At 54.8% G+C, this 57671-nt stretch carries 48 protein-coding genes and 1 tRNA gene (2 of these 49 only partly in view); 25 read left to right on the top strand and 24 right to left on the bottom strand.

Going from position 1 to position 57671, the window contains the following annotated elements; translation table 11 throughout:
- A protein-coding gene (gene gyrA / locus SP99_RS15465) for a DNA topoisomerase (ATP-hydrolyzing) subunit A (protein ID WP_047959135.1) crosses the window boundary here: on the top strand, positions 1–526 show its final stretch. The gene continues 2111 nt to the left of window position 1, outside the view; the window shows 526 of its 2637 coding nt (coding positions 2112–2637); its start codon lies off the left edge, out of view; it ends in the stop codon at positions 524–526.
- A 135-nt stretch (positions 527–661) separates the two neighbouring features.
- Positions 662–3508 carry a two-component system sensor histidine kinase RcsC gene (gene rcsC, locus SP99_RS15460; RefSeq protein ID WP_025757207.1) on the top strand — a complete coding sequence of 949 codons (2847 nt, stop codon included), beginning with the start codon at positions 662–664 and terminating at the stop codon, positions 3506–3508.
- Positions 3509–3597: 89 nt separating this feature from the next.
- Here the strand turns inward: rcsC and rcsB are convergent, their stop codons facing one another.
- Together rcsB and rcsD are read right to left on the bottom strand one after the other, a co-directional pair.
- Positions 3598–4248 carry a response regulator transcription factor RcsB gene (gene rcsB / locus SP99_RS15455; RefSeq protein ID WP_003859405.1) on the bottom strand — a complete coding sequence of 217 codons (651 nt, stop codon included), beginning with the start codon at positions 4246–4248 and terminating at the stop codon, positions 3598–3600.
- Positions 4249–4264: 16 nt separating this feature from the next.
- Entirely contained in the window at positions 4265–6937 is a 2673-nt protein-coding gene (gene rcsD, locus SP99_RS15450) for a phosphotransferase RcsD (RefSeq protein ID WP_025757208.1), read from the bottom strand.
- A 742-nt stretch (positions 6938–7679) separates the two neighbouring features.
- Between rcsD and SP99_RS15445 the strand changes: the two genes are divergently transcribed.
- The 6 genes from SP99_RS15445 to mgtE all read left to right on the top strand — a co-directional run bounded on the left by SP99_RS15445 (position 7680) and on the right by mgtE (position 15483).
- Entirely contained in the window at positions 7680–8795 is a 1116-nt protein-coding gene (locus SP99_RS15445) for a porin OmpC (RefSeq protein WP_047959134.1), read from the top strand.
- 115 nt (positions 8796–8910) lie between these two features.
- The gene (gene apbE, locus SP99_RS15440) at positions 8911–9966 is read left to right on the top strand and encodes an FAD:protein FMN transferase ApbE (protein WP_025760346.1); all 1056 of its coding nucleotides are present in this window, start codon (positions 8911–8913) and stop codon (positions 9964–9966) included.
- Between the two features lie 72 nt (positions 9967–10038).
- The gene (gene ada / locus SP99_RS15435) at positions 10039–11097 is read left to right on the top strand and encodes a bifunctional DNA-binding transcriptional regulator/O6-methylguanine-DNA methyltransferase Ada (protein ID WP_047959133.1); all 1059 of its coding nucleotides are present in this window, start codon (positions 10039–10041) and stop codon (positions 11095–11097) included.
- Entirely contained in the window at positions 11097–11753 is a 657-nt protein-coding gene (alkB, locus tag SP99_RS15430; RefSeq protein WP_047959132.1) for a DNA oxidative demethylase AlkB, read from the top strand. Before ada ends, alkB begins: the two co-directional genes overlap by 1 nt.
- A 69-nt stretch (positions 11754–11822) precedes the next feature.
- A complete protein-coding gene (locus SP99_RS15425; protein WP_047959131.1) occupies positions 11823–13466 on the top strand; it encodes a multidrug ABC transporter permease/ATP-binding protein in 1644 nt (547 codons plus the stop codon).
- A gap of 580 nt (positions 13467–14046) precedes the next feature.
- A complete protein-coding gene (mgtE, locus tag SP99_RS15420) occupies positions 14047–15483 on the top strand; it encodes a magnesium transporter (protein WP_025756298.1) in 1437 nt (478 codons plus the stop codon).
- On the opposite strand, the gene SP99_RS15415 is transcribed toward mgtE, so the two are convergent.
- Positions 15446–16735: a SulP family inorganic anion transporter gene (locus tag SP99_RS15415; protein ID WP_047959130.1), complete on the bottom strand. Its 1290-nt coding sequence runs from the start codon at positions 16733–16735 to the stop codon at positions 15446–15448. The genes mgtE and SP99_RS15415 overlap by 38 nt on opposite strands.
- A gap of 187 nt (positions 16736–16922) precedes the next feature.
- Between SP99_RS15415 and mqo the strand changes: the two genes are divergently transcribed.
- Positions 16923–18575, top strand: coding sequence for a malate dehydrogenase (quinone) (mqo, locus tag SP99_RS15410; protein WP_025756297.1), 1653 nt, complete (start codon positions 16923–16925; stop codon positions 18573–18575).
- Between the two features lie 103 nt (positions 18576–18678).
- On the opposite strand, the gene eco is transcribed toward mqo, so the two are convergent.
- Complete coding sequence (eco, locus tag SP99_RS15405) at positions 18679–19182, bottom strand: serine protease inhibitor ecotin (RefSeq protein ID WP_025756296.1); 504 nt, start codon at positions 19180–19182, stop codon at positions 18679–18681.
- A 208-nt stretch (positions 19183–19390) separates the two neighbouring features.
- Here eco and SP99_RS15400 point away from each other — a divergent pair, with 208 nt between their 5' ends.
- Complete coding sequence (locus SP99_RS15400; RefSeq protein ID WP_008500962.1) at positions 19391–19651, top strand: DUF2534 family protein; 261 nt, start codon at positions 19391–19393, stop codon at positions 19649–19651.
- Between the two features lie 125 nt (positions 19652–19776).
- Positions 19777–20964, top strand: coding sequence for an MFS transporter (locus SP99_RS15395; protein ID WP_047959129.1), 1188 nt, complete (start codon positions 19777–19779; stop codon positions 20962–20964).
- Positions 20965–21001: 37 nt separating this feature from the next.
- Here the strand turns inward: SP99_RS15395 and SP99_RS15390 are convergent.
- The 3 genes from SP99_RS15390 to SP99_RS15380 all read right to left on the bottom strand — a co-directional run bounded on the left by SP99_RS15390 (position 21002) and on the right by SP99_RS15380 (position 23158).
- Positions 21002–21078, bottom strand: a tRNA-Pro gene (locus SP99_RS15390).
- A gap of 72 nt (positions 21079–21150) precedes the next feature.
- On the bottom strand, positions 21151–22911 hold the full coding sequence (yejM, locus tag SP99_RS15385; RefSeq protein WP_047959128.1) for an LPS biosynthesis-modulating metalloenzyme YejM: 1761 nt from the start codon (positions 22909–22911) through the stop codon (positions 21151–21153).
- A 19-nt stretch (positions 22912–22930) separates the two neighbouring features.
- Positions 22931–23158 (bottom strand): YejL family protein, encoded by a 228-nt coding sequence (locus SP99_RS15380; RefSeq protein WP_014884596.1) that lies wholly within the window; start codon positions 23156–23158, stop codon positions 22931–22933.
- A gap of 134 nt (positions 23159–23292) precedes the next feature.
- Between SP99_RS15380 and yejK the strand changes: the two genes are divergently transcribed.
- A complete protein-coding gene (yejK, locus tag SP99_RS15375; RefSeq protein ID WP_025756289.1) occupies positions 23293–24300 on the top strand; it encodes a nucleoid-associated protein YejK in 1008 nt (335 codons plus the stop codon).
- A gap of 52 nt (positions 24301–24352) precedes the next feature.
- On the opposite strand, the gene rplY is transcribed toward yejK, so the two are convergent.
- Both rplY and SP99_RS15365 read right to left on the bottom strand, forming a co-directional pair.
- Positions 24353–24637 carry a 50S ribosomal protein L25 gene (gene rplY, locus SP99_RS15370; protein ID WP_025756288.1) on the bottom strand — a complete coding sequence of 95 codons (285 nt, stop codon included), beginning with the start codon at positions 24635–24637 and terminating at the stop codon, positions 24353–24355.
- A 125-nt stretch (positions 24638–24762) separates the two neighbouring features.
- Complete coding sequence (locus SP99_RS15365) at positions 24763–26523, bottom strand: DNA repair helicase RadD (protein WP_047959127.1); 1761 nt, start codon at positions 26521–26523, stop codon at positions 24763–24765.
- A gap of 151 nt (positions 26524–26674) precedes the next feature.
- Here SP99_RS15365 and rsuA point away from each other — a divergent pair, with 151 nt between their 5' ends.
- The 3 genes from rsuA (at position 26675) to SP99_RS15350 (ending at position 29217) form a co-directional block, all read left to right on the top strand.
- Positions 26675–27382: a 16S rRNA pseudouridine(516) synthase RsuA gene (rsuA, locus tag SP99_RS15360; protein WP_047959126.1), complete on the top strand. Its 708-nt coding sequence runs from the start codon at positions 26675–26677 to the stop codon at positions 27380–27382.
- Between the two features lie 15 nt (positions 27383–27397).
- Positions 27398–28594, top strand: a complete 1197-nt coding sequence (locus tag SP99_RS15355) for a Bcr/CflA family multidrug efflux MFS transporter (protein WP_047959125.1) — start codon at positions 27398–27400, stop codon at positions 28592–28594.
- A 278-nt stretch (positions 28595–28872) separates the two neighbouring features.
- Positions 28873–29217, top strand: coding sequence for a YejG family protein (locus SP99_RS15350; protein WP_008500952.1), 345 nt, complete (start codon positions 28873–28875; stop codon positions 29215–29217).
- A gap of 3 nt (positions 29218–29220) precedes the next feature.
- On the opposite strand, the gene yejF is transcribed toward SP99_RS15350, so the two are convergent.
- From yejF to SP99_RS15305, 9 genes are all read right to left on the bottom strand, one after another.
- Complete coding sequence (gene yejF / locus SP99_RS15345; protein ID WP_047959124.1) at positions 29221–30810, bottom strand: microcin C ABC transporter ATP-binding protein YejF; 1590 nt, start codon at positions 30808–30810, stop codon at positions 29221–29223.
- Position 30811: 1 nt separating this feature from the next.
- Complete coding sequence (locus SP99_RS15340) at positions 30812–31837, bottom strand: ABC transporter permease (RefSeq protein ID WP_025756283.1); 1026 nt, start codon at positions 31835–31837, stop codon at positions 30812–30814.
- Complete coding sequence (locus tag SP99_RS15335) at positions 31837–32931, bottom strand: microcin C ABC transporter permease YejB (protein WP_047959123.1); 1095 nt, start codon at positions 32929–32931, stop codon at positions 31837–31839. Before SP99_RS15335 ends, SP99_RS15340 begins: the two co-directional genes overlap by 1 nt.
- A 9-nt stretch (positions 32932–32940) precedes the next feature.
- The gene (locus SP99_RS15330) at positions 32941–34746 is read right to left on the bottom strand and encodes an extracellular solute-binding protein (protein WP_047959122.1); all 1806 of its coding nucleotides are present in this window, start codon (positions 34744–34746) and stop codon (positions 32941–32943) included.
- 74 nt (positions 34747–34820) lie between these two features.
- Complete coding sequence (locus SP99_RS15325) at positions 34821–36377, bottom strand: cyclic di-GMP phosphodiesterase (protein ID WP_047959121.1); 1557 nt, start codon at positions 36375–36377, stop codon at positions 34821–34823.
- Positions 36378–36504: 127 nt separating this feature from the next.
- A complete protein-coding gene (gene mepS / locus SP99_RS15320) occupies positions 36505–37074 on the bottom strand; it encodes a bifunctional murein DD-endopeptidase/murein LD-carboxypeptidase (RefSeq protein ID WP_008500946.1) in 570 nt (189 codons plus the stop codon).
- A 427-nt stretch (positions 37075–37501) separates the two neighbouring features.
- On the bottom strand, positions 37502–38203 hold the full coding sequence (locus SP99_RS15315) for a phosphatase PAP2 family protein (RefSeq protein ID WP_164881271.1): 702 nt from the start codon (positions 38201–38203) through the stop codon (positions 37502–37504).
- Between the two features lie 33 nt (positions 38204–38236).
- Positions 38237–39223 (bottom strand): CobW family GTP-binding protein, encoded by a 987-nt coding sequence (locus tag SP99_RS15310; RefSeq protein WP_047959119.1) that lies wholly within the window; start codon positions 39221–39223, stop codon positions 38237–38239.
- Between the two features lie 123 nt (positions 39224–39346).
- Positions 39347–40813: a mannitol dehydrogenase family protein gene (locus SP99_RS15305; RefSeq protein ID WP_047959118.1), complete on the bottom strand. Its 1467-nt coding sequence runs from the start codon at positions 40811–40813 to the stop codon at positions 39347–39349.
- A 203-nt stretch (positions 40814–41016) separates the two neighbouring features.
- Between SP99_RS15305 and uxuA the strand changes: the two genes are divergently transcribed.
- Entirely contained in the window at positions 41017–42207 is a 1191-nt protein-coding gene (gene uxuA / locus SP99_RS15300) for a mannonate dehydratase (RefSeq protein ID WP_047959117.1), read from the top strand.
- A gap of 116 nt (positions 42208–42323) precedes the next feature.
- Here the strand turns inward: uxuA and yeiP are convergent, their stop codons facing one another.
- Positions 42324–42896 carry an elongation factor P-like protein YeiP gene (gene yeiP, locus SP99_RS15295; protein WP_008500940.1) on the bottom strand — a complete coding sequence of 191 codons (573 nt, stop codon included), beginning with the start codon at positions 42894–42896 and terminating at the stop codon, positions 42324–42326.
- 163 nt (positions 42897–43059) lie between these two features.
- Between yeiP and SP99_RS15290 the strand changes: the two genes are divergently transcribed.
- Complete coding sequence (locus SP99_RS15290) at positions 43060–43314, top strand: YkgJ family cysteine cluster protein (protein ID WP_025756276.1); 255 nt, start codon at positions 43060–43062, stop codon at positions 43312–43314.
- Here the strand turns inward: SP99_RS15290 and setB are convergent.
- The gene (setB, locus tag SP99_RS15285) at positions 43311–44492 is read right to left on the bottom strand and encodes a sugar efflux transporter SetB (RefSeq protein ID WP_047959116.1); all 1182 of its coding nucleotides are present in this window, start codon (positions 44490–44492) and stop codon (positions 43311–43313) included. The genes SP99_RS15290 and setB overlap by 4 nt on opposite strands.
- Before the next feature lie 362 nt (positions 44493–44854).
- Between setB and fruB the strand changes: the two genes are divergently transcribed.
- The 6 genes from fruB (at position 44855) to SP99_RS15255 (ending at position 52111) form a co-directional block, all read left to right on the top strand.
- Positions 44855–45985 carry a fused PTS fructose transporter subunit IIA/HPr protein gene (gene fruB / locus SP99_RS15280; protein WP_047959115.1) on the top strand — a complete coding sequence of 377 codons (1131 nt, stop codon included), beginning with the start codon at positions 44855–44857 and terminating at the stop codon, positions 45983–45985.
- Positions 45985–46923: a 1-phosphofructokinase gene (gene fruK, locus SP99_RS15275; RefSeq protein ID WP_014170919.1), complete on the top strand. Its 939-nt coding sequence runs from the start codon at positions 45985–45987 to the stop codon at positions 46921–46923. Before fruB ends, fruK begins: the two co-directional genes overlap by 1 nt.
- 16 nt (positions 46924–46939) lie before the next feature.
- On the top strand, positions 46940–48625 hold the full coding sequence (gene fruA / locus SP99_RS15270) for a PTS fructose transporter subunit IIBC (protein ID WP_047959114.1): 1686 nt from the start codon (positions 46940–46942) through the stop codon (positions 48623–48625).
- A gap of 277 nt (positions 48626–48902) precedes the next feature.
- Positions 48903–49844, top strand: coding sequence for a pseudouridine kinase (locus SP99_RS15265; protein WP_047959113.1), 942 nt, complete (start codon positions 48903–48905; stop codon positions 49842–49844).
- Entirely contained in the window at positions 49832–50770 is a 939-nt protein-coding gene (locus SP99_RS15260) for a pseudouridine-5'-phosphate glycosidase (protein WP_025756272.1), read from the top strand. Before SP99_RS15265 ends, SP99_RS15260 begins: the two co-directional genes overlap by 13 nt.
- Positions 50771–50863: 93 nt before the next feature.
- Positions 50864–52111: a NupC/NupG family nucleoside CNT transporter gene (locus tag SP99_RS15255; RefSeq protein WP_047959112.1), complete on the top strand. Its 1248-nt coding sequence runs from the start codon at positions 50864–50866 to the stop codon at positions 52109–52111.
- Between the two features lie 15 nt (positions 52112–52126).
- On the opposite strand, the gene SP99_RS15250 is transcribed toward SP99_RS15255, so the two are convergent.
- The 4 genes from SP99_RS15250 to SP99_RS15235 form a co-directional block, all read right to left on the bottom strand.
- The gene (locus SP99_RS15250) at positions 52127–53221 is read right to left on the bottom strand and encodes a sugar kinase (RefSeq protein ID WP_047959111.1); all 1095 of its coding nucleotides are present in this window, start codon (positions 53219–53221) and stop codon (positions 52127–52129) included.
- Positions 53222–53223: 2 nt separating this feature from the next.
- Positions 53224–54081: a deoxyribonuclease IV gene (gene nfo, locus SP99_RS15245; RefSeq protein ID WP_047959110.1), complete on the bottom strand. Its 858-nt coding sequence runs from the start codon at positions 54079–54081 to the stop codon at positions 53224–53226.
- A 65-nt stretch (positions 54082–54146) separates the two neighbouring features.
- Complete coding sequence (locus SP99_RS15240; RefSeq protein WP_047959109.1) at positions 54147–54728, bottom strand: hypothetical protein; 582 nt, start codon at positions 54726–54728, stop codon at positions 54147–54149.
- Between the two features lie 454 nt (positions 54729–55182).
- Positions 55183–56229 carry a YeiH family protein gene (locus tag SP99_RS15235; protein WP_047959108.1) on the bottom strand — a complete coding sequence of 349 codons (1047 nt, stop codon included), beginning with the start codon at positions 56227–56229 and terminating at the stop codon, positions 55183–55185.
- Positions 56230–56326: 97 nt separating this feature from the next.
- Here SP99_RS15235 and yieE point away from each other — a divergent pair, with 97 nt between their 5' ends.
- Together yieE and SP99_RS15225 are read left to right on the top strand one after the other, a co-directional pair.
- Complete coding sequence (gene yieE, locus SP99_RS15230) at positions 56327–57193, top strand: DNA-binding transcriptional regulator YeiE (protein ID WP_047959107.1); 867 nt, start codon at positions 56327–56329, stop codon at positions 57191–57193.
- Positions 57194–57351: 158 nt separating this feature from the next.
- A protein-coding gene (locus SP99_RS15225) for an amino acid permease (protein WP_025756267.1) crosses the window boundary here: on the top strand, positions 57352–57671 show its 5' end (the start). Its footprint extends 1150 nt past the window's final position; the window shows 320 of its 1470 coding nt (coding positions 1–320); its start codon is at positions 57352–57354; the stop codon falls past the right edge of the window.

The following is a 57671-nucleotide window of genomic DNA, read 5'->3' as shown; positions in this document are numbered from 1 at the left end:
GCGCTTCAAAGAAGACGCCGTTCGCGCAATGGGCCGTACCGCGACGGGCGTTCGCGGTATCAAGCTGGCGGGCGAAGACAGCGTCGTTTCGCTGATCATTCCGCGTGGTGAAGGAGCCATCCTGACCGTCACACAGAATGGTTACGGTAAACGTACGGCGGAAGGGGAATACCCAACCAAGTCTCGCGGCACGCAGGGCGTTATCTCTATCAAGGTGACCGAGCGCAACGGTTCCGTTGTTGGCGCGGTGCAGGTAGACGATACGGATCAGATCATGATGATCACCGATGCCGGTACGCTGGTGCGTACTCGCGTTTCTGAGATCAGCGTCGTGGGTCGTAACACCCAGGGTGTGATCCTCATCCGCACTGCGGAAGATGAAAACGTGGTAGGTCTGCAGCGCGTTGCTGAGCCAGTGGATGACGAAGAGCTCGACTCCATCGACGGTAGCGTCGCGGAAGGTGATGATGATATCGCGCCGGAAGCCGACACCGATGATGATGCAGCGGACGACGCTGACGAGTAATGTCTCCTGATGCAAAAAAGGGCCGGATTCCGGCCCTTTTCTTTTGCACAAGCAGATAAGTCAACGTTGCGACCTGGCGCGTTTACCGCTACCTTAACCACATTCTTTTGACCCCGACGGCGGAGCCTCGCCCCTTTGAAATACCTCGTCTCCTTTCGTACTACGCTGAAAGTTTCTCGCTATCTGTTTCGGGCGCTGGCGCTCCTGCTTTGGCTGCTGGTGGCCCTGTTCTCGGTGTTTTACATCGTTAACGCGCTGCACCAGAAAGAAGCGGAGATCCGCCAGGAGTTTAATTTAAGCTCCGACCAGGCCCAGCGCTACATTCAGCGAACGTCTGACGTGATGAAGGAGCTGAAGTATATCGCCGAAAATCGCCTCACGGCGGAAAACGGTATTCTTGCGCTTCGCGGCCGGAGTGATAAAACCGAAGTCCCGGACTTCCAGCCCCTGTTTCCGGATTCCGATTGTTCCACGCTGAGCAACACCTGGCGCGGGTCGCTGGAATCACTTGCCTGGTTCATGCGTTACTGGCGTGATAATTTCTCCGCCGCCTATGACCTGAACCGTGTATTCCTGATTGGCAGTGAAAATCTCTGCATGGCGGATTTTGGCCTGCGCGATGTGCCCGTTGAGCGTGACGATGCGCTGAAGAGCCTGCATGAACGTATCGTGAAATATCGCAATGCGCCGCAGGACGAGCGCGGGAATAACATCTTCTGGGTTAGCCAGGGCCCGCGTACGGGCGTGGGCTATTTCTACGCCCTGACCCCGGTCTATCTCGGCAATCGCCTGCAGGCACTGCTGGGGATTGAGCAGACCATTCGCATGGAAAACTTCTTTACCCCGGGTAGCCTGCCCATGGGGGTGACCATTCTGGATGAAAACGGTCATCAGCTGATCTCCCTTGCCGGACCCGATAACCGTTTAAACGTTGAACCGCAATGGATGCAGGAGCGGTCATGGTTTGGCTATACCTCGGGCTTCCGCGAGCTGGTGCTGAAGAAGAGTCTGCCGCCCTCTTCGTTGAGTATTGTCTATTCGCTGCCGGTGGACATGGTGCTCGAGAGGATACGCATTCTTATCATGAATGCCATTCTGCTGAACCTGCTGGCGGGTGGCGCGTTGTTTACCCTGGCACGCATGTATGAGCGGAAAATCTTTATTCCCGCCGAAAGCGACGCCCAGCGGCTGGAGGAGCATGAGCAGTTTAACCGTAAGATTGTCGCCTCGGCCCCGGTGGGGATCTGCATTCTGCGTACCCAGGACGGCACCAATATTCTGAGTAACGAGCTGGCGCATAACTACCTGAACATGCTGACGCATGAGGACCGGCAGCGGTTGACGCAGATTATCTGCGGTCAGCAGGTTAACTTTGTCGACGTGCTCACCAGTACCCATACCAACCTGCAGATCAGCTTTGTCCATTCCCGCTATCGCAATGAAAACGTGGCGATTTGCGTGCTGGTGGATGTCTCTGCGCGTGTGAAGATGGAAGAGTCGTTGCAGGAGATGGCCCAGGCCGCAGAGCAGGCCAGCCAGTCGAAATCGATGTTCCTTGCGACGGTCAGCCACGAGCTGCGCACGCCGCTGTACGGGATTATCGGTAACCTCGATCTGCTGCAGACGAAAGAGCTGCCGAAAGGGGTCGACAGGCTGGTGACGGCGATGAACAACTCCTCCAGTCTGCTGCTGAAAATCATTAGCGATATTCTCGACTTCTCTAAAATTGAGTCTGAGCAGCTAAAAATCGAACCGCGGGAGTTTTCACCGCGCGAGGTGATGAACCATATCAGTGCCAACTATCTGCCGCTGGTGGTGCGTAAACAGCTGGGGCTTTACTGCTTTATCGAACCGGATGTGCCGCTGACGCTGCACGGCGATCCGATGCGTCTGCAGCAGGTTATCTCTAACCTGCTCAGCAACGCCATTAAATTCACCGATATCGGCTGCATTGTGTTGCACGTCCGCCGGGCGGGGGATTACCTGAGCATTCGCGTGCGCGACACAGGGGTGGGCATCCCGGCGAAGGAAGTGGTTCGTCTGTTTGACCCGTTCTTCCAGGTAGGGACCGGTGTGCAGCGTAACTTCCAGGGCACCGGACTGGGGCTGGCGATTTGTGAGAAACTCGTCAGCATGATGGACGGCGATATCTCGGTGGATACCGAGCCCGGCATGGGTAGCCAGTTCACCATTCGTATTCCGCTCTATTCGGCGCAGTATCCGGCGAAAGCGACGGTTGACGGGCTAAGCGATAAGCGCTGCTGGCTGGCGGTGCACAATGCTTCGCTGAATGATTATCTGACGGCACTGCTGACCCACAGCGGCGTGCGGGTCTCGGGTTATGAAGGCCAGACGCCGGACGTCGATGATGTGCTGATTACCGACGAGATGCTGGAACAGCCGTGGCAGGGAAGAGGCGTGGTGATGTTCTGTCGTCGCCACATTGGCATCCCGGTTGAACGTGCGCCAGGGGAGTGGGTACACAGTGTCGCAACGCCGCATGAGCTGTTGAGCCTGCTGGCGCGGATCTACAAGGTGCAGCTTGAAGAGAGCGACAGCGCGGGCGGGTTGCCCTCACCGGAGGCGCTGGCGTCGGTGAATGACGATATGATGATTCTGGTGGTGGATGACCATCCGATTAACCGCCGCCTGCTGGCTGACCAGCTCGGATCGCTTGGCTACCAGTGCAAAACCGCGAATGACGGCGTGGATGCGCTGAATGTGCTGAGTAAAAATCACATTGATATCGTCCTTAGCGACGTCAACATGCCGAACATGGATGGCTACCGCCTGACGCAGCGCATCCGACAGCTTGGCCTGACGTTGCCGGTGGTGGGCGTCACGGCGAATGCGCTGGCCGAGGAGAAGCAGCGCTGTCTGGAGTCAGGCATGGACAGCTGTCTGTCGAAACCGGTGACGCTGGACGTGCTGAAGCAGACATTGTCGATTTACGCAGATCGGGTGAGAAAAACCAGAATATAAAAAAGGCCCGTAAGGGCCTTTTACGTTTTTCCCCCTCTCCCCGTGGGAGAGGGCGGGGTGAGGGCATCAGGCCGCACACCCGTTTGGGATCAATCCTTATCCGTTGCGCTCAGCGTAACGGAGGAGAGATAGTTCAGCAGAGCAATATCGTTGTCCACGCCCAGTTTCATCATTGCTGATTTCTTCTGGCTGCTGATGGTTTTAATACTGCGGTTCAGTTTCTTGGCGATCTCGGTCACCAGGAAACCTTCTGCAAACAGGCGCAGAACTTCGCTCTCTTTTGGCGACAGTCGTTTGTCACCGTAGCCACCCGCGCTGATTTTTTCCAGCAGACGAGAGACGCTCTCAGGGGTGAACTTCTTGCCTTTCTGCAGCGCGGCGAGCGCTTTTGGCAGATCGGTCGGTGCGCCTTGTTTCAGCACAATCCCTTCGATATCCAGATCCAGCACGGCGCTCAGGATCGCCGGGTTGTTGTTCATGGTCAGAACAATGATCGAGATGTCCGGGAAGTGACGCTTAATATATTTGATGAGCGTGATGCCATCACCGTACTTGTCTCCGGGCATGGAGAGATCGGTAATGAGCACGTGTGCATCAAGCTTTGGGAGGTTATTGATCAGTGCTGTAGAGTCTTCAAATTCACCGACTACATTCACCCACTCGATCTGTTCAAGTGATTTGCGAATACCGAACAGTACAATCGGATGGTCATCGGCAATAATTACGTTCATATTGTTCATGTATTAGGCTACCTTGCTACAGCAAGCTTTTGACGTAGGCGTCAATGTCGCTGATGTATTTTTCAATGCCAGAGGCATCTTTCTCACGAATTAGATGTTCCAGCGTTTCACATAACTGCTTGCCGGGAACCAGATTAAGCATGGCAAACACCCCTTTAAGCCGGTGTGCTGTCTGTGCCAGCGCTGCAAAATCATTCGCAGCGGACTCAGTATACAACCGCTTAACATCATCTGGTACTGTATCAACAAAGAGTGAATAGTATCCGCTGGCGTGAAGCTCGGCATTTTCATTGCCGCCTAACGGGGATTCCGCTATCTCTTCCTGCGCCAGTTGCTCTTCTATTAGTTGTAGTACAGCTTCCTGCATCGCATTGCTTATATTAAAGTTGACGCGCAACTGGCCTGGGCCGATTTTTCGCACGCCTGACTCATCATCGCTTAAAAGCAAGCCTGAGGCAGTAAGATTAGACGGATTATCCGTTAAAAACAGATCAAATTCTTGACTTGCAAGTCTTTCATCCGGCGTGATGCAGGCCGCCCCCCAGTTTTCCAGCTGACGAACCACTATATTGCGGATCTCATTTGAGGTCACATCAACCATCACCACGACATCATCCAGCAGACGTTCTTCATCCTCTTCCTGCGGATTGGCGGCCATTTTCACGTGCAGAGAATAACGGGTGCCGAGGGATTCACGGGCTTTAATATTCAGGTGGCCGCCAAGCTTACGTGCCAGCTGGTCGCACAGCCAGAAGGTCAGGGCATTGGCTTTGCCGTAACGATCGCTTTGTGTGTCATTCAGGAACGGGAAGTGGAGATTATCAATTTCACTTGTCGTGACACCTTCCCCGGTGTCCAGAATGCGGAACGTCAGGCGATCCTCAGCCGACTCGTCCGTATTCACTTCCAGGGTGATCTTGCCGATCTGCGTGGTGGTGACGGCATATTGAATTATCATCAACAGAATGCGACGCAGCGCTTCTCGATCGCCATGGCGTTCGTCATTCGCGGACAAATGGTTATTGATCAGCAGCTGCAGCCCTTTCCGCTTAATCACGGGCAGAACTTCCGGAACCACTTCATCGATTAGATCCTGGATGGAGAAGAGGGTTGGCGTTCCCTTCCAGAAATCATTCTCCAGCATGTTCGCCAGCTGGATCTCATCGACCATACGCACCAGCGAGTCGGCCTGGCAGGCAAGCTGATGACTTTCAGACGTGTTCAACGCCGCCGCCTGGCTTGCCAGCGCCCTTAACGGCTGCTTGAAGGCATCGCCGATGTTTTGCATAAAGGCGGCACGTCCCTGCTGGTTTTTCTCATACAGCCTTTGCGCCTGCTTGAGCTTTTTATTCACCAGCACTTCCCTGTCCTGATCGCGGATGATGAAGATCTGCGTGCGGGAGGCGACCTGGCTGCGGAACTGACGGATCTCGTACAGTTCATTATTTATGGTGGCCTGAATGACGCCCTGATGCTGATCCGCCATGGTGGTGATGTTCTGCAGGTTAAGATGCGGCAGCAGATGATCGGCAATTTTATTGCTCATCACCGTACGGTTCGCCTCCTGATCGTGAACGAGCACCCCAAGCGGCAGTACGGAAATAATCTCTTCATTCAGCGCGCGGAGTACGCGCAGCTCATTGCTGGTTCCGGCCGGAACCGCAGAAGCGTCGCTCTGGCGCCCTGGATGGAAACGAAACGTGCTGTAGCCAAACAGGGCCAGCGCCAGCAGGCCAATATTCAGCAGCAGAGGCAAGAGGATATTTTGCAGGGTATCAAGCAGCAGGGTGCCAAACGGCACCTGCCACACCAGACGCATGCCGGTCGAGTTCAACGACGAGGCAATCTCGATTTTCGAGCCATTAAAGGAGATCGATACGCTCTCAGCGGCCTCTTTATCAGGTGCCGAACGCATATTCTGGGTACTGTTGTCTGGCTCCAGACGGAAGCTGTCGAGCGGCATGTCCGGCGGGATTAAATCATTAATCGGTAAATCGAAGGCCACGACCGTTGCCAGATGCCCCGGCTGGTTAAAGGTGGTACGCAGGGTAAAATAGTGGCCATTTTGCCAGGCCAGCCGACGCAGGGACGAGAAGCTTTCCCGTTCATCGAGGGCGTTCGCCTGCTGCAGCATCTCAGCGCGGCGGGAATCAACAATGCTGCCCACGGTTGTCTCTTTAAACCCGGACGAGAGATCTTTTAACGGCAGGGTCGAAATCAGGATCATGCTGTTGTCCTGACCGTTCAGGTAGTACATCGACCACGGCACCGTCTCGGCGCCCCAGAGGGTATCCAGATAGGTTGAAATTCGCTGCGTCATCTCAAGTGTGGCGCTGTCGTGAGAGCCAAAAATAAGCGCTTCGGTCTTACGCTGCGGTTTCTCAAGATAATAGACATCCTGCTTAAGCCGCGTCTCCTGAAGTCCGTCGCCGGATGATGAGGCCGGTGCTGCGGCGATGTTGTCGTATATCTGCCAGGTGGCGTAGCGCCAGGTATCAATGCGCTTGTGTACGGCGTGGGTGATATCAACGACCTGATAGCTCTTATCCTTCAGCCAGGCGTTCACCGCGCTCTGGACCATAACGCCCATTGTGACTAACAGCACAACGATCAAAAGAAGAAAGAAACGGGTGATGCTCCCGGGAAGGAGGGAGAATTTGCTCGGGGCGGTAGTTTCAGTCTGACTCATTGATATCTTTAACCCGTTATGGTCGTGCTCTGTGGCGATAGGGCAGTATAAAGGGTAATAACTGAATTTCCAGCGCCACTGTCCTGGAACAGGCGACTTTTTTAACGGACAATATCGTCGCCAGGCGGGCTCCAGACATGTACAAACTCACCAGAGTCGTACAAATATAGCGCATCACCAGTCGGCAAATAGCACGAATTAACAAGAAATTAAGCTTTTCGACAATTACGGGCTTTCGAGAGCGATCCGGCGGCCGTTTAGTTAATAGTCGTTACAATTACGCGGCGGTAGCACAAAAAAAGAAAGTTTACGTAAAGAAAGGTAAAAAAAAACCGAATGCGAAGCATCCGGTTGAATTAGGGATAAACAGACATTCAAAACTGAATGACGGTAATAAATAAAGTTAATGATGATAGCGAGAGATATTTTAGAGATTAGGCGCGATCTTGTTTTGTCATTCAGTGCGGTAACGTATTTTATTGTAAGTTATTGATAATTATGTGAGTGTTTTCTCGTTTGATTATAAGTGCTAAATTTCTAAGCTATTTGTGCTTTGTAAAAGTTCCTTTTCGTTTACATTTTGAAACATGTTGATAGATAAATGAAACATCTTCAAAGTTTTCGTATCATATTCGCATTGGATTATTCTGTAATTTTGCGGAGAATGAAATTGCCGACTGGTTAATGAGGGTTAACCAGTAAGCAGTGGCAATTATAAGGCATATAACAGAGGGTTAATAAAATGAAAGTTAAAGTACTGTCCCTCCTGGTACCAGCTCTGCTGGTGGCAGGCGCAGCAAATGCGGCTGAAATTTATAACAAAGACGGCAACAAATTAGATCTGTACGGTAAAGTGGATGGTCTGCACTATTTCTCCGATGACGACAGCGTTGATGGCGACCAGACCTACATGCGTCTTGGCTTCAAAGGCGAAACCCAGGTTAACGATCAGCTGACCGGTTACGGCCAGTGGGAATACCAGATCCAGGGCAACACCTCTGAAAGCGACAACCAGGCCTGGACGCGTGTGGCGTTCGCGGGTCTGAAGTTCGCTGAAGCGGGTTCTTTCGATTACGGTCGTAACTACGGCGTGATCTACGACGTGACCTCCTGGACCGACGTTCTGCCAGAATTTGGTGGAGATACTTACGGTGCAGATAACTTCCTGCAGTCCCGTGCTAACGGCGTAGCAACCTACCGTAACCAGGACTTCTTCGGTCTGGTGGATGGCCTGAACTTTGCTCTGCAGTATCAGGGTAAAAACGGCAGCGTAAGCGGTGAAAACGACACCGGTCGTAGCACCCTGAAACAGAACGGCGACGGCTACGGTGCGTCCCTGACCTATAACCTGGGTGAAGGCTTCAGCATCGGTGGTGCATTGTCTTCTTCCAAACGTACCGCTGACCAGAACGACACGGGTAACCTGGCGCTGAAAGGCGAAGGCGATCGTGCTGAAGTCTATACGGGTGGTCTGAAATACGACGCCAACAACATTTACCTGGCGGCGCAATACTCCCAGACCTATAACGCAACGCGTTTCGGCAACTCTCAGAGCAGCAGCGACATTTACGGCTTTGCTAACAAAGCACAGAACTTCGAAGTGGTCGCTCAGTACCAGTTCGACTTTGGTCTGCGTCCATCCGTGGCTTACCTGCAGTCTAAGGGTAAGGACATCGAAGGCTACGGCGACCAGGATCTGCTGAAATATGTTGATGTGGGCGCGACTTACTACTTCAACAAAAACATGTCTACCTATGTGGACTACAAAATCAACCTGCTGGATGACAAAGACTTCACCCGTCAGGCAGGTATCAGTACGGACGATATCGTCGCGCTGGGTCTGGTTTACCAGTTCTAATCGCTACACGGTATGACTCAGGGGCCTCACGGCCCCTTTTTTGTGTTTTTTTTAGGCTCTCACAATTCACCCGTTTTGGTGTACTCTTGCCGCCCTGGCATGAGGATAATAATGAATGGACATGACTTTTTTACGCGCCAGCTTCCTGGCAATCCTTTTTTTCCTGACCGCTTGTGACGCTTCCACGCCGGAGACCACCACCGACGCCCCCGCGGCGACGGTGCTCGAAGGCAAAACGATGGGCACTTTCTGGCGCGTCAGCGTAATGAATCTTGATAAGGCACGCGCCGAAGAACTGCGTAGCAAAATTCAGTCACAGCTGGATGCTGACGATCAGTTGCTGTCGACCTACAAAAATGACTCGGCGCTGATGCGCTTTAACCTTTCAAGCAGTACCTCCCTGTGGCCGGTGAGCGAGGCGATGGCCGATATCGTGACCGAGTCCATGCGCGTGGGCTACAAAACCAACGGGGCGATGGACGTGACGGTGGGGCCCCTGGTGAACCTCTGGGGATTTGGCCCCAACAAGCAGCCGGCGACCACGCCCGATCAGGCGGCCATTGATGACGCCCGCGCCCGGACAGGGCTACAGCATCTGACGGTGATCAATCAGTACGGTCAACAATACCTGCAAAAAGATATTCCCGATCTGTTTGTCGATCTGTCTACGGTAGGCGAAGGTTATGCGGCGGATCATCTGGCTGCGCTGATGGCGCAGGAAGGCATCTCCCGCTATCTGGTATCAGTGGGCGGCGCGTTAGTCAGCCGGGGCATGAACGCCAGCGGCAAACCGTGGCGCGTAGCGATTCAAAAACCGACCGATCAACAAAATGCCGTGCAGGCGATGGTGGACATCAACGGACATGGCATCAGCACCTCAGGGAGCTACCGTAACTATTACGAGCTTGACGGGAAGCGTATTTCGCACGTTATCGACCCGCAGACCGGGCGACCCATTACGCATAATCTGGTGTCAGTGACGGTTATTGCCCCCACCGCGCTGGAAGCGGATGCCTGGGACACCGGGTTAATGGTTCTCGGTCCGGAGAAAGCCAAAGAGGTGGTGCGTCAGGAAGGGCTGGCGGTGTATATGATCGTTAAAGAGGCCGACGGGTTCAAAACCTGGCATTCGCCGCAGTTCGCCAGCTTCCTGGTGAATGAAAAAAATTAAAAAGCAAGGTTGCGGGTTTTTAATCTGTGGCGCTCAGGCAGGCTGTATATATGCTTATAAGAGGAGCCGATCATGAGAAACCTGACCTTAATGACCGATGAGGATCGCTGGCTGGCCGTGCTGGCCCGCGATCCGCGCGCTGACGATCAGTTTGTCTTCGCTGTGCAGACGACGGGTATCTTCTGCCGTCCGTCATGCCGTGCCCGCCACGCGCTGCGTAAAAATGTCCGCTTTTACCCTGATGCCCACCATGCCGTTCAGGCAGGATTCCGGCCATGCAAGCGCTGCATGCCGGACAAGTGCGATCCGCAGGCACAGAAGCTGGCCAAAGTGGAACACGCCTGCCGTCTGCTGGAGCAGGATTCGGCGTTAACCCTGGAGAAGCTGGCGCAGCAGGTTGCCATGAGTCCTTTCCATTTCCACCGTCTGTTTAAGTCAGTCACCGGTATGACCCCGAAAGCCTGGCAGCAGGCGGCACGAGGTCAGCGCCTGCGCGCCGCGCTTGCGCAGGGGGATAAAATTACCGATGCCGTGCTGGCGGCTGGGTTTCCTGACAGCAGTAGCTATTATCGTAAAGCCAACGATGCGCTGGGTATGACGGCGAAGCAGTACCGTAAAGGGGATGCGGCAGTGCGTTATGCCATCGATAATTGCGCTTTAGGACGCTGCCTGGTGGCAGAAAGTGAGCGGGGGATCTGCGCGATCCTGCTGGGTGACACCGATGCGCAATTAATCGAAGAGCTGGCGACGGTGTTCCCAAACGCAGAGCACGCGCCGCTGGACGACGACTTCGTGCAACGGATCCATCAGGTAATTGCCAGTATTGATAACCGTTCTGTACCGCTTGCGCTGCCGCTGGATATTCGTGGGACGGCGTTCCAGCAGCGGGTCTGGCAAGCCCTGCGAACTATCCCCTGCGGTGAAACGGCAAGTTACCAGCAGGTGGCGCAGGCGATTGGTCAGCCCAACGCGGTACGCGCCGTTGCCGGTGCCTGTGCGGCAAACACGCTGGCGATTGTGATCCCCTGTCATCGTGTTGTTCGCAACGACGGCGCGCTGTCAGGTTATCGCTGGGGGACAGCGCGAAAAGCGTTATTACTGAAACGTGAGGCGAAACGCCGGGAGGGATAATGCTCGATCTTTTTGCGGATGCTGAACCCTGGCAGGAGCCGCTGGCGCCGGGGGCGGTCATCCTGCGCCGCTTTGCACTTTCCCGTGCGGCGGCGCTGCTGGAGGGTATTGACGAGGTCACGGCGGTTTCACCGTTTCGCCATATGATCACGCCGGGCGGCTACACCATGTCGGTTGCGATGGCTAACTGCGGTGAACTGGGGTGGGCGACCAACGAACGCGGCTATCTGTATGCGCCGAACGACCCCGCAACCGGCCAGCCGTGGCCTCCCATGCCTGCGGTTTTTCAGACGCTGTGTCACGATGCTGCCGTCGCCGCGGATTATGCCGACTTCCGTCCTGATGCCTGCCTGATTAACCGCTACGCCATTGGCGCGAAGCTCTCGCTGCATCAGGATAAGGATGAGCCCGATCTGCGCGCGCCTATCGTCTCGGTATCGTTAGGTCTGCCCGCCGTGTTCCAGTTTGGCGGGTTACGCCGCAACGATCCGCTCAAACGCATCATGCTGGAACATGGCGATGTGGTGGTGTGGGGCAGGGAGTCGCGGCTGTATTATCACGGCATTCAGCCGCTGAAACCCGGCGTTCACCCCCTGACGGGTGAGTACCGTTATAACCTGACGTTCCGCCAGGCGGGTTTTAGTAAACAAAAATAAGAATTATTCTTGATGTAAACGCCGGGCAGTTTACACTGCTGGCTGATTTTTATTGTCCGGATTGCCTGCATGCAACTACTTCTCCTTGTCTGGCGTCAGTATCGCTGGCCCTTCATGGCCGTCATGGCGCTAAGCCTCGCCAGCGCCGCACTGGGTATTGGCCTGATCGCGTTTATCAACGTGCGTTTGATTGAAATGGTCGACACATCACTCGCCGTATTGCCGGAATTTCTTGCCCTGCTAATGCTGTTGATGGCAGTCACGCTCGGCTCTCAGCTGGCGCTGACCGCGCTCGGCCACCATTTCGTTTTTCGTCTGCGCAGCGAGTTCATCAAGCGGATTCTGGACACCCACGTAGAGCGCATTGAACAGCTCGGCAGCGCGTCTCTGCTGGCGGGGTTAACCAGCGACGTGCGCGCCATTACCATTGCGTTCGTTCGTCTGCCGGAGCTGGTGCAGGGGATTATTCTGACCTTTGGCTCTGCGGCTTATCTCGCCTGGCTCTCCAGCAAAATGCTGGCGGTAACCGCCCTGTGGATTGCCATCACCATCTGGGGCGGTTTTGTGCTGGTGTCACGCGTCTACAAACACATGGCGGTATTGCGCGAAACCGAGGATAAACTCTACAACGATTACCAGACGGTACTCGAAGGGCGCAAAGAGCTGACCCTGAACCGCGAGCGCGCCGAGCATATCTTTAACAATCTCTATATCCCGGACGCCCGCGAATACCGGCACCATATTATTCGTGCCGATACCTTCCACCTGAGCGCGGTGAACTGGTCAAACATTATGATGCTGGGGGCGATTGGCCTGGTATTCTGGATGGCGAACAGCCTGGGCTGGGCGGATACGAACATCGCGGCAACCTACTCGCTGACGCTGCTGTTCTTGCGCACGCCGCTGCTTTCGGCCGTCGGAGCTTTGCCGACCCTGCTGAGCGCGCAGGTGGCGTTTAATAAGCTCAAAAAGTTCGATCTCGCACCGTTTAACCCTGAATTCCCGCGCCCGCAGGCCTTCCCGAACTGGCAGACGCTGGAGCTGTGTAACGTCACGTTCCGCTATCAGGACAACGCTTTCTCCGTGGGGCCGATCAATCTGACAATTCACCGCGGCGAGCTGCTGTTCCTGATTGGCGGTAACGGCAGTGGGAAATCGACCCTCGCGATGCTGCTCACCGGGCTTTATCAGCCGCAGTCGGGTGAGATTTTGCTGGATGGTAAGGCGCTGAGCGCAGAAAAACCTGAGGATTACCGCAAGCTTTTCTCGGCGGTGTTCACCGACGTCTGGCTGTTTGACCACCTGCTGGGACCGGAAGGGCAACAGGCCAATCCTGCGCTGGTGGAGAAATGGCTGGCGCAGCTGCAGATGTCGCACAAGCTGGAGCTGCAGGACGGCAAGATTCTCAACCTCAGGCTCTCGAAAGGGCAGAAAAAACGCGTGGCGCTGCTGCTGGCGCTGGCGGAAGAGCGTGACATCATTCTGCTTGATGAGTGGGCGGCGGATCAGGATCCGCACTTCCGCCGCGAGTTTTACCAGGTGCTGCTGCCGCTGATGCAGCAGATGGGCAAAACCATTTTCGCCATCAGCCATGACGATCACTACTTTATTCATGCCGATCGTCTGCTGGAGATGCGCGACGGCAAGCTGAGCGAGCTGACCGGTGAAGCGCGCGATGCGGCATCGCGTGATGCGGTGGCGCGCACGGCCTGATGTCCTCACCCTAACCCTCTCCCACAGGGCTGAGGGATCCCCACAAAATAATGTCTGGACAGACGACCCCCTCTCCCTTGAGGGAGAGGGCTGGGGTGAGGGGGAACATACGGCTGTGGAGGTTATTCCGTTCACTTTATGTTCCTTGCTACTTTGTAACCGCATGGCCTGTGAACGTGCCATGGCGGCTCAGTCGCCGCCGCCCTGGCGACCCGGGCTCCCGGCGGTAAATCGCCGCTTCGCGGTACCCTCAGCTTATTCCTCCAGGCTATCGGGTCGGGCATGAGCCTGCATCCCTGCAGGCCATGCCCTCTCGGCGCATCCCTGCGCCTCGCCCCGGCCTTACGGAAACGCCTCGGCGATTTACAGCCGGACCAGGGCATCGCTGTAATTCATTCATTTTCCTGAAACAACCTTCGTCGCTTTCGGTAAAAAATACTGGGTTTCCTCACCCCACAGGGAGAGGGGATAGATCGTGGCCGTAATGCCGATTTTTTCTCCATCCCGACCCGTTGTTTATTCTTATTTACATATCCCCGCGCTATGCTTAATACCAACTTATTTCATGGATTTATGATTGATGTCGGTATTAAAGAAAAACAGCGCCAGACAGCGCGACCAGGAACGCGCGCGACTTATCTGGCTTCTCACGACCGATAAAGCGGTCACGTCTACGTTATTAGGCAAACTCACCCTGGCTGAGCAATATGATGTCGGCACGTTAGCCGACGATATTGCTGAGGTAGGGGCGCTGGTTGCGCATTTACCCCCACCTGACCTGGCGGACACCCTGGAAGCGCTTCCCTCGGAAGAGCGTCACGCTCTGTGGCGGCTGGTACAGGACCACGAGCGCGGGCAGGTGCTGCTTGAGGCCTCGGAAAACGTCTGGGATGACCTCATTGATGAAATGAGCGACCGGGACATCCTCGACGCCCTGCAAACGCTGGATATCGACGAGCAGATTTACCTGGTTCAACATCTGCCGCGAAACCTGACCGGTCGCCTGCTGGCTTCCCTGCCTGCCGATGAACGGGCACGGGTGCGTCAGGTGATGCACTATGAGAAAAACAGCGTCGGCGCGATTATGGAGTTCGGGGTTATCACCGTTCGTCCTGACGTCACGCTCGGTACCGTCCAGCGCTACCTGCGTCGCCTGGGCAGGATGCCGGACAACACCGATAAACTGTTTGTCACCTCGCGGGATAAAACCCTGCTCGGCGAGCTGGAGCTGAAAACCATCCTGCTTAACAGCACCCAGCGGAAGGTGAGCGAGGTGATGGAAAACGAGCCGATGGTCTTCTCCCCGGAAGACGATGCGGAAAAAGCGGCGCGTACCTTCGAACGTGATGACCTCGTGAGCGCGGCGGTTGTCGATTCCGTCGGCAAACTGATGGGGCGTCTGACCATCGATGAGATCGTTGACGTTGTTTATGAAGAAACCGATAACGACCTGCGCGCCCTTGGGGGGATCAGCGCCGAAGACGATGTCCATGCCTCCGTCGGCAAGGCGGTCAAAACCCGCTGGGCCTGGCTTGCCATAAATTTATGTACCGCGTTCATCGCCTCCCGCGTGATTGATGGCTTTGAACATACCATTTCGCAACTGGTGGCTTTAGCCTCGCTGATGCCGATTGTGGCCGGGATTGGCGGTAACACCGGCAACCAGACCATTACTATGATCGTCCGCGCGCTGGCGCTGGAGAACATTCAGCCGGGTAACTTCGCCTTTCTGATTTTCAGAGAGATGGGCGTGGCGCTGATTAACGGCCTGGTATGGGGCGGCATTATGGGCGGCATCACCTGGTGGCTATATGACGATATGGCGTTAGGTGGAGTAATGATGCTGGCGATGGTGTTGAATCTGCTGGTGGCATCGATGATGGGGGTTATTATTCCGTTAACAATGACCAAACTGGGGCGCGACCCCGCTGTGGGGTCGAGCGTGATGATCACCGCCATCACCGATACCGGCGGTTTCTTTATTTTTCTTGGCCTGGCAACGATTTTTCTGCTTTAAGCCGACGCTTAACGCGGGCGGGAAGCAGCGCCATAACGATGATCCCGCCCAGTACGCCAATCGCCAGGTTGCCCGTTGATACCGTGGCGGCCACGGTGACCAGCATGACCACCGTTTCCGCAATCGGGGCATTTTTTACGGTTGCAGGCTGGAGGCTGTGCCAGCTGAACGTTTTAATGGCGACAATCGCCATGATCCCGGCCAGCACCGCCATCGGGATTTTGGCCATTACGTCACTGAGCGCTGTCACCAGAACCAGCAGCACGATGCCCGCCGCAAGGGTTGAAATGCGGCTTCGTCCTTTCCCCATCTCGACGTTGACGATGGTTTGTCCGATCATCGCGCAGCCCGCAATGCCACCGTAAAAACCGGACAGAATATTCCCCACGCCCAGCCCGATGCTCTCACGGCGCTTGCTCGACGGCGTTGCGGTCAGCTCATCCACCAGCTTTGCCGTGAGCAGGGATTCGAGCAGGCCGACGAAGGCGATACTCAGCGCGCACGGCCAGATAATGCTCAGCGTCTGTAAATTCAGCGGTACCCGCAGTTCGGTAAGCCCCGGTAAACCGCCGCTTATCGCGCCTTCATCACCCACGGTCGGCAGGATTTGACCGGTGCTCACGGTATACAGCGTCAACACCACAATGGCGATCAGCGGCGAAGGGATACTTTTGATGTAGCGCGGTACCCACAGCACAATCAGCACCGTCAGCATGAACAGGCCTACAATCAGCGGGCTTCGGCTCCAGAAGTGGGGAACCTGGGCGAAGAAAATCAATATACCGAGCGCGTTAACAAACCCGGTCATGACGGCCTGCGGGATAAAGCGCATCAGCCGCGCCATGCCCGATACCCCGAACAGGATCTGAATCACGCCAGCCATCAGCACCGCCGGCAGAATGTACTGCACGCCGTGCTGATGCACCATTGGGCCAATGACCAGCGCGACGGAGCCGGCCGCTGCCGTGACCATCGCCGGACGACCACCCAGTACGGACAGGGCGAGACACAGCACCACAGAGGCAAAAAGGCTGACCTTTGGATCAACGCCCGCAACCACGGAAAATGAAATCACTTCAGGGATCAGCGCCAGAGCGGTAATCACCCCCGCCAGCGTTTCACGCATCAGACGTTTGGGTGAGCTGAGGACCGTGCTGACGTGGCCTTCGCGGGGTAAAGCTGGTTGGGGTAAGGACATAACACTTCGCTGGTTAGGGCAGGCTTCCGTGCGCGCGATCACAAAGTGCAGGATAGTAGCCAGAAAATGCGCCTATTGCCAGCCGCCAGCGTAATCCCCCACAAACAATCCATCATTAAATTTCACAATTACAATAATTTCGTAACCTTTAAACAATATTTAAAAGTTGTTACCGTGCCCCCGCAGCTTTTTTCACCTGCAATTTCCACGCATCAAGCACTTTTACACTAAGGCATAAATTATGAAAAAAATGACTGCCATGCTCTTTTCTCTGGCCGTGGGGCTTAACACCGTCTCTATGGCGGCGAAAGCTGACGCACCAAAAGAGCAGGAAACGGACGTCCTTTTAATTGGTGGCGGTATCATGAGCGCCACGCTGGGAACCTATCTGCAGGAACTGCAGCCGGACTGGTCAATGACCATGGTCGAGCGCCTCGATGGCGTGGCGCAGGAGAGTTCGAACGGCTGGAATAACGCCGGTACCGGACATTCGGCACTCATGGAACTGAACTATACGCCGCAGAAAAAGGACGGTTCCATTAGTATCGAGAAGGCGGTAGAGATCAACGAAGCATTCCAGATTTCTCGCCAGTTCTGGTCTCACCAGGTCAACAACGGCGTGCTGCACGATCCGCACTCCTTCATCAACACCGTACCGCACATGAGCTTTGTGTGGGGCGAGCAGAACGTCAACTTCCTGCGCGCGCGCTACGCTGCTCTGCAGCAGAGCACGCTGTTCCGCGGCATGAAATACTCTGAAGATCACGCGCAGATCAAAGAGTGGGCTCCGCTGGTTATGGAAGGTCGTGATCCGAACCAGAAAGTGGCGGCGACCCGCACTGAGATTGGTACCGACGTCAACTACGGTGAAATCACCCGTCAGCTGGTAGCCTCTCTGAAGAAGAAAGAGAACTTCAACCTGCAGCTCAGCACCGAAGTGCGTGGCTTCAAGCGCAACGCGGACAACAGCTGGAGCGTGACCGTTGCCGATCTGAAAAATAACGAAGCTGAGCACGTCATCAAGGCGAAGTTTGTCTTTATTGGTGCGGGCGGTGCCGCGCTGAAACTGCTGCAGGAGTCCGGTATTCCGGAAGCTGACGACTATGCGGGCTTCCCGGTGGGCGGTCAGTTCCTGGTGTCCGATAATCCGGAAGTGGTAAATCGCCATCTGGCAAAAGTGTACGGCCAGGCTTCCGTAGGCGCACCACCGATGTCCGTGCCGCACATTGACACCCGCATGCTTGACGGCAAACGCGTGGTGCTGTTTGGACCGTTCGCAACCTTCTCCACCAAGTTCCTGAAAAATGGCTCTCTGTGGGATCTGCTGAGCGCCACGACCACGTCTAACGTCAAGCCGATGATGGATGTCGGTCTGGATAACTTCGACCTGGTGAAATACCTGATTAGCCAGGTAATGCTCTCAGACGAAGAACGCTTTGAAGCGCTGAAAGAGTACTATCCGCAGGCGAAAAAAGAAGACTGGCGTTTGTGGCAGGCGGGTCAGCGCGTACAGATCATCAAACGCGATCCGAAAGAAGGCGGCGTGCTGCGTCTGGGTACCGAAGTGGTAAGCGATAAGGACGGCACCATTGCCGCGCTGCTGGGGGCGTCCCCGGGGGCATCTACTGCTGCGCCGATCATGCTGCACCTGATGGAAAAAGTGTTTAAAGATAAAGTTTCCAGCCCGGAATGGCAGGCGAAGCTGAAAACGATTATTCCATCTTACGGCACGAAGCTGAACGGTAACGTGGACGCGACGGAGCAGGAGCTGGAATACACCAGCCGCGTACTGCAACTGCAATACGTCAAACCGCAGGCTGCTGCTGATGCCGCACCAAAAGCGGAGCTGAAGGCTCAGCCGGAAAACAAACCAGTTGCGGATATCGCGCTGTAAGGTAAAAGCAAAACGGCAACATACGTTGCCGTTTTTCGTGTTTTCTCCCTCTCCCGGTGGGAGAGGGTTGCGGTGAGGGCGCCAGAGCGCACCCGACCTGGTTTTAACGTACTACCGCCTGGCCGACATTCTCTTCAGCCTTCCACACGCGGTATTTCACTTCCACGTTTTCAGGCGTATAGACCACAATCGGCAGCTTGCTGTTGTAGCGGATCAGGCTGTTATCACCCAGATACGCCGTCACAAATTTCTTCTCTTTCTTGCCATCCGGGCAGGCCATCATGGTGGAGACCGGAGAGGTCACTTTATCAAAGACGTAATAGTCATAACCCCAGCCTTCCAGCGTTTTGCTTTCAAGCTGGCCACCCAGACGGTGCTGGTTGCAATCCACTTCCAGCGTCTTGCCAATTAACAGTTCCACTTTGAAATTGGCTTCATCCTGCTGAACCGGCAGTTGAATCACCTGACGCTTCATCCCTTTCTCTGCTTTCGGATACGGGGCGACTTTTTCCAGCGGCTGTTCTTTTGGGGTTTCGCTGGCAAAAGCACTGGCGCTGGCGCACGCGGCGGCGATCAGAGCGATGGCAAATTTAGGTGCGTTTTTCATTGTCATTCCTCTATGTCAAAACGAGCAGAACCAGATTAGCATAACAATTATGAATGATTAGCTTCATTTACTTACATTTTCAATATGGGTAGCGTAATAAACTACGATTTTGCCAGTGAATTGGTTTTTTGTGCTGGAATGGAATCGGACGGCAGATCGTGTTATTTTATTCCTTACTTAATGTTATTCATCTGTGAAGGGAAGAGAGATGGTTCGTGCAAAACTGAAAACACCTGAAGGCCGTAAATTCCTCCTGGCGCTGCTGGTGGTCTTTATGATTGCTGCCGCGTGCGTGGGTCGGGCAACCATTGTGGGTGTGATCGAACAGTACAATATCCCCCTCTCAGCCTGGACAACCAGCATGTACGTGCTGCAATCGGCAATGATCTTCGTCTACAGCCTGGTGTTCACCGTTCTGCTGGCCATACCGCTGGGTATTTTTTTCCTGGGCGGACGCGAGAAGCACTAAGCACCGATTCGCGATAACTAAGCCATCCTGCGGGGTGGCTTTTTTTATGCCTGACGATATTTTACCTGCGCTTCCAGGATATTCTGTTTTGAGCAAAATGTTCTACATACAGCAGGAGATGCGTAATGTTATCCCGGTTTGCAACGCTCAGCCGGATCCCGAAAGGCGTCTGGGTTGTCGGTGGGGTCAGTATGTTGATGGATATCTCCTCGGAGATCATTCACAGCCTGCTACCACTGTTTATGGTGACGACGCTCGGAGCCAGCGTGATTTTCATCGGTTTGATTGAAGGGCTGGCCGAAGCCACTGCGCTGTTTATCAAAGTGTTTTCCGGGGCAATTAGCGACTATCTGGGTAAACGTAAAGGGCTGGCGGTACTGGGATATGGTCTTGGCGCGCTAAGTAAACCGTTGTTTGCTATAGCGTCTTCGTCCGGCATGATTCTGGGGGCACGCTTAATCGACCGGGTAGGGAAGGGGATACGTGGTGCGCCGCGCGATGCGCTGGTCGCTGACGTCACGCCGCCGGAACTTCGCGGTGCGGCCTTTGGTCTGCGTCAGTCGATGGACACCATCGGCGCATTTCTCGGCCCGCTGCTGGCCGTAGGCCTGATGCTACTGTGGAATGATGATTTTCGAACTATTTTCTGGATTGCGGTTATCCCCGGTGTACTTGCCGTTGCCCTGCTTTTCTTCGGGCTGCATGAGCCGAAAACGCCTGTTGAACATAAACGCACGAATCCCATCAAAAAAGAGAACCTCAGGCGCCTGGGTAAAGGCTGCTGGTGGGTGATTGGGTTAGGCGCTGTCTTCACACTCGCCCGTTTCAGTGAGGCATTTCTGGTCCTTCGTGCCCAGCAATCCGGGGTGCCGCTGGCGCTCATTCCGCTGGTAATGGTGGCCATGAATCTGCTCTATTTCCTCTCAGCCTATCCGTTTGGCAAGTTATCCGACGTCATGAGCCACACCCAGTTACTGCAGTGGGGACTGGTGGTGCTGATAGGGGCGGACATTGTGCTGGCGCTGAGCACCCACTGGGCGGGCATTATTTTAGGGGTTGCGCTTTGGGGCGTGCATATGGGGATGACGCAAGGATTGCTGGCGGCAATGATTGCTAAAACTGCGCCAGCGGATTTGCGCGGCACGGCTTTCGGTATTTTTAGCCTGGTCAGCGGTGTTGGGTTGTTAATCGCCAGCGTGCTAGCCGGTGTTATTTGGGAAACATTTGGTGCGGAATATACATTTTATGCCGGAGCGGTGATTTGCCTGGTTACGCTGGTGTATCTGCGCAAAACGCCGGACGAGGCGCAATAAAAAACCAGCCATAAAAGGCTGGTTTTCAATGTATTTTTGGTCGGCACGAGAGGATTTGAACCTCCGACCCCCGACACCCCATGACGGTGCGCTACCAGGCTGCGCTACGTGCCGACGCATAGAAAGCATACTACTCGATTCCGTTTCGAATGCAAGGGAATCTGTCGCTAACTGGTTTATAATTAATCAGTTAGCGATAAAGCGCTTCTCATCCGTCAGGACCTGCAGCAGCAGACTCAACTGCGGTTTCTGATCTTTCAACCGCTCCCCTTCGAGATTATACGTCTGATAATTGCCGTTGCTGTTCAGCACCAGCGTCAGCTTCGGTGTGGTCACCACCAGCGTGTCATTCCCGGCAGCCGTGACCCAGTTATGGCGGCGCGCGGCGCTAAAGAGATCCTGCCCCTGCGAATACTCGTTTGCAGGCGTGCTGACGTGCAGCAGACGTTGCATCAGGGTGGTCATGACATCTTTATGCTCGGTGAGCATATTGATGCGCTGAGCCGGGGTGCCCGGCCAGTGGATCACCAGCGGAACCTGCAGGTTCGGACGTGACCAGTTCATACTCTTCGTTTCGTCACCCAGCGGGACGCCATGGCCAGCGGTCACGATCACCACGGTGTTCTCCAGCTTGCCCGACTCACGTAGCGCGTCAAGTACGCGAGCTATCTGCGCATCAACATTGCCCGCCGCGCGGCCATAGCGGCGCGTAAAGTCATTTTTATTGCTGTTGGCAAGCGTGGTGCCGTTAAAGGCCACCCATGAGAACCAGCGGTTATCTTCCTGAGCGTAGCGCTGCAGCCAGTTTATCCACTGGCTGGCGGTCTGCGCATCGGACTGGTCCTGCGCTGGCGGCAGTGAGAAATCTGACAGCAGCGCCTGGCGGTAGAGCGGGCTGTTAAAGCCATCTGATGAGAACAGCCCCAGTTGATAACCTTGCTGATTCAGCCCGGTGATCAGCGCCGCAGGTATGCGGCTCGACAGCACGCCATCCATATATCCGGCTGAAATACCATAGAAGAGGCCAAAGATGCCCGCATCGGTTGAGTTACCGGAACTCATATGCTGAGTAAACGTGACGTTTTGACTGGCGAATTCAGCCAGCGCAGGCATCTGCTTCTCGTAACGGGAATAGTTCAGGCCATCGACGGTGATCAGCAGGACGTTTTGCCCGCGACCCATATCACGATAACGCAGATCGCTCAGGGGATACTGAACGCTGACGGCTTCCGGATTCCCCTGTTCGACCAGACGGCGCTGATACTCCTGGGCATCAAGCAGGCCGTGTTTCTCGAGGAAGCGGCGGGCCGTCATTGGATAGGAGAGCGGCAGATTGGCACGCTGCATCGTAATAGGGCGATAGAAGTTCGCATCCGCCCAGATATACATGATGTGCGAACTGATAAACGAGACGAAGAAGAGCGTGGCGACAGGCTTCGCGTAATGACGTCGCCGGGTCAGACTGCGAAGTTTTTGCCAGCTCCAGGTGGCAAACAGCATCTCAATCAACAGGATCACCGGGACGCTGATAAACATCAGCTGCCAGTCACGGGCCGTTTCGTTCTGGTCGGGGTTAATCACCAGTTCCCAGACGATGGGGTTGAGATGCAGGTGGAAGCGGGTGAACACTTCACTGTCGATAAGCAGCAGCGTTATCCCCACCGTCGCAAGGATGGCGGACAAGAACCGCATGAGACGCTGCGACATGACGATAAACGTCAGGGGGAACAGGATCAGCAGATAGGTGGCGAAAACCAAAAAGCTAAAGTGACCGACAACGCTCATCCAGGAATAGATCCGCCCGGTTAGCGTTGTGGGCCAGTCTGCGACAAACAGATAACGACAGCCAATCACCGTCGCCAGCAGAATGTTGAACAGGGCAAACCAGTGCCCCCAGCTGACCATCTGGGAGACTTTTTCACGGTAGCGCTGACGATTCGTCACCATAAACTGTTGTTCGTATCCCTTAATGGGCCTGGTCGTTGCTGACGGATGACTGTAAAGCCTGGGCGAAAGATTTTGCGATCGCCTGACGCTGAGCCGGAGCAACGCTGGTGTTAATAAGGTTGGTGACCATATTTCCCAAAACCATCAGGGAGAGATCGGTCGGTGTTTTATGTTTTTCCAGTACGTTGACCAGCTCACTGAGCAGTTGTTCAACGTGTTCATCACTGTAGCGGGAATGTTGTGGCATAAATCAAAATCAGTTTGTTGATGAAAGGGCAACATATTACCGTAGCAACAGCTTTTTTTCCCCTTTTTTATCTGTTGTTGCACACATGCCCTGGTGGTGGTTGAATACCGCCCGGTCTAAAAGGAGAGTTTATCATGAGTCTGGAAATCAACCAGATTGCCTTGCACCAGCTTATCAAGCGTGATGAGCAAACCCTTGAAGTGGTGCTGCGCGATTCGTTACTGGAACCCACGGCGACCGTTGTGGAGATGATGGCAGAGCTGCATCGCGTCTACAGCGCCAAAAATAAAGCCTACGGTCTGTTCAGCGAAGAGAGTGAACTGGCTGATAGCCTGCGTCTGCAGCGTCAGGGCGAAGAGGATTTCCTGGCGTTTAGCCGCGCCGCAACCGGGCGTCTGCGCGACGAACTGGCGAAATATCCCTTCGCCGACGGCGGGATCGTGCTGTTCTGCCACTACCGCTACCTGGCGGTTGAGTATCTGCTGGTCACCGTGCTGAATAACTTAAGCAGCATGCGCGTGAACGAGCAGCTGGATATCAGCTCCACCCATTATCTGGACATCAACCATGCGGATATTGTGGCGCGCATTGATTTGACCGAGTGGGAAACGAACCCGGCGTCGACCCGCTACCTGACTTTCCTGAAAGGGCGTGTGGGCCGCAAAGTGGCGGATTTCTTCATGGACTTCCTCGGTGCCAGCGAAGGTCTTAACGCCAAAGCGCAAAACAAAGGGCTGCTCCAGGCGGTTGACGATTTCACGGCTGAAGCACAGCTTGATAAATCTGAGCGTCAGAACGTACGTCAGCAGGTTTACAGCTACTGCAACGAACAGCTGCAGGCAGGGGAAGAGATTGAGCTGGAGTCGCTGTCCAAAGAGCTGGCAGGCGTGAGTGAAGTCAGCTTCCAGGAATTCACTGCGGATAAAGGCTATGAGCTTGAAGAGAGCTTCCCGGCGGATCGCAGCACGCTGCGTCAGTTAACCAAATTTGCCGGCAGCGGCGGTGGGTTAACCATCAACTTTGACGCGATGCTGCTGGGTGAACGCATTTTCTGGGATCCGGCCACCGACACGCTGACCATCAAAGGGACGCCGCCGAACCTGCGCGATCAGCTTCAGCGCCGCACCTCTGGCGGGAAATAACAGCCATAAAAAAACCCCGCAGAAGCGGGGTTTTTTTTCGACAGGTTTGCGATTACGCGCGAACGAAGTCGATGTGAGTCAGTTTTGGCTTGAACGCGTGACGCTGAACAGCCTGAACTTTCACTTTTTCTTCTTTACCGCCAACAACGATGGTCAGAACTTCGCTGTAGAATTCAGCTTTGGTCTGCAGGTTCCACAGTTTGTCGTGATCCAGTTCGATTGCAACTGGAGCAGCTTCGCCACCGTAAACGATAGCCGGGAACTTGTTAGCGGCACGCAGGCGGCGGCTCGCACCCTTACCCTGCACGTTACGTACTTCTGCTTCGATAGTAAACATTGATTTCTCTCTGTATTTAAAACCCTACTACAGGCGACCCAGCAGCAGGTGAGTGTTCTGCCTCACGGATGTGAAGCGGGCGGCATTTTATACTCAAATGCCCCGCACATCAATGAAAAGTCCCCCTAACCGCGCAATTCGTTAGCGCGACGGAAGCGACCTTCATAGTCAAAGAGTTTCTCACGCACCTGCCAGAACTGGCCTTTCTTACGGGCGACCACAAAATCCGGATGGCGCAACAGCCCCTGCTGGCGCACGATATCGGCCACGGTTATCCAGCGCAGGGGGATGCCCGGCGTGCGGGTATGCGGGCGGATAAACAGCTGTTCGAAGGCCGTGCGCTGGGCGGGCGTCTGGACCCGGAAACGCTCACTCACGTCCGCCCCGTCCTCGTCGTAATAGGTGATTTTCAGCCACTCACCTTTTTCATCGGCGCCGGGCTGCAGTGCCATGCCCGAGCAGCGCAGCACCAGGGCATCTTTCAGCTTTAGCGCCGCTTTCAGCATGTCATCCGGGTCAACCAGCACCGTGTCGCATTCCCGACAGCGGCGGGCGGCTATGTCGTTTTCGGCATTGCACTGTGGGCAGTTTTTGAAGCGGAAACGGAAATCGCACTGCTCGCGGTGCCCCTCATCATCTTCAAACCAGCCCTGGCAGCGGCGGCCAAAATGTTCGATCAGCGTGCCGTCAGCGGTGGTTTTGCCCCAGAAGGTGTTGGCAAACCCGCAGGCGGGGCAAAAAACCTGTACGGGGACGTTGTCGCTTTTCCCTTTGGGCGCCCCGACTTCAGGGGTATAGATATCGTGCGGGTTGCCGGCATAGTCCAGAATCAGACAGTCGGTTTTGCCCGGCGCCAGTCGCAGGCCGCGACCCACAATCTGCTGATACAGGCTGACTGATTCGGTCGGGCGCAAAATGGCGATCAGGTCGACGTGCGGCGCGTCAAAGCCGGTGGTCAACACCGACACGTTCACCAGATAGCGGAACTGCTGGGCTTTAAAGGCCTCAATCAGCCCGTCACGCTCCGGGCCGGGCGTCTCACCGGTGATGAGCGCCGCGTCGCCAGAGGGCAGTAAGCCGGTGATTTCTCGTGCGTGCTCAACGGTGGCGGCAAAGATCATCACCCCTTTGCGCGTCGCGGCGAACTCCTCAATCTGGCTGATGATGTGCGGCGTAATACGCTTTTGCTTTTTCAGCTCCTGGTTAAGATCCGCTTCGCTGAATAAGCCGTTGCTCTGCGCCTGCAGACGGCTGAAGTCGTACTGCACCACCGGCATATCCAGCCGTTCAGGCGGTGTCAGGTAGCCATGTTTAATCATATAGCGCAGCGGAAGTTCGTAAATGCAGTCGCTAAACAGGGCCTTGTCATCCCCGCGCACCATGCCGTGATAATGGTAGCGGTAGATCCAGCCTTTACCGAGACGAAACGGGGTTGCCGTCAGGCCCAGAAGGCGTAAGTGAGGGTTCACCTCTTTGAGGTGAGTGAGGATTTGCTGATACTGGCTGTCGTTATCATCACTGATGCGGTGACATTCGTCGACAATCAGCAGCGAAAATTCGCTGCGAAACAGGTCGAGATTGCGGGCCACCGACTGCACGCTGCCAAAGACCACTTTGCCGCGGCTCTCTTTACGCTTGAGTCCGGCGGCGAAAATGTCGGCGTCCAGTCCCAGTGCGCAATATTTGGCATGGTTCTGCGCAACGAGTTCTTTAACGTGCGCCAGAACCAGCACGCGGCCACGCGCCAGGCGCGCCAGCTCGGCGATCACCAGGCTTTTGCCTGCACCGGTCGGCAGCACAATCGCCGCCGGCTCGCGATGTTTACGGAACCAGGCGAGGGTGGCGTCAACGGCCTCCTGCTGATAGGGTCGAAGTGTAAAAGTCATGGGGTCTCGGTTTCGTTATTCCGCACATAGTATGCCACGAAACTTTTTCCCTTGAGTGGCGCAACCAGACCATTATACTGAGCCGTTCCAGACTGCGTCTTTTTCGGACCTGTTGTCCGAGTTCCAGCACCATTAAGGCTAAAAAGATTTCATGCGACTTGATAAGTTTATCGCTCAGCAACTCGGCGTAAGCCGCGCTATTGCCGGGCGCGAAATTCGCGCCAGCCGCGTTACCGTGGATGGCGACATTGTGAGAGACAGCGCGTTCAAACTGCAACCTGACCATCAGGTGGAGTATGACGGCAATCCGCTGACCCAGCAGCACGGCCCGCGTTATTTCATGCTCAATAAGCCGGAAGGCTATGTTTGCTCTACGGACGATCCGGATCACCCGACGGTGCTCTATTTCCTCGACGAACCGGTTGCGCATAAGCTGCATGCCGCCGGGCGACTCGATATCGATACCACGGGTCTGGTGCTGATGACCGACGACGGACAGTGGTCTCACCGCATCACCTCTCCGCGCCACCACTGCGAAAAAACCTATCTGGTGACGCTGGAGTCTCCGGTAGCGGATGGCACGGCAGAGCAATTCGCGAAAGGCGTCCAGCTGCATAATGAAAAAGATCTGACCAAACCCGCCGTGCTCGAGGTGATCACGCCGACCGAAGTCCGCCTGACCATCAGTGAAGGGCGTTACCATCAGGTAAAACGTATGTTTGCCGCGGTGGGGAACCACGTCGTGGGCCTGCATCGTGAACGGATTGGTGCGATTGAACTTGATCCCGACCTGGCGCCAGGCGAATACCGCCCGTTAACGGAAGAAGAGATCGCCAGCGTCGGTCTGCCTTCGCACTAATTTCAGGAGAACTCTGTGACCACCAGGCCACACTCGTCGTTCAAAATTGTTTTCATTCTTGGCCTGCTGGCCATGCTGATGCCGCTGTCTATCGATATGTACCTGCCTGCGCTGCCGGTCATTTCGACGCAGTTTGGCGTCCCGGCGGGCAGTGCGCAGATGACGCTCAGCACCTATATTCTCGGCTTTGCCCTCGGCCAGCTGTTTTATGGCCCGATGGCGGACAGCCTTGGACGTAAGCCCGTCATTCTGGGCGGGACGCTGGTCTTTGCGGTTGCTGCGGTTGCCTGTGCGCTGGCACAGACCATTGATCACCTGATTATCATGCGCTTCTTCCACGGTCTGGCGGCGGCGGCAGCAAGCGTGGTGATTAATGCCCTGATGCGCGATATCTACCCGAAAGAAGAGTTCTCCCGCATGATGTCGTTTGTGATGCTGGTGACGACGATTGCGCCGCTGGTGGCCCCGATGGCTGGTGGTGCGGTACTGGTGTGGTTTAGCTGGCATATGATTTTCTGGATCCTGGCTCTGGCGGCGCTGCTGGCCTCGGCGATGATTTTCTTCTTTATTGATGAAACGCTTCCAGTCGAGCGCCGTCAGAAATTCCATATTCGCACCACAATCGGCAACTTTGCTTCGCTGTTTCGTCATAAGCGCGTGCTGAGCTATATGCTGGCGAGCGGGTTCAGCTTCGCCGGTATGTTCTCCTTCCTGAGCGCCGGACCGTTTGTTTACATTGAACTGAACCACGTCTCACCGCAGCACTTTGGCTATTACTTTGCGCTCAATATCGTATTCCTGTTTATCATGACCATCATCAACAGCCGTTTTGTCCGGCGGGTGGGGGCGCTGAACATGTTCCGCGCCGGTCTGTGGATCCAGTTTGTGATGGCCGTCTGGCTGGTCGTGAGCGCGTTTCTGGGCGTGGGCTTTTGGGCGCTGGTCGTTGGCGTGGCGGCCTTTGTCGGCTGCGTGGCGATGGTGTCATCGAATGCGATGGCGGTGATCCTGGATGAGTTCCCGCACATGGCAGGCACCGCGTCATCCCTGGCGGGGACGTTCCGCTTCGGTATCGGCGCGATCGTCGGGGCGTTACTGGCTATGGCCACCTTCAGTACGGCATGGCCAATGCTGTGGGCGATGGCTTTTTGCGCAACCAGCTCAATCCTTTTCTATCTTTACGCCAGTCGACCGCGAAAAGCGGCTCACTGATTTACAGAGAAGGCCCGGCAGGGCCTTTTTTGTTGATACATATCAACCAAACCCGTGTTCGTTTACCCCGTGTTTGTTTATTTTATGTAAAATCTATTTGTGTAAAAAGTCACATCATTGTATTCAAAAAGGTTGAGTTAGATCGCAGAAACGGGTACATATAGCGCCGACGCGAGCCTGGAAACGAATAAAAAGCGCTGAATAGTGCAGGCTGGCGATGATGTGTTACTATAAATGTAAATAAATTGTGAAGTGAATTTTACTTCCGGGGAACGAACGTGAATACATTACAACTCTCCATTGTCCATCGCTTGCCTCAGAGCTATCGCTGGTCGGCGGGTTTTGCAGGTTCGAAAGTTGAACCGATTCCGCAAAACGTCGCGGGCTGCGAGAATTGCCTGGTGGCACTCAAACTGCTGAGCCCGAGCGACGAAAATGCATGGCGGGTGATGGAACGTCTGAGCCAGGCCCTGACCGATATCGAAGTGGACAGCTCCGTGCTGGAGTGCGAAGGCGAGCCGTGCCTGTTTGTGAAAAGCCAGGACGAGTTTGCAGCCACCTGCCGTCTGAAGAATTTTGGCGTTGCTATTGCTGAGCCTTTCTCTGGCCAGTATCCCTTCTGAGCGCTAGTCTGCCGACAACAGCTGGCGCGTGTAGCGCTGCGTTGGCGCGGTGAATACGCGCTGGCACTCACCCTGCTCGACCACTTCTCCCTGTCGCAACACAATCACCTGATGGCACAGCGCCCTCACCACCTGTAGATCATGGCTGATAAAAATATAGGCCAGCCGGTGTTTTTCCTGTAACCCCTTGAGCAGCGCCAGGATCTGCGCCTGTACGGTCCTGTCCAGAGAGGACGTTGGTTCGTCCAGAATAATCAGCTCTGGTTTCAGGATCAGCGCGCGGGCAATCGCGATACGCTGGCGCTGCCCGCCGGAGAATTCAGCCGGATAGCGGTGACGCGTCTCGGGATCTAAACCCACTTCAACCATCACCCGTTTCACCTCCTGCTCGCGCTGCTGAGCACTCAGGGCGGGCTGATGCACGCGCAGGCCCTCTTCGACAATCTGTAACACGCTGAGCCGCGGGTTAAGCGAGGAGTTGGGATCCTGAAAAACCACCTGCATGCGTGGACGAACGGGCAGCATCTGCCGCCGGTTCCAGCGGTGCAGCGGCATGCCGTCAAAGAGGATCTCGCCCTGCGAGGCAATTAAGCGCAGCAGCGCCAGACCGGTGGTGCTTTTACCCGAACCGGATTCGCCCACAAGCCCCAGGGATTCGCCAGGACGCAGCGAGAAGCGGAGGTTTTTCAGCACCGGGTTTCGATCGACAATGCGCTGCAAAATACCTTTGCGGATCGGGAACGAGACGGACAGATCCTCAACGCGCAACAGCGGCGCGCTGTCCGCATCGAGAGGAACCGGATCGCCGGCGGGTTCGCTGTCGAGCAGGCGCTGCGTATAAGGATGCTGTGGCGCGTTCAGCAGCGTGGAGGCGATATTCTGTTCCACACATCGCCCGTTTTGCATTACCGCGACGCTGTCGGCCAGCTTTTTCACAATGCTCAGGTTGTGCGTGATAAACAGCAGGCTCATATTGAGTTCGTCACGCAGCTCCCGCAACAGCGTTAATATTTGAGCCTGTACCGTCACGTCGAGCGCCGTTGTGGGCTCGTCGGCTATCAGCAGTTCCGGGCGCGTGAGCAGGGCCATGGCAATCATCACGCGCTGGCGTTCGCCGCCGGAGAGCTGGTGCGGAAAATCATTGAGCCGTTTGGCCGCATTGCGTATGCCTGTTCGCTCAAGACAATCCAGAATTTCTCCCCGCGCCGCCTCTTTGCGCATCCCCCGGTGCAGGGAGAGCACTTCATAGAGCTGTTTTTCCAGGCTGTGCAGCGGGTTGAGCGAAACCATCGGCTCCTGGAAGATCATGGCGATTTTGTTGCCGCGAATGCCCCGCAGGGTGTGTTCATCGGCATGCAGCAGTGAACTGCCGTGAAACAGAATATCCCCTTGCGGGTAGCTCACCGGCGGAGACGGCAGCAGGCGCAGGATGGAAAGGGCAGATACGCTCTTGCCGGACCCCGATTCCCCCACCAGGGCCAGCGTTTCACCGCGCTGGATCTGCAGCGACAGATCGGTGACCACGGTGCGCGTCTCGCCCTGCGTTGAAAAAGCAATCGACAGGTTATCAATACTGAGAAGAGGCTGGGTCATCTTATACCGCCTTGTTAGGGTCGAAGGCATCGCGCACGGCTTCGCCAATAAAAATCAGCAGTGAAAGCAGCACGGCCACGGAGAGAAAAGCGGCGATGCCTAACCACGGCGCCTGCAGGTTGTTCTTACCCTGCAGCAGCAGTTCGCCGAGCGACGGCGAACCCAGCGGGAGACCAAAGCCCAGGAAATCGAGTGAGGTGAGGGTAGTGATGGAGCTGCACAGAATAAACGGCAGGAAGGTGAGTGTGGCTACCACGGCATTCGGCAGCATATGGCGGAAGATGATCCCGCGATCGCTGACCCCAAGCGCCTGCGCGGCACGAATATAGTCGAAATTGCGGGTACGCAGGAATTCCGCGCGCACGACGCCTACCAGTGCCATCCAGCCGAACAGGACGGTGATGCCTAACAGCCACCAGAAGCCGGGCTGTACCACGCTGGAGAGCAGAATGATGAGAAACAGCGTTGGCATGCCTGACCAGACTTCAATCACCCGCTGGCCCCAGAGGTCGATTTTTCCCCCGTAGTAGCCCTGAACGGCACCCGCCACGACGCCCAGCACGCTGGAGAAAATGGTCAGCATCAGCCCAAAGAGAAGCGAAATACGGGTGCCATACAGGATGCGCGCCAGCACGTCGCCACCGTTGGCATCCGTTCCCAGCCAGTTTTGCGCGGAGGGCGGAGAAGGGAAGGGGGTCGTCGTGGCGAAGTTAATGCTGTTTGCGCCAAAGCGCACCGGGGCCCAGAGCGCCCAGCCGTGTTGCTCAATCTGCTGGCGAAGCCACGGATCCTGATACTCCGCCGGCGTGGCAAATGGGCCGCCAAAGTCGCTTTCGTTGTAACTGACCAGAACAGGCACGTACCAGCGGTCATTAAAATGCACCAGCAACGGCTTATCGTTAGCGATCAGTTCCGAAAACATGCTCAACACAAATAGCACGGCAAAGATCCACAGCGACCAGTAGCCACGGCGGTTGTGGCGAAAGCGGGCCCAGCGGGCCTGGTTGACGGGGCTTAAACGCGGCATCAGCGGCCCTCAAAATCGATTCGGGGATCGACCAGCGTATAGCTGATATCGCTGACAATATTCAGCAGCAGGCCAATCAGGGTGAAAATATAGAGCGTGCCAAACATTACCGGATAATCACGCGACACGGTGGCCTCATAGCCCAGCAGACCCAGGCCGTTGAGCGAGAACATCACCTCTATCAGCAGCGAGCCGGTAAAAAACATACTGATGAACGTGGCTGGAAATCCGGCGATCACCAGCAGCATGGCGTTGCGGAACACGTGTTTCCACATGATCTGCTTTTCGCTCACGCCCTTGGCGCGGGCGGTGACGACGTACTGCTTACGAATTTCATCGAGAAAGGCGTTTTTGGTCAACATGGTCAGGGCGGCAAACCCGCCTATGACGGTGGTCAGAACCGGCAGGGTGATATGCCAGAGATAGTCGGTTATTTTCTGGTACCAGGGCAACGTGCTGAAATCGGCGGAGACGAGCCCTCGCAGTGGGAAGAGGTCAAAATAACTTCCCCCGGCAAAAAAGACGATCAGCAGGACGGCAAACAGAAACGCCGGAATGGCATAGCCGATGATGATGAATGTGCTGCTCCAGATATCAAAGCGGCTGCCGTTATAAACTGCTTTGCGGATCCCGAGCGGAATCGAGACCAGATAGATGATCAGCGTTCCCCATAGCCCCAGCGTTATCGAAACCGGCAGGCTCTGCTTAATCAACGTCAACACTGACGCGCTGCGAAACAGACTGTCGCCGAAATCAAAGCGGATGTAATCCCAGAGCATTTTGAAATAGCGCTCGTGAATCGGTTTGTCAAAGCCGTAGCGATGGGTGATCTCGGCGATCACCTCCGGATCCAGACCGCGTCCGCCGCGATAATGGCTTTCGCTGATATTCCCCACGCCGGTTCGCGCATGGCTCGCGCCCATGCCTTCACCGCCCCCGCCGGGCATGCCGCCGCTGTTGCCAAATTCAATGGCGGCAATCGCCTGATCGACCGGCCCTCCGGGGGCGATTTGCACGATAAAAAAGTTAATCGTGATGATGGCCCACAGGGTGGGGATGACCAGCAGCAGACGGCGGAGAAGATACGCACCCATGATGATTCCTTATCGCCGCTCAGCGGGAAGTCTGGCGGCTTTGTTGACGTCATACCACCAGGTATCAAAGCCGAGGGAATAGACCGGGCGCACGGCAGGCACGGAGAACTTGTCCCAGCGCGCGAGGCGGTCTTCACCCATGTACCACATCGGCAGCATGTAGTAATTCCAGGTTAACACTCTGTCGAGGGCGCGCCCAAGCGGCACGAGCTTTTCTTTATCTCCCTGCGCCGCCACAATTTTCGCAATCAGCGCATCAATCGCCCGGCTTTTTACGCCCGGAGCATTGTACGAGGAGTCGATGTAGCGGGAGGCCCAGGAGATTTGCAGGTCCGAGCTGGGCCACGGTTGCGCGGGCCACAGGCGCTGCATCATGTCGTAATCCCGGCTGCGCATGCGGCTGGTGATCTGGGCGTTATCGACCTGGCGAATGTTCATGGTTACGCCCAGACGCTCAAGATTATGCTTAAACGGCAGTACCCATTGATCGTTGCCCCCGGACGAGAGCAGCAGTTCAAAGCTGAGAGGCTGACCCGTTTTGGCATTAACCCGTTTTTGATTCTTCAGGTGCCAGCCTGCATCATCCAGCAGCTTGCTGGCTTTCAGCAGGTTGTCGCGATCGTAACCGTCACCGTTTGACGCGGGTGGCTGAAAGACACGGGTGAACACCTGCGGGGGGAGCTCGGCTTTCAGCGGCGTCAGAAGGGCCAGTTCGTCCGCTTTCGGATAATCACGCGCGGCATACTCGGTATTCTGGAAATAGCTGTTAGCGCGGCTGTAGGCGCCGTAAAACAGCGCTTTGTTCATCCATTCAAAATCAAAGGCCAGGGTAATGGCTTCCCGCACCCGGCGGTCAGTAAATACCGGACGCTGAATATTAAACGCCAGCCAGCGCGTGTCCTGGGCAGACGCATTTTTGTGTTCGTCCTTAACGATATAGCCTTTGGCGAAATTTTTCCCGATATAGCGGGTCGCCCAGTTTTTGGCGCTGCTCTCTACGCGTAAATCGAAGGCACCGGCTTTGAACGCCTCAAACGCCACGTTATCGTCAAGGTAGTAGTCATAGCGAAGGGTGTCGAAGTTCCAGCGCCCGCGGTTTACCGGCAGGTCAGCCGCCCAGTAGTCTTTAACGCGGGAGTAGACCACATACTGCCCCATGCGCCAGTCGGTGATGCGATAGGGACCGCCTGCCAGCGGTGGCGTCGAGAGCGGGTCGCTTAGCTTATGATTCTTCCAGAACGATTCAGGCATCACGGGCAGCGAGAACAGACTAAGCATATTCTCTTTGTTCGGTTCGCTCAGCTCAATGCGTACGGTCAGCGGCGCAATGGCTCTGACTGACGCCCCCTTATAGACAATGCGGAACTGGGGAACGCCTTCGGTCATAAATTTATGAAAGGTGAAGGCGACGTCGCTGGCCTTAACCGGTGTGCCATCGTGAAAACGTGCCCGGGGGTTCAGGGTGATTTCCGCCCAGGCGAAGTTATCGGCATAACGCACATTCCCGGCAATCAGCGGATAGTAGCTGCCGGGCTCATCATCAGACGTGACAAAGAGCGTATCGTAAAGCGATTCCGTTCGCGCCGCCGCCACCCCACGCAGGGCGAAGCGGTTGAAGTTGTCAAACGTTCCCGTGGCGGAAAGCGTGACCTTTCCGCCTTTCGGCGCGTCAGGGTTAACGTAATCGAAGTGGGTAAAATTGACGGCGTATTTCGGCTCGCCAATCACCGCGAAGGCGATATTTTCTTTGATGGCTTGCGCCTGGCTGGACAGGCTCGTGAATGCCAACATCAGCAACATAACGCGCATAAGCATCTCGCGGCGGCTCCCTCTTTTACAGACCGGCTCGGTTAAGCTGAATAATAAGTGACGCCGCAGGCAATGTGAAATTATTCACCGTCGGGTGACATGTCCGGTCGCCATTCACGGAACTGTGCCAGCGGCATCGGGCGGCTAATCCAGTATCCCTGCAGGAAGTTGACGCCATGTTCACGCAGCCAGGCGGCCTGTTCCGGCGTTTCCACCCCTTCGGCGACGGTCGACATATTCAGTCGCCTTGCCAGCGTGAGCACGGCATCCAGCACCGGCGAGGTTACGGTCTCGGTACCAATGGCATTCACGAAACCGCGGTCGATTTTGAGATAGTCCATGGTGAAATGCTCAAGATAAATTAGCGCACTGTGGCCCGTACCAAAATCATCAATGGCTATCTCAAAGCCTTCATTATGCAGCCACTCGAAGAGGCTGTTGGCTTCCCGATGGTTAAGCATGTCGCGCTCGGTAATTTCCAGCACGATCTGGAAGTAATCCGGCGGCAGTAGCGCTTTGAAGGTGCGCATATCGTCTTTGAAGCTTTCCGCATGCAGATGTCCGGGCGCAATGTTGATCCCCACTTTTGCTCCAGGGGGAAGAAGGGTCTGTAACACGGGGGCATCGTGAATAATCAGATCAAAGAGATGCAGCGTCAGCGGGACAATCAGCTTCTGCGCTTCAGCGAAGTTGATAAATGCATCTGGCGGAATTTCTCCCATTGTCGGATGTTTCCAGCGCATCAGCACTTCAAGCCCGGTCATCCGGAGCGATTTGGCATCAACGACGGGCTGATAAACCACATAAAACTGACCACGCTTAATGGCGCTTAAAATCTCTTTACCCGGATTGAGCCGAATGCTGAGGATGTAGTAATTGAGCGATCCGGCAGCAATACCGCATACCAGCCCGAAGAACAGGGCATAGAGAATTTCATCGCTGGTCCACGCGTCCGCATACAGTTTTATGGTCAGGGGGACCTCTTTCAGCGTCGCGGTGCGGGCCGGGATATCATGTAAATCATGCGCTTTGACTAGCCTGCTGGATCGCGTTGACAACGCATTATCACCAATAATGATGGCAATGCCCGCAAACTCGTCCTGACGCGCGGTATAGAGCAGGTAAGGCGTCAGATTGATATTCACCGAGGTGAACACACCGCCATCCTTCACTAACGGGTTACGGTACCAGATGGCAATCGCGGGTTTATTGGGCAACATCGGGGTGCCCGGTAGCAACGCCATATCAATCGGTTTACCGATGTGCAGCTCCGGTATCAGCTCCTCCATCGGGACATTCATCGGGCCGGTGGCCGATGAGCAAAATGCCATTTTGTCTCTTACCAGCAGGAAGGCGCGAACGTTAATGCTAAAGGCGGCGCGCGAGGTGAGCTCCTGATTGACCTCCTGGCAGGTGTTCAACGTGAGCGGCTGGAGAATATCGACAGCGTTTTTTAACTCATCGAAATAGCTCTCCATATAGATGGAGATATCGTGAATCAGGGTGTCGAATTTGGTTTCCCGCTTGTGGTAGCTCCAGAAAAACTGCAATGACCCGAGGAGCAGGGCGGCGATAAGACCCGTGATAATGCTGATGAACAGAATCTTGCGATTGCTGGAAAAGTAGCGGGTGAACATAGACGTCGTGATTCCTGAAATGCCGCTGGATGTATTCAGTGTAACGGGCAAAAAAAAACACTGCCGAAGCAGTGCTTTTTTTCATCGTATCGCCAGCCAAGGGATAACCAACGATACAATTGTCATCTTAACTGCGGGTCAGAACACGGCGCGCTTCGTTGTAACGCTTCTTCCAGTACGGTTCGTTCATGCTGGAAATGGTCACACCGCTGCTGGTGGAGGCATGTACAAACTGGTCATTACCAATGTAGATGCCAACATGACGACCTGTAGAACCTGCACGGAACAGAACTAAATCACCGGTGCGCAGTTTCGTACGTGAAATCGACTTGCCCATCTCCTGCTGTTCATACGTTGAACGCGGAAGGTCTAACCCAAACTGCTCACGGAACGTACGCTGTACAAAACCGGAACAATCAATACCTGTTTTTGTGCTGCCGCCAAGACGATAACGTACGCCTTTCCAGTCAGCATACTGGTCCATAATGCGGGACTTCACGTCCAGATTACGTACCATATTTTCAAATTCATCCTGAGAGGCTTGCAGTGACGAGGAATCTTCCATTCCCACAACACGCGTCTCAGGATGCATATTCTTTGCGGTGTTCGATGTACTACATGCAGACAACAGTACCGCGACTGCTATCGCCGGGATCCCCCGTAATATATATCTCAGAAACGGTTGAGATTTGACCATTTTGTTTATTTTCCCTTGAAGTCCTTAACGACAAATATCGTTATAAAAATGCCAAACGTGACGAGACTAATTATCTGTTCACATTGAGACAATTCTTTCTGATCACATTTGTGGCACAGCGCACAAAATTATTCACCAGCGAAATCATTATCTCTATGGGGCAAAACGAGTTCGAGATTAACCGATTGCCCGGGGTATTGCGAGTAAAAAAAGCCTTTTTTTTATAAGAAATTGTGATACAGAAAGTAAAAATTCGTAATTGCTTAAAATACGGTCAGATCCGACGCGTTATCGCGCAATTGCTTCATTTTTATCATGAAACTGATGACAGAAATATGACAGCGGGAAACGATCGTGGCGGGAAGGCTATCAGGGATCATGTCGATCCCTGATGATTAACGTTAATTTGAGTTAGATGTTTGTTTAATTATTGTTGCTTTTTGCCCGGAAGATAGCGATCGAACAGGCCTATTATTCTGTCACTCAGTGGCGTCATCAGACACCACGGCAACGCAATCAGCGCAACGGAGAGCGAACCGACGGCAATATCGCTGAACCAGTGGGCGCCAATCATTACGCGCGGGAAGGCAAAAACCACAAAAATAATCAGGGCTATTGCAAAGGCTTTCCTGCCGAAATAGCGAAGCATAATTGCGGAAAAAATAAGCAACATCATCCCGTGATCGCCGGGGAAACTGTCCTTCGACGCGTCTTTTGTCGGAATATGCAGCAGCTCGCTGACGCGATAAATATCGGTGAAGAATAGCGTTGGGCTTGAACGTTTAACCGGAATAATCGCGGTAGCCAGCTGGTTAATGATGACCGCGAACAGCAGCATCACCAGACCGATAATCAGAATGCGTCGACGTCCCGCGTTATCGGCTTTCAGCCAGAATGAGAGCATCAGGCAGCCCATGGCCAGCAGAGAGAAGCCGTCGAAGGCGCGGTTGTTGGTGAGAGCCACCAGCCACAGGAAGGCGTTGCTCTTAACCAGCTCCTGGTTGAAGAAGTGAAAAATGGTCGAATCCAGCGGGAACCAGAAACCATGATTCGCCGGGATATACCAGGAGAAGAAAAGCGCCAGACCGGCGACATTAAGCAGTAATATCAGGGGAAATCGCGTTGTCATAACATTCAGCATAGAGTGAAAACTGGGGCAACGTTAGCCGCCCGAACTTAAACGAATCTTCAACAGGCTGGACTGCAGGGCATTCCAGTCGGTGTTAACCGCACTAATTAACTCTATACGGCTGTCTGGCGGCGCCACGTTTTGCGTTTCAATGAAGAAATCGTCGCCCTGGCGGTTAATCCGTACCAGTCCATCCGGCGTGCGCATAATCCCTTTCACGCGATCGACGGGGGCAAGTCTGGCCCACTCCAGGATCCCTATGGTGTCGAAGACCGTTTCAGCATCAAAGATCCATCCGCAGGCCTGATATCCCTGACCGCTATTCAGATTGCGGCGCCAGCGCTGATGCTCCGGCAGACTGAGGGCAGCCAGACCCTGCTTAACCGGATGACTGTGCGCGTGCTCCGCGCTGGCGGGCAGCTCGGTGAGGTTCAGACGAGGAAGATCAAGCAGGGCGCTGTCTATTTTCCCCTGGGTGGTCTGTACCCGCGTACGATTACCGCCGAAATGCTGCCACCACGCTTCCAGTGCCGCCTGACTTTCAGCCGTGGCGCGATCTTCTTTATTGGCGACGATAATGTCAGCCGAGGCGAGCTGGTCGCGGAAGTTCTCATTGGCGACGGCTTTTTCATCGAGCAACAGGCGTGGATCGAGCAGACACAGGGTGGCGCGCAGATCGATCCACGGCTCGTAAACCGGGGCGGTCAGTAGATCGAGGATCTGCTTCGGGTGGCCCAGTCCGGTGGGTTCAATCAGCAGGCGGTCGGGTTTGCCCTGACGCAGCAGCGTGTTGAGTCCCACCTGCATTGGCAGGCCATTGACGCAGCACATGCATCCGCCGGGGATCTCTTTAATCAGCGCGCCGCTGGATGACAGCAGTGCGCCATCAATGCCTACCTCGCCAAATTCATTGACCAGCACGGCCCATTTCTCGGCTGGATCTTTAGTTGCCAGCAGGTGAAGAATGGAGGTGGTTTTTCCGCTGCCGAGAAAACCGGTGATGAGGTTGGTTTTGGTCACGTGCGCTCCGGGAGAGAAGGGTGATGCGATAACACTGTTCTCTTATCCTGACGAAAAACGTGACCAATGAGAAGGGGAAGGGCGAACGGAGACCCTTTCCGTTCGCGTTAAGCGCAATAATCGTTAAATATTTAACGTTTCAATAACAGCCTGACGCGCGCCGTGGCGGCTGATACGCTGGTAGGCCTGGTTAACCGCCTCAACAAAAATGCGGTTTTGCGCCAGATCGTGACCAAAGACTTCACTCAGCCCCAGCAGCGCGTTGACGCGATCGGCCTCGTCGCTGGCATCAACAACCGCACGGATTTTATCGCTGAGGGGATCGCGAACATCAATCGCGTTGCCACGGTCGTCGGTGCCGCTGACGTAGCGTATCCAGCCGGCCACGCCGAGCGCCAGCAGTGGCCACGGCGTTTTTCGCTCAAGATGGATGCGGATCCCGTCCAGCATGCGCTGGGGCAGTTTCTGGCTACCGTCCATCGCGATTTGCCAGGTACGGTGCTGGAGAGCCGGGTTCGCAAAGCGTTCGAGCAGGCTATCGGCGTAGGCGGTGAGGTCGACATCCTGAATACGTAATGTGGGCGCCTGTTCGTCGAGCATGAGCCGACGGGCGGCATTACGGAAAGAGGGATCCTCCATACATTCATTAATGTGCGCATAGCCCGCGAGATACCCGAGATACGCCAGGAAAGAGTGGCTGCCGTTGAGCATGCGTAATTTCATCTGCTCCCACGGCAGTACATCCTGCACCATCTGGACACCTGCCACTTCCCACTCGGGACGGCCCGCGACAAAGTTATCTTCCACCACCCACTGAATAAACGGTTCGCAACTGATGGCGCACGGATCTTCAACGCCGAGCGCTTCGGTGATTTCCGCAAGCGAAGCGTCAGTCGCGGCGGGGACAATCCTGTCGACCATCGTGCCCGGAAAACTGACGTGGCTTTCGATCCACTCCGCCAGCGCAGCGGAACGTTTTTGCGCCATGCCCAGCACCGCGTTTTTCACTACGTGCCCGTTATCCGGGATATTGTCGCAGGAGAGCACGGTAAAGGCGGGCAGGCCACGCTCGTGGCGGCGATGGAGTGCTTCGACCAGAATCCCCGGGGCAGAATGCGGTTCAGACGGATTTTCAAGGTCGTGGACGATCCGCGCGTTGTGCAGATCCAGTTTACCGGTCGCAGGATCGATGCAATAGCCTTTCTCGGTGATGGTGAGCGACACAATCGCGACCTGCGGCTCACAAAATTTCTCAATAATGGCGGACAGGGAGTCCAGCTTTGCGTTCAGGCATTCATGGACGGCGCCGACGATAATCGGCTGATTGCCTTCAGCACCTTTCTCCAGCACGGTAAACAGATGATCCTGCGCGCGCAGCTGGCTCATCAGCACATCACCGCTGAAGAGGCTGATCTCACAGATCCCCCAGTCGCCGCCTTTTTCATTCAGCACCCGGTTTGTTAACAAGGCCTGGTGCGCGCGGTGAAAGGCACCAAAGCCAAAATGAACGATGCGGGAGCGTAATTGCGCGCGATCGTAGCGAGGTTGCTGAACGTGAGCAGGAAGCGAGGTGGAGGCAATTGTCTTCATGAAATACACACCTGATTAACCATTAATTAACAATGCCAGTGTAAAGTTATATGACAGCAAATTAAATTGGTGAGCCGTAAATATCCCGGTTCTGTGAGTTTGATCAATCAATGTGTGGTGGTGTATTGACCCCTCATGGCAAACATGTATGGTAGTCGTCATCGTAGGAACACATATTGGTATAACAACTTGGGGGTGGGGTAATGGAACAAACCTGGCGTTGGTACGGGCCGAACGATCCGGTTTCTCTTGATGATGTGCGTCAGGCTGGCGCAACGGGTGTTGTCACGGCACTGCATCACATTCCTAACGGTCAGGTCTGGCCGGTGGAGGAAATTCAACAGCGCCAGGCGCTGCTGGCGGAGAAGGGATTAACCTGGTCTGTCGTGGAAAGTATTCCGGTTCATGAGGATATCAAAACCCATACCGGGGAGTATCAGACCTGGATTGCGAACTATCAGCAGAGCATTCGTAACCTTGCGGCCTGCGGCATTGATACCGTCTGCTATAACTTCATGCCGATCCTGGACTGGACGCGCACTGACCTTGAATATCAGATGCCGGACGGTTCAAAAGCGCTGCGTTTCGATCAGATTGCCTTTGCGGCATTCGAACTGCACATTCTGAAGCGCCCGGGCGCCGAAGCGGACTATACCGCGGAAGAGCAGCAGCAGGCGCTGGCGTGGTTTAACGCGGCAAGCGACGCGGACATTGAAAAGCTGACCCGCAATATTATTGCTGGCCTGCCGGGTGCTGAAGAGGGATACACGCTGGATCAGTTCCGCGCGCGTCTGGCGGAGTACGGCGATATTGATAAGCACCAGCTGCGTGAAAATATGGCGTACTTCCTGCGCGCCATTGTTCCTGTGGCGGAAGAGGTTGGGGTTCGCCTGGCCGTACACCCGGACGATCCACCGCGTCCGATCCTCGGCTTGCCGCGTATCGTCTCCACGATTGAAGATATGCAGTGGCTGAAGGAGACGGTTAACAGCATCTACAACGGTTTTACCATGTGTACCGGCTCCTACGGCGTGCGTGCGGATAACGATCTGGTGCGGATGATTGAAACCTTTGGCGATCGTATCCACTTCACGCATCTGCGTGCGACCTGCCGTGAAGAGAACCCAAAAACCTTCCACGAAGCCGCGCACCTGGGCGGTGATGTGAATATGGTTGCGGTGGTGGACGCTATTCTGGCGGAAGAGGTGCGTCGTAAGCAGGCGGGCGATGTACGTCCTATTCCATTCCGTCCCGATCACGGCCACCAGATGCTCGACGATCTGCGTAAGAAAACCAACCCTGGCTATTCGGCAATTGGCCGTCTGAAAGGGATGGCGGAAGTGCGCGGTGTGGAGCTGGCGCTGAAGATGACGAAGTATCCGGAGCTTCTGTAAGCGAAATTACCGGGTGGCGGCTTCGCCTTACCCGGCCTACAAAAACACAAAAACCGGCTTCAGGGCCGGTTTTTCGTAGGCCCGGTAAGCGTAGCGCCACCGGGCAAAAGCCGCAATCAGTCAGCACGACCCATATAGCGTTTTTCTTCGATATGGATGCGGATTTTCTCGCCCGCTGAGAGGTATTCCGGTACCTGCACAACCAGACCGGTTGTCAGGGTAGCCGGTTTGTTGCGGGCGCTCGCAGATGCGCCTTTGATGCCTGGTGCCGTTTCAACGATTTCCAGATCGACAGTCTGAGGCAGTTCCAGCGCCAGCAGCACGCCATCCCATGTCAGAACCTGCATATCAGGCATACCGCCTTCAGGAATGAACAGCAGCTCTTCTTCAATCTGATCTTTGGTGAAGATGTACGGGGTGTAATCTTCTTTGTCCATGAATACATATTCGTTGCCGTCGATGTAGGAGAAATCAACGTAGCGACGGGTCAGGGTCACGGTATCAACGATATCGTCACCTTTAAAGCGCTCTTCCACTTTCAGGCCGGTACGGACATCGGCGAAACGCATTTTGTACAGCGTTGCTGCGCCACGGGCGCTCGGGGCCTGAATGTCGATATCTTTCACAATCAGCAATTTGCCGTTGTAATTCAGTACCATACCTTTCTTAATTTCGTTCGCTCTTGGCATTGCAGTAATCCTGTTTACGGGAGGTAAAAAATATCGCGCCAAATTACTCGTGCGCGGCCTTTCAGGCAAGAGGAATTCGTGGCTTTTGCTATCAATACACAAAAGGTGTTACTGTGCGCGCGATGCCCGACTGAGCGGGCGTTCGTCAGCGAAGAGAGCATTTATGGATTGCCGTCCAGATTGTGGCGCGTGCTGTACTGCACCGTCCATTTCAAGTCCCATTCCAGGAATGCCCGAAGGCAAGCCTGCCAATACCCGCTGCGTTCAGCTCTCAGAGACTAACCTGTGTATGATCTTTGGCTCACCGTTGCGCCCGAAGGTCTGTTCCGGGCTTCAGCCCTCAGCCGAAATGTGCGGCACCACGCGCGAGCAGGCGATGACGTACCTGCTTGAGCTGGAAGCGCTCACCGCGCCTTAAACGTCTTTAATCTTCGCCAGACAGCCAAGCGTCAGCGTGCACATCACCAGCGCAATCCAGAACACGGTGTGATAGTTCCAGATCTCAGCCACGACGCCGGCCATTGAACCGGCGATAATCCAGCCCACGCGGGTGGTATTGGTATACAGGGTCGTGGCGGAACCTGCCTGGCCCGGCATCAGATCCTGGAAGTAGAGCATGCCTATCCCGGCGAGAATGCCGATATAAATGGCGTTCAGCAGCTGTAAAGCCAGCAACAGCCCCGGCGTGTGAACCGTCAACATACCAATATAGAACAGCAGGCCAGCGACGGCGGCTATGCGCATTAAAAAACGCTTTCCGAAACGCTTCGCGTAGTAACCCGCGATGAGCATGGTCGGGATCTCAAGCCCGGCGGCGGTGCCCATCATAATGCCCGCCAGCTTTTCCGGCAGATGCAGTTCATCAATAATAAACAGCGGCATGTTGATGATATACAGGCTATTGGTGCCCCACATCAGCGTGCAGATAATAAAGAGAAGCAGGGCATCGCGGCGGTTACGGCGCGGGGCTTCCAGCACACCCGTTGCCACTTTGGGCTCTTTGCGCATTGACGGCAGAAAGAACCACACCAGCGCGCCGCAGACGACAAACGCAACGGCCGCACTCAGGTACATCACCGTAAAGCCAAAACCCATCGCCAGCGCGTAAGCCAGCGGCGGCCCTATCACCCATGCCAGCGACACCTGAGCACGCATAACAGAGCTGAACATCACCGCTTCGCGTCCGGTATGGTCGGCGTGCTCGCGGGCAAGGGCGAACATCTGTGGGTTCGCCGTCGAGCCAAAGCTGCTCAGGAACACGCCGATGAACAGCAAAATAAAATAGTTACGGTTCCAGGCAAACAGAACGCAGGCCAGTACACCGAGCAGGCAGCAGAAGACGATCAGACTTTTACGATCGCCTTTTCTGTCGGAACGCCCTGCCAGAAACTGGCTGACGAGGATACCGATGATGGCGCTTCCGGTAAAAAAGAAGCCGACCATTGCCGGACGGGCGTGGACTTCATTGGTCAGAAATAAACTCAGCGTCGGCGTCTGTAACGCACCGGCAATACCCGTGAAGAAGGCAACAATGAGGAATGCCGCAGAGGTCAAATCAAAGGGCTTCGGCGAGGCAGCCGCAGGGGTGTTATGCATGTTTTATAATTAGCGAGTAACAGAGAGGGAGCGGAGTTTACGCCGTCAGCTAAAAAATAAACAGTGGCTGCGGTCAATGATGCCACGAAAAATCAAAATGGCATTTCATCTTGCATCCTCCCCGGCTGACCTTAGCTGAAACTGACTTGCTGAACTTCAGCAAAATTCAGCTGAAGGAATAAGAAATGTGCTGTATCTCTAAATTCTGACATCAGAAATACGAGTTTACTTGCAAGGAATTGCAGAAAGCGCAAGACTTTTTGAAACGTTTCAGCGCTATCTTGTTTTAACAAACGGAGCAGGCTAGCGCATTTTTTCTCATTTAAGCTGAAACGATTCAAGTTCAGCAGGAGAGGAGAACCATGTTCCAGTTATCTGTTCAGGATATCCACCCGGGCGCTCAGGCCGGGGATAAAGAAGAGGCTATTCGCCAGGTTGCCGCTGCACTTGTGCAGGCGGGTAACGTCGCGGACGGCTACGTAAACGGCATGCTGGCGCGCGAACAGCAGACCTCAACCTTCCTCGGCAACGGCATTGCCATTCCGCACGGCACGACGGACACCCGCGATCAGGTGCTGAAAACCGGCGTTAAGGTTTATCAGTTCCCGCAGGGCGTGCTCTGGGGCGAGGGGCAGGTGGCCTATGTGGCTATCGGTATCGCGGCCAGCAGCGACGAACACTTAGGCCTGCTGCGTCAGCTGACGCACGTCCTGAGCGATGACGCGGTGGCTGAACAGCTCAAATCCGCCACGACAGCGGAAGAGCTGCGCGCCTTGCTGATGGGCGAAAAACAGAGTGAAGCGCTGAAACTGGATAATGAAACGCTGACGCTGGACGTGGTGGCCTCCGACCTGGTGACGCTGCAGGCGCTAAACGCGGGTCGCCTGAAGGAAGCCGGCGCGGCGGATGCCACCTTCGTAACGCGCGTGATCAACGATAAGCCGTTGAATCTGGGTCAGGGTATCTGGCTGAACGACAGTGCTGAAGGCAACCTGCGCAGTGCTATCGCCGTGAGCCGCGCGGCCAGCGCGTTTGACGTAGACGGTGAACGTGCAGCCATGCTGGTGACCGTGGCGATGAACGATGAACAGCCGGTTTCCGTGCTGAAACGTCTGGGCGATCTGCTGTTGAACAACCAAGCTGAAAAACTGCTGAACGCTGATGCCTCCACCGTGCTGGCACTGCTGACCAGTGATGATGCGCTGACGGATGACGTGCTGACCGCAGAGTTCGTGGTGCGTAACGAACACGGCCTGCATGCCCGTCCCGGCACCATGCTGGTGAATACCATTAAACAATTCGAAAGTGAGATCACCGTGGCGAATCTTGATGGCACGGGCAAACCGGCCAACGGCCGTAGTCTGATGAAAGTTGTCGCGCTGGGCGTGAAGAAAGGTCACCGTCTGCGTTTCACCGCGCAGGGTGCGGATGCTGAACAGGCGCTGAAAGCAATTGGCGATGCCATCGCCGCGGGTCTGGGGGAGGGCGCATAATGAGCAGACGTGTTGCGACTATTACGCTGAACCCGGCTTATGACCTGGTGGGGTTTTGCCCGGAAATTGAGCGCGGCGAAGTAAACCTCGTGCGTACCACTGGCCTGCATGCTGCGGGTAAAGGGATTAACGTCGCGAAAGTGCTCAAGGATCTCGGTATCGATGTCACCGTGGGGGGATTCCTCGGTAAAGATAACCAGGATGGTTTCCAGCAGCTGTTCAGCGAGCTGGGCATTGCTAACCGTTTTCAGGTTGTTCAGGGCCGTACCCGTATCAACGTTAAGCTGACGGAGAAAGACGGTGAAGTAACCGATCTGAACTTCTCCGGCTTTGAGGTGACTCCATCCGACTGGGAGCGTTTTGTGAACGATTCCCTGACCTGGCTGGGCCAGTTCGACATGGTATGCGTCAGCGGCAGTCTGCCGTCCGGCGTGAGCCCGGAAGCGTTCACCGACTGGATGACGCGCCTGCGCAGCCAGTGCCCATGCATTATTTTTGACAGCAGCCGCGACGCGCTGGTTGCGGGTCTGAAAGCCTCTCCATGGCTGGTGAAGCCAAATCGCCGTGAACTGGAGATCTGGGCCGGTCGTAAGCTGCCAGAATTAAAAGATGTGATTGACGCTGCCCATGCGCTGCGCGAGCAGGGTATCGCTCATGTGGTGATTTCGCTTGGTGCAGAAGGGGCGTTGTGGGTTAACGCGTCCGGCGAATGGATCGCCAAACCGCCATCGGTTGACGTTGTCAGCACCGTTGGTGCAGGGGATTCCATGGTTGGCGGCCTGATTTATGGTCTGCTGATGCGTGAATCCAGTGAACATACTTTACGTCTTGCCACCGCCGTTGCAGCCCTGGCCGTCAGCCAGAGCAATGTCGGTATTACCGATCGTACCCAGTTAGCCGCGATGATGGCGCGCGTTGACTTAAAACCTTTTAACTAACAGCAGGAGAGGAATAATGAAAACGCTGCTGATCATTGACTCCGGTCTCGGACAGGCTCGCGCCTATATGGCGAAGACCCTGCTGGGCGCGGCGGCACAAAAAGCGCATCTGGAGATTATCGATAATCCAGGTGATGCAGAACTGGCCATTGTCCTGGGCGATAAAATCCCGGCTGACAGTGCGCTGAATGGCAAAAAAGTGTGGCTGGGCGATATTAATCGTGCGGTGGCCCACCCGGAACTGTTCCTGAGTGAAGCGAAAGGTCATGCGTCTGTTTACAGCGCGCCTGTTGCCACGGCACCGGTTACTGCAGCAGGACCGAAACGCATTGTCGCGGTGACGGCCTGTCCGACGGGGGTGGCTCACACCTTCATGGCGGCTGAAGCCATTGAAACCGAAGCGAAAAAACGCGGCTGGTGGGTAAAAGTTGAAACGCGTGGCTCTGTGGGCGCGGGCAACGCAATCACCCCTGAAGAAGTGGCGGAAGCCGATCTGGTGATTGTGGCGGCGGATATCGAAGTGGATCTGGCGAAATTTGCCGGTAAGCCAATGTACCGTACCTCAACCGGCCTGGCGCTGAAAAAAACCGCGCAGGAGTTTGATAAAGCGCTGGTGGAAGCGAAGCCGTATCAGGCTACCGGTACCACGCAGACCGCGACGGAAGGGAAGAAAGAGTCAGCTGGCGCCTATCGTCACTTGCTGACCGGTGTCTCTTACATGCTGCCAATGGTGGTCGCGGGTGGTCTGTGTATTGCGCTCTCGTTCGCCTTTGGTATTACGGCGTTTAAAGAACAAGGGACGCTGGCTGCAGCACTGATGCAGATCGGTGGTGGTTCTGCGTTCGCGCTGATGGTACCTGTTCTGGCGGGCTTTATTGCCTTCTCCATCGCTGACCGTCCTGGCCTGACGCCGGGACTTATCGGCGGTATGCTGGCCGTAAGCACCGGCTCCGGCTTTATCGGCGGTATTATTGCCGGTTTCCTGGCGGGTTACGTCGCGAAGCTTATCAGCGCGAAGCTGAAGCTGCCGCAGAGTATGGAAGCGCTGAAACCGATTCTGATTATCCCGCTGATTTCCAGTCTGGTGGTCGGGCTGGCGATGATTTACCTGATTGGTAAGCCGGTTGCAGGCATTCTCGCGGGCCTGACTCACTGGCTGCAAACCATGGGTACTGCGAATGCGGTACTGCTGGGTGCGATCCTCGGGGGCATGATGTGTACCGATATGGGTGGCCCGGTGAACAAAGCGGCGTACGCTTTCGGTGTTGGTCTGCTGAGTACCCAGACCTACGCGCCGATGGCTGCCATTATGGCCGCAGGTATGGTGCCTCCGCTGGCACTGGGTCTGGCAACGATTATCGCGCGTCGTAAATTCGACAAAGCGCAGCAGGAAGGGGGTAAAGCGGCGCTGGTACTGGGTCTGTGCTTTATCACCGAAGGGGCGATTCCATTCGCCGCCCGTGATCCAATGCGTGTTCTGCCGTGCTGTATCGTTGGCGGCGCGGTGACCGGCGCTATCTCCATGGCGATTGGCGCAAAACTGATGGCACCACACGGCGGTCTGTTTGTCCTGCTGATCCCTGGCGCCATCACACCGGTACTGGGTTACCTGCTGGCGATTGTTGCGGGTACGCTGGTAGCTGGTCTCTCTTACGCGGTGCTCAAACGTCCTGAAGCGGACGTGGTGGCGAAAGCGGCGTGATATAAATCCTCTCTCCCAGGGCAGAGAATTCTCTGCCCTTTTTTATTTCTTCATTTTGTGCCCTGTCTCTCAGGTTTTCCTGCCTTCCCGAATTATATCCGCTAAAAAATGTGATTCTGTTCATAACTACTTGCTTTAGCGCTTGCAGCCAGATTCCGTTTGATCAAAACATGCGCAACACAAACACATGTTTGTTTGCAAACATAAGCTCTAATAGATTTTGATGTCGTTAATCGCGACATCATTACTATGGCAATGCTTTGCCGGAGGGGGTGCTATGCGCAAAAAGGAATACATAGTAACAATCGGTTCAGCCAATATGGATGTGGCCGGATATTCACATGATTCACTCAATTATGCTGACTCCAATCCAGGGCGGATAAAATTTTCTCCCGGCGGCGTGGGAAGAAATATTGCTCATAATCTTTCATTGCTGGGTAAAGCATCATGGCTACTCACTGCCGTAGGCCAGGATTTTTACGGTGAAATGTTATTAACACAAACCCGTCAGAGCGGTGTCCACGTAGAAAAAAGTCTGTGTGTGCCCGGTGAAAATACATCCTGTTATTTATCACTGCTCGATAATACGGGTGAAATGTTAGTGGCTATCAATGATATGAGTATTTCCGAACATATTTCTGCCCGTTTTTTAACGCAACATGCCGATTTTATTCATCACGCATCAGCAGTTGTAGCCGACTGTAATATCAGTGAGGAGGCGCTGGTCTGGATACTCGAAAATGCCGGCGGCGTACCGGTATTCGTAGACCCGGTATCCGCCTGGAAATGTATCAAAATTCGCAATTATCTCGACAAAATCCACACGCTGAAACCCAACCGACTGGAAGCCGAAACCCTCAGTGGGATTGCGCTTTCCGGACGTGACGACGCTGCGGATGTTGCCGCCTGGTTCCATGCGCATGGGCTAACGCGGCTGGTACTGAGCCTGGGGGGGGATGGTGTTTACTACAGTCACGCCAACGGGGAGCATGGGTGGGCATTACCTGTTAAAACGCAGGTCATTAATGTGACCGGTGCAGGCGACGCCATGATGGCCGGGCTGGTCTCCTGCTGGGTAGATGGTTTGTCATTTATTGATTCCGTACGTTTCGCGCAGGGGTGCTCATCCATGGCGCTTGCCTGTGAATATACCAACAACCCTGATTTATCTGTTGAAAACGTTATTTCCTTACTGGAGAAATCCGCATGTCTGAATTAACACTGAATGCTGAATTACTGCAAATCTCACCAGAGGTACAGGACGCGCTTAAAAATAAAAAGCCGGTCGTCGCGCTCGAATCCACCATTATTTCTCATGGGATGCCTTTCCCACAAAATGCACAAACGGCAATTGAGGTCGAACAAACCATTCGTCAGCATGGCGCTGTTCCGGCAACTATTGCCATTATTGGCGGAATAATGAAAGTAGGCTTGAGTAAAGATGAAATTGAGTTATTGGGGCGCGAAGGGCACAGCGTCACAAAAGTCAGTCGCCGGGATTTACCGTTTGTCGTAGCAGCCAAAAAAAATGGTGCAACAACGGTTGCCTCCACCATGATTATTGCGGCGCTGGCCGGAATTAAAGTTTTTGCAACCGGGGGAATCGGTGGTGTTCATCGTGGTGCTGAACGCACGTTTGATATTTCTGCCGATCTTCAGGAGCTGGCACATACCAATGTCACGGTGGTGTGTGCGGGCGCGAAATCTATTCTCGATCTGGGGCTCACCACCGAATATTTAGAAACTTTTGGTGTCCCGCTAATTGGCTACCAGACAACCTCTCTTCCGGCATTTTTCTGTCGTACCAGTCCATTTGACGTGAGCATTCGTCTCGATACCGCAGAAGAGATTGCCCGCGCCATGCTCGTGAAGTGGCAGACGGGTCTGAACGGCGGACTGGTGGTGGCCAATCCGATTCCTGAATCGTTCGCTATGGCAGAAGGCAAAATTAACGCAGCCATCGATCAGGCGGTACGAGAAGCTGAAGAGCAGGGCATCGTGGGCAAAGAAAGCACGCCTTTCCTGCTGGCCCGGGTGGCCGATCTGACCGGTGGCGACAGCCTGAAGTCCAACATCCAACTGGTCTTCAACAACGCCGTGCTGGCCTGCGAGATAGCGAAAGCCTATCAACGTCTCGCCTGTTAAAGCCGTTCAGTCAGCATGCTGTCGACCACCAGGGGCAAACACAACTGAGGCCCGGCGACAACGCCGGGTTTACTGGCATGAAAGGAATTCGTTATGGATATCATGAGAAGTGTTGTGGGGATGGTAATTTTACTGGCAATTGCGTTCCTGTTGTCAGTCAATAAAAAGCGTATCAGCCTGCGTACCGTGGGGGCTGCGCTGGTTCTGCAGATCGCCATCGGTGGGATTATGCTCTATTTTCCTCCCGGTAAATGGCTTGTTGAGCAGGCCGCGCTGGGCGTACACAAAGTCATGTCCTACAGTGATGCAGGGAGCGCATTTATCTTTGGCTCGCTGGTAGGGCCGAAAATGGATGTTCTGTTTGATGGGGCGGGGTTCATCTTCGCGTTTCGTGTGTTACCTGCCATTATTTTTGTCACCGCCCTGATCAGCCTGCTCTATTACATCGGCGTGATGGGGCTGCTTATCCGGTTTCTTGGCGGTATTTTCCAGAAAGCACTGCACATCAGTAAGATCGAATCCTTTGTTGCCGTGACCACCATCTTTCTCGGGCAAAACGAGATCCCGGCAATTGTGAAGCCGTTTATTGAGCGTCTTAACCGCAATGAACTGTTCACCGCGATCTGTAGCGGCATGGCATCGATTGCTGGCTCGATGATGATTGGTTATGCCGGAATGGGCGTGCCGATTGATTATCTGCTCGCCGCATCGCTGATGGCCATTCCGGGTGGGATCCTGTTTGCGCGTATCCTCAGCCCGGCGACGGAAGCGTCAAACGTCTCTTTTGATAACCTGTCATTCACTGAAACCCCACCGAAAAGCATTATTGAAGCTGCCGCGAGCGGGGCGATGACCGGGCTAAAAATTGCTGCGGGTGTTGCAACGGTAGTGATGGCGTTTGTCGCTATCATTGCGCTGATCAACGGCATGATTGGCGGTATTGGTGGCTGGTTTGGTTACGAACACGCCACCCTTGAAGGGATTTTTGGTTATGTTCTGGCTCCGCTGGCCTGGATTATGGGGGTTGACTGGCATGAAGCAACGCTTGCCGGAAGCCTGATCGGTCAGAAGCTGGCAATCAATGAGTTTGTGGCCTACCTCAATTTCTCACCGTATCTGCAAACGGCAGGATCTCTGGATGTAAAAACCATCGCTATTATCTCTTTCGCCCTCTGCGGTTTCGCCAATTTTGGATCCATTGGCGTTGTCGTCGGCGCATTTTCCGCTATTGCGCCACAGCGGGCACCCGAAATAGCGCAGTTGGGAATGCGGGCCCTGGCAGCAGCCACGCTTTCCAATCTCATGAGCGCGACGATTGCGGGCTTCTTCATCAGTTTATAAAGAATGACCCAGGCATCATGCCTGGGTTGTATTGAGCAGATAGAGGGCGTTATTAGCTGAAAGGGCAGGATTATTGAGGCTGACGCTGGCGCGTGATAAGGCAGCACATGCCATCGCGAAATTCGCACCGTCACGAAAATCGCTCCCTTCCAGAAAACTATAGAGAAGGCCCGCCATAAAACCGTCATCCGCGCCAAAACCGTCCACGACAGGATGCGCAGGCGGGAAAAGACGAAATTGTTCGCCATTTTTCTGGCTACAAAAAACCGATTCATCCTTCATGTAAACATACACATGCTGAACCCCTTGCTGATGCAGATAATCCGCTGCGCGGGCCAGGTCAGCATCGGTAATGACGGGATTGCCCCAGAGGATCTCAAGTTCCTTTTGGGTCGGCTTCAGGGTATGGATCCGCGAATACCAGGTCTTAATTTTTTCCGCTTTGAATTCAGAAACGGTATCAATAAAGACCGGAATATCATCCGCGATGGTAAAGACCCATTCAATCGCTTCCGGGGTGAGGTTGCAATCGGCAAGTATCACCCCGGCGTGACGGAGCAGATCCCGCGAGTTGTCCAGCAGTTGCGGCGTCAGCTTTTGCAGAATCTGTATATCGTTTATCGCCAGCACCGTTTCATCCTGCTGGTTTGCGACGGAGAGGTAGGTTGACGTGTTATGTCCGTGTAAGCGGATACAGCTGGAGACATTTACCCCCGCCTGACGCGTTTGCTCCAGCAGTGTTTCGCCGTAAAAATCACTGCCTACCGCTGAAATTAAATGGACGTCTCTTCCCAGCAAGGCAAGATTATGCGCGATATTACGGCCCACGCCGCCAGCGGAACAGTGAATGCTGCCCGGATGAGAGGCAGATTGCGGATAGTGGATTTCCGCCGTGCCGCGAATATCCATATTGATGGCGCCGACCACCACGCAATACTCCCGTTCGGTGAGGATATATCCTTTACCTTTGATCATCCCCTTGCGCATCAGATCCATAATATGTGCCGCGACACGCGAACGGCTGATCTGCAAAATATCGGCGATTTCGTTTTGCTGAATAAGGGGATTACGCCGCAGGATCTTGAGTATCTGCTTCTCTCTTTCGTTCATTCTTACGCAACCACCTGTTCTGTCTGCTGTGCTTTCAGCCAGGCAATCTCTTCCGCCCAGATATCCGGGTTAATGGTTTCCAGCACCATGGGGATCCCATCGAAACGGGCATCCTGCATGATAAAGCGGAACGCATCATGGCCGATATTACCTTCGCCCAGGCTGTGGTGGCGGTCAACGCGGCTGCCAAAGGCGCTTTTCGCATCGTTCAGGTGCATACCGCGCAGATACTTAAAGCCTACAATGCGCCCGAACTCGTCGAAGGTGTTTTTCGTGGCCTCGGTGGTGCGCAGGTCATAACCGGCGGCAAAGGCGTGGCAGGTATCAATGCACACGCCCACGCGGGATTTATCTTCCACCCCGTCAATAATGGCCGCCAGATGTTCAAACTTAAAGCCGAGGTTGCTGCCCTGACCGGCGGTATTCTCAATCACCGCCGTCACGCCTTTAGTTTTATCCAGGGTGATGTTGATGGATTCGGCAATGCGCGCCAGACAGGCATCTTCATCGATCTGCATCAGATGGCTACCCGGATGGAAGTTCAGCAGCGTCAGCCCCAGCTGTTCGCAGCGCTGTACTTCATCGAGAAACGCTTCGCGGGACTTCTCCAGCGCGTCCTGTACCGGATGTCCGAGGTTGATCAGGTAGCTGTCATGGGGGAGGATCTGACCCGGCCCGTAGTGGTATTTCTCACAGGCGGCTTTGAAATCATCAATCACATCCGTGGTGAGCGGCGCGGCGCGCCACTGGCGCTGGTTTTTGGTGAACAGGGCGAAAGCGGTCGCCTCAATTTCGGCGGCGCGAATGGCAGCATTGGCAAGGCCACCTGCAGCGCTGACGTGCGCTCCAACATATTTCATAAAGGGACTCCTGTTAAACCCACCATCGAAAAGGGCAATAATAGCGGATCTAAAAGGGGTTTACGTTATTGAATATGCAGTCCGTTGATGATGAGACCTTTAATATATGGCGTTCGCTGGAAGGTCTGCCGGACAGTTTGGTACAGTAGCCATTCTTGATCGGGGGCAATGGCGTCTCTGGATGAGATCGTATCAAACGGCATGTAGAAAGCAGGAAGCAGTGTAAGCCGTTCGAGTTGTTTCTCGTATTCGATTTCAGGAATGGGGAGTTGGATATCCCTTTTTAGCCCTGGATCATCATAGAACGATATCCAGTCATCCAGCAGTGTTCTATCGCCCGTTATAGCCGTGTAATTAATAAGCGCTATTGAGTAGGCGTCACGCTCCGCACCGTAGCATCGTTCGTTGGCTTGCAGATGTAAATTCCAAAGTACCTTTCTTCTTACTTCAATGGGTTGTGACTGGAGCCAGAGATCAAACCATTCTGATGGGTTTATTTCACGCTTTTCAAACTGTCGGCAAAACCGAAGACGATGCTCAAGCACCGCTTTGGCTTGAAGTTGTGTCTGCATTGGCGTATCGCCTGACCCGGCGAAAGCCGGAAATTGCAAAATGATGATTAATGGCAGGAGAGTTTTATAGTGCATGATCCATGCACCTCCAGAACATACGGTCTTCACCAATAGAGGATGTTTGTGCGTCAATCACAATTTCTAGCAGTTTTCTTCGTTGTATATCCTGAATACTGCGAAAAGCTAACTGCAATTTTTCCCAGTCATAAGTTGCAATGTTGTAAGCACTGACGCTTGATCCTAACCCATGTAGTCACCACGCCCGGCAAAGATCTGAAACAGTGGAACGCCTGCCAGGAGTGTGGTCAGGATACTGGCTGATCTTGATATCTCTTCCATCTTTCGCAGGGCTTCAACTGTACGCTGGCTGGGTATAAAGCCCGTGATATCGCAAAATCCTCCCATCGCCATCCTCTTCCTTAAATTGACACAAAGACAAACAGTTCAGCAGAGATTATTCATCTCCACTGAGCTGTTGATGGCAATTAGGAATTTTTCAGATTTTATTAATGTTTTTGGAATCATTGCATTAACGCATCACGCTGTGCACCAGCAGGTTAATCGCGCCGCCACCGACAATCAGCCAGATGAAAAGCACCAGCGCCATCAGCAGCGGTTTCGCACCGGCTTTTTTCAGCGCACTGACGTGGGTGGTCACCCCCAGCGCCGCCATGGCCATCGCCAGCAGCACGGTATCCAGCGTCACCAGCATATCGACCACGGCTTTCGGCAGCAGGTGGAAGGAGTTGAAAATCGCCACCACGATAAACAGGATCGCAAACCACGGAATGGTGATTTTACTTTTCTCGCTGCCGCCCGCCGGAGCCAGCTGTTTAACCCGCGCGGCCAGGAAAATCAGGAACGGCGCGAGCATCATCACGCGCAGCATTTTTGCAATCACCGCCGCGTTTTCAGCTTCCGGATTAATCGCATGACCTGCTGCGACCACCTGAGCCACTTCGTGCATGGTTGAGCCAATATAGATGCCATAGGTTTCCGGGCTAAACCAGTGGGCCACCAGCGGATACATCGCCGGGTAGAGGAAAATCGCCACCGTACCGAAGATCACTACCGTCGCCACCGCCACGGTCACTTTGCTGGCTTCGGCCTTCACGACAGGTTCCGTTGCCAGTACCGCCGCAGCGCCGCAAATACTGCTGCCTGCGCCGATTAACCAGCTGGTCTGCTTATCCAGACCAAAGACTTTCTGGCCGATAAAGCAGGCCAGTAAAAAGGTACTGGTCAGGGTCAGGACATCGATGGCGATCCCGCTGACGCCAACGTCGGCAATCTGCGAAAAGGTGAGACGAAAGCCGTAGAGAATGATCCCGAGACGCAGCAGGTGCTGTTTGGCGAAGATCACGCCGCCGTCACAGGATTTCCAGATATGTGGGTAAACGGTGTTACCCACGACCATGCCGAGCAATATCGCCAGCGTTAAGGCGCTAAAACCTGCGCCGGCAACGGCGGGAATGCTTCCGCCCCATAACGCCACGCCGGTCACCGCGGCGCTGAGCGCAAGACCCGGCACGAAGTGCCACAATGTACGATGATGCTGTAAGGTGAGTTCTGACATAACCTTCTCCTTTGTCTGGCTAAAGGTTACGGCGCTCTGGCTTAAAAATAAAATTGATTATATACTTATAATCAATCTATATAAGTGGTAAGCAATCATGCACATTACATTGCGCCAGCTGGAAGTCTTTGCCGAAGTGCTGAAAAGCGGGTCGACGACGCAGGCATCGCAGATGCTGGCGCTCTCGCAATCAGCGGTCAGCGCAGCTCTGACCGACCTCGAAGGTCAGCTGGGCGTTCAGCTTTTCGACAGGGTAGGGAAGCGCCTGGTGGTCAACGAGCACGGGCGCCTTCTCTACCCGCGCGCGCTGGCCTTGCTGGAGCAGGCTATCGAAATCGAACAGCTGTTCCGCGAAGACAACGGCGCGATCCGCGTCTACGCCAGCAGCACCATCGGGAATTACATCCTGCCGGAAGTGATTGCCCGCTACCGTCGGGATTTTCCCACCCTGCCGCTGGAAATGAGCGTCGGTAATAGCCAGGACGTCATCAACGCGGTGATCGATTTCCGCGTGGATATCGGTCTCATCGAAGGTCCCTGCCATAACGTCGATATCATTGCCGAGCCCTGGCTGGAGGATGAGCTGGTGGTCTTTGCGTCCCCGGCCTCGTCTTTATTACAGGGCGAAGTGACGCTGGAGCGGCTGGCGCAGGCGCAGTGGATCCTGCGTGAGCAGGGCTCCGGCACGCGGGAAATTGTCGATTACCTGCTGCTGTCCCACCTGCCGCATTTCCAGCTGGGGATGGAGCTGGGGAATTCAGAGGCGATTAAGCACGCGGTACGTCATGGCCTTGGCATCAGCTGTCTTTCACGGCGGGTCATTGCTGAGCAGCTTGAGACGGGGTCGCTGGTGGAAATTGCCGTTCCGCTCCCGAAACTGGTGCGCACGCTGTGGCGCATTCACCATCGTCAGAAACACCTCTCCAGCTCGCTGCAGCGTTTTCTGCGCTATTGCGAAATCTAAACGCGTCCCTCACCCCAAAGGGGAGAGGGAAAAATTATGCTTTACTTATAATCCTGGCCGCGTCATGAAGCTCTCTTATAACTGAGTATTTCTGCCGGAAGGAATCCGGATCGTCTGCTACAATCGCGCCTCATTTATTAAATGGACAGCATTTTCATATGGTTTCAGAAATTAAAACCACAGAAGCGCCCACGCTCCGTCGTGAACTCAAGGCGCGTCACCTGACGATGATCGCCATTGGCGGTTCAATCGGTACAGGTCTTTTCGTTGCCTCTGGTGCAACGATTTCGGCAGCAGGCCCGGGTGGGGCGCTTTTCTCTTATATCCTGATTGGCCTGATGGTGTACTTCCTGATGACCAGTCTGGGCGAACTGGCCGCGTACATGCCGGTGTCAGGTTCGTTTTCGACCTACGGTCAAAAATACGTTGAAGAAGGTTTCGGCTTCGCGCTGGGCTGGAATTACTGGTACAACTGGGC

It is taken from the genome of Enterobacter sp. BIDMC92 (assembly GCF_001030225.1).
Taxonomy (GTDB): domain Bacteria; phylum Pseudomonadota; class Gammaproteobacteria; order Enterobacterales; family Enterobacteriaceae; genus Enterobacter; species Enterobacter sichuanensis.
The sequence above is the reverse complement of the archived record's forward strand: the minus strand, read 5'-3'. Positions and strand labels throughout refer to the sequence as shown.

What these genes read in the sequence shown, in the direction of transcription:
- SP99_RS15365 (WP_047959127.1), bottom strand. Translation starts at nt 26,523, where the DNA reads ATGACTTTTACACTTCGACCCTATCAGCAGGAGGCCGTTGACGCCACC.
- SP99_RS15315 (WP_164881271.1), bottom strand. Translation starts at nt 38,203, where the DNA reads ATGACAACGCGATTTCCCCTGATATTACTGCTTAATGTCGCCGGTCTG.
- yejF (WP_047959124.1), bottom strand. Translation starts at nt 30,810, where the DNA reads ATGACCCAGCCTCTTCTCAGTATTGATAACCTGTCGATTGCTTTTTCA.
- fruB (WP_047959115.1), top strand. Translation starts at nt 44,855, where the DNA reads ATGTTCCAGTTATCTGTTCAGGATATCCACCCGGGCGCTCAGGCCGGG.
- SP99_RS15240 (WP_047959109.1), bottom strand. Translation starts at nt 54,728, where the DNA reads ATGCACTATAAAACTCTCCTGCCATTAATCATCATTTTGCAATTTCCG.
- fruA (WP_047959114.1), top strand. Translation starts at nt 46,940, where the DNA reads ATGAAAACGCTGCTGATCATTGACTCCGGTCTCGGACAGGCTCGCGCC.
- SP99_RS15325 (WP_047959121.1), bottom strand. Translation starts at nt 36,377, where the DNA reads ATGTTCACCCGCTACTTTTCCAGCAATCGCAAGATTCTGTTCATCAGC.
- yeiP (WP_008500940.1), bottom strand. Translation starts at nt 42,896, where the DNA reads ATGCCAAGAGCGAACGAAATTAAGAAAGGTATGGTACTGAATTACAAC.
- SP99_RS15395 (WP_047959129.1), top strand. Translation starts at nt 19,777, where the DNA reads ATGTTATCCCGGTTTGCAACGCTCAGCCGGATCCCGAAAGGCGTCTGG.
- yieE (WP_047959107.1), top strand. Translation starts at nt 56,327, where the DNA reads ATGCACATTACATTGCGCCAGCTGGAAGTCTTTGCCGAAGTGCTGAAA.
- SP99_RS15330 (WP_047959122.1), bottom strand. Translation starts at nt 34,746, where the DNA reads ATGCTTATGCGCGTTATGTTGCTGATGTTGGCATTCACGAGCCTGTCC.
- rcsD (WP_025757208.1), bottom strand. Translation starts at nt 6,937, where the DNA reads ATGAGTCAGACTGAAACTACCGCCCCGAGCAAATTCTCCCTCCTTCCC.
- fruK (WP_014170919.1), top strand. Translation starts at nt 45,985, where the DNA reads ATGAGCAGACGTGTTGCGACTATTACGCTGAACCCGGCTTATGACCTG.
- SP99_RS15265 (WP_047959113.1), top strand. Translation starts at nt 48,903, where the DNA reads ATGCGCAAAAAGGAATACATAGTAACAATCGGTTCAGCCAATATGGAT.
- setB (WP_047959116.1), bottom strand. Translation starts at nt 44,492, where the DNA reads ATGCATAACACCCCTGCGGCTGCCTCGCCGAAGCCCTTTGATTTGACC.
- alkB (WP_047959132.1), top strand. Translation starts at nt 11,097, where the DNA reads ATGCTCGATCTTTTTGCGGATGCTGAACCCTGGCAGGAGCCGCTGGCG.
- SP99_RS15340 (WP_025756283.1), bottom strand. Translation starts at nt 31,837, where the DNA reads ATGCCGCGTTTAAGCCCCGTCAACCAGGCCCGCTGGGCCCGCTTTCGC.
- SP99_RS15380 (WP_014884596.1), bottom strand. Translation starts at nt 23,158, where the DNA reads ATGCCACAACATTCCCGCTACAGTGATGAACACGTTGAACAACTGCTC.
- SP99_RS15305 (WP_047959118.1), bottom strand. Translation starts at nt 40,813, where the DNA reads ATGAAGACAATTGCCTCCACCTCGCTTCCTGCTCACGTTCAGCAACCT.
- mqo (WP_025756297.1), top strand. Translation starts at nt 16,923, where the DNA reads ATGAAAAAAATGACTGCCATGCTCTTTTCTCTGGCCGTGGGGCTTAAC.
- rplY (WP_025756288.1), bottom strand. Translation starts at nt 24,637, where the DNA reads ATGTTTACTATCGAAGCAGAAGTACGTAACGTGCAGGGTAAGGGTGCG.
- nfo (WP_047959110.1), bottom strand. Translation starts at nt 54,081, where the DNA reads ATGAAATATGTTGGAGCGCACGTCAGCGCTGCAGGTGGCCTTGCCAAT.
- SP99_RS15290 (WP_025756276.1), top strand. Translation starts at nt 43,060, where the DNA reads ATGGATTGCCGTCCAGATTGTGGCGCGTGCTGTACTGCACCGTCCATT.
- SP99_RS15255 (WP_047959112.1), top strand. Translation starts at nt 50,864, where the DNA reads ATGGATATCATGAGAAGTGTTGTGGGGATGGTAATTTTACTGGCAATT.
- SP99_RS15260 (WP_025756272.1), top strand. Translation starts at nt 49,832, where the DNA reads ATGTCTGAATTAACACTGAATGCTGAATTACTGCAAATCTCACCAGAG.
- SP99_RS15335 (WP_047959123.1), bottom strand. Translation starts at nt 32,931, where the DNA reads ATGGGTGCGTATCTTCTCCGCCGTCTGCTGCTGGTCATCCCCACCCTG.
- ada (WP_047959133.1), top strand. Translation starts at nt 10,039, where the DNA reads ATGAGAAACCTGACCTTAATGACCGATGAGGATCGCTGGCTGGCCGTG.
- SP99_RS15235 (WP_047959108.1), bottom strand. Translation starts at nt 56,229, where the DNA reads ATGTCAGAACTCACCTTACAGCATCATCGTACATTGTGGCACTTCGTG.
- SP99_RS15250 (WP_047959111.1), bottom strand. Translation starts at nt 53,221, where the DNA reads ATGAACGAAAGAGAGAAGCAGATACTCAAGATCCTGCGGCGTAATCCC.
- SP99_RS15400 (WP_008500962.1), top strand. Translation starts at nt 19,391, where the DNA reads ATGGTTCGTGCAAAACTGAAAACACCTGAAGGCCGTAAATTCCTCCTG.
- SP99_RS15425 (WP_047959131.1), top strand. Translation starts at nt 11,823, where the DNA reads ATGCAACTACTTCTCCTTGTCTGGCGTCAGTATCGCTGGCCCTTCATG.
- mgtE (WP_025756298.1), top strand. Translation starts at nt 14,047, where the DNA reads ATGTCGGTATTAAAGAAAAACAGCGCCAGACAGCGCGACCAGGAACGC.
- eco (WP_025756296.1), bottom strand. Translation starts at nt 19,182, where the DNA reads ATGAAAAACGCACCTAAATTTGCCATCGCTCTGATCGCCGCCGCGTGC.
- apbE (WP_025760346.1), top strand. Translation starts at nt 8,911, where the DNA reads ATGGACATGACTTTTTTACGCGCCAGCTTCCTGGCAATCCTTTTTTTC.
- mepS (WP_008500946.1), bottom strand. Translation starts at nt 37,074, where the DNA reads ATGGTCAAATCTCAACCGTTTCTGAGATATATATTACGGGGGATCCCG.
- rcsB (WP_003859405.1), bottom strand. Translation starts at nt 4,248, where the DNA reads ATGAACAATATGAACGTAATTATTGCCGATGACCATCCGATTGTACTG.
- uxuA (WP_047959117.1), top strand. Translation starts at nt 41,017, where the DNA reads ATGGAACAAACCTGGCGTTGGTACGGGCCGAACGATCCGGTTTCTCTT.
- yejM (WP_047959128.1), bottom strand. Translation starts at nt 22,911, where the DNA reads ATGGTGACGAATCGTCAGCGCTACCGTGAAAAAGTCTCCCAGATGGTC.
- SP99_RS15445 (WP_047959134.1), top strand. Translation starts at nt 7,680, where the DNA reads ATGAAAGTTAAAGTACTGTCCCTCCTGGTACCAGCTCTGCTGGTGGCA.
- yejK (WP_025756289.1), top strand. Translation starts at nt 23,293, where the DNA reads ATGAGTCTGGAAATCAACCAGATTGCCTTGCACCAGCTTATCAAGCGT.
- rsuA (WP_047959126.1), top strand. Translation starts at nt 26,675, where the DNA reads ATGCGACTTGATAAGTTTATCGCTCAGCAACTCGGCGTAAGCCGCGCT.